Here is a 57,671-nt window from a genome sequence, read left to right as displayed (position 1 = left end):
TTACGACATTACAGCAGGCTGCAAAAGTTGCGGGCATCTCCCCTATTCTACTTCTTGAAACACTGCGCCAAGCCGCCGGGTTGCCTATTGATAACAGTAATGAATCAATAGATATAGATAATGAACAGAAAGATAAGCCGGAATGGTTTGGCGAAATGAATATCACAATTCGGTTTGATGCTCGTCCTATTATAGAGTCTGGAGAAAACCCCATGCAAGAGATTATCCGGCTATCAAAGGAATTGCAAAACAATCAGATTATGGAATTAACTGCACCATTCAAGCCCGTACCAATCATGGATTTGCTAAAATCAAAAGGATTTGAAGTATGGTATAATAACGGTAAAGCTTATTTCATGAAACAAAATCATTGAGCCTTGTAAGATTATAAAAATTAAACATTTAACCAAATTGGCAAGGGGATGCATACTAAATGCATCCCTTTCTCATAAGAGAACCAGAATCTTTATAGTCGTGTAAGGAATCTATTTTAATGATAAAGCACTTCATCAAGAATAAAAACTTTGCCCGGTAATCTTTTGAAGAAAATAATGCAGCCAATGTCTTAAATTCGTATTTTTGCATGTAATTGATTTACCTACTTTCTAAAAAAATGATTCCTTTTCTATACAATGTAGCTCAAGCATACTATAAGGCCGATGGACAAAATATAAGTCGTTATACTTTTGTTTTTCCGAACCGTAGAGCCGGAGTCTTTTTCCAACATTACTTATCGCAGATAGCGGATAAGCCTATTTTTTCGCCCCAAATACTGACAATAGCAGACTTGTTCGAACAACTAAGTCCATATAAAAAAGCAGATCGCATTGAGATGCTTTTTATGTTGTTCAATATATACAAACAGGTAGGTAAGACCAACGAAACATTCGATGAATTTCTATATTGGGGAGAAATGCTGCTCAATGATTTTGACGACATCGATAAATATTTGGTTGATGCACACCAACTGTTCAGAAATATAAAAGACTTAAAAGATATTGACACCGGATTTTCATACTTAACCGAAACACAGATAGAAGTTATACGACGTTTCTGGTCAAACTTTTTACCTGTAGGAGAAAATGACAAAAAGAAAGACTTCCTCGAAATGTGGGAAGTACTCTTTCAGCTATACTCTTCTCTAAGAAACCAACTTGCAGAAAAAAATCAAGCCTATGAAGGAATGATTTTCAGAGATGTAATAGATTCTTTTTCAAAGAATCCGGATTATGAACTTCCATACGAAAAAATAATATTTATAGGCCTAAACGGGCATAGCAAATCCGAAGAGAAACTACTTAATTACCTCCATAAAAAAGGTATTGCCGATTTTTATTGGGATTACTCATCACCTTTAGTGCGCGATCCTCAGAACAAAGCATCTTTCTTTATGGATAAGAATAAGGTGCAATTTCCGTCTCAGCTCCCGTTACAACCGGAAGAATTAAGCCTTGATCAACCGACAGTGGAAGCTATTGGCATTCCGTCATCCATAGGACAAGCTAAATATGTGCATACAATCATCAAGTCTTTGTTGGCCGAAAATCAGATAGTATCATCCGATCAAGCTATGAATACAGCATTGGTGCTACCTGATGAAAATCTTCTATTGCCAACACTGTACTCCATACCCCAAGAGATAGACAAGATAAACATAACAATGGGGTATAGCCTGAACAATAGTTCTGTTTCGGGACTGATGGAACACATTTTTGAATTGCAAAAGAATGTAAGAAGATCCGAAAATAGCGCAGGCTTTTATTACAAACCGGTATTGGCTATACTCAATCACCGATATATAAGAAATATAGCCGGAGAGGAGGCAAAACAACTAAGACAAAATATACTTCAATACAATAAGATTATAGTATCGGTCAAGGAATTAGAAATTCATCCGTTATTTAGTCTCATATTCAAAACAATAGATAATTGGTACGATGCACCTGAGTATTTAAAAGATATATTATCAACACTAAGGAGATCTTTGTATAATCAGAAAGAAACAGAGAACGAAGAAGAGCAAATAAGTGCCCGTTCGGTAGACATTGAAGGCGAATTTATTGTGGAATACTACAAGACGATCAATAAAATGAACGATGCTTTGCAAAATGTATCCTTTGAAATTAAAATTGATACGTATTTCAAATTATTGAAAAAGTTGATAGTAAACATCAGCGTGCCTTTTACGGGAGAGCCTTTATCTGGATTACAAATTATGGGAGTGCTCGAAACTCGTGCTTTAGACTTCGACAATCTTATTATCCTATCGATGAATGAAGGTATCTTCCCTCTCAAACGTGCTACCAGTTCTTTTATACCATATAATCTTCGAAAAGGATTTGATTTACCGACTTACGAGCATCAGGACAGTATTTTTGCTTATCACTTTTATCGTTTGATAAACCGGGCTAAACGAATTTATCTTTTGTATGATACTCGCACCGAAGGCTTACAATCGGGCGAAGTGAGCCGCTATTTTAAACAGATAAAACATTTATATGCCAATTCATTCGATATAAGGGAAAAGCTCACTGTTTATAAAGTTTCTTCTACCGAGAGTCTTCCCATTTCAGTATCTAAAACTCCTGAGATACAGGAAAAGATGAATGTGTTTTTGCAAGGAGGAGACAAACAACTATCTGCCAGTGCTATCAATATGTATCTCAATTGTCCTCTACAGTTTTATTTCTCTGTAGTAGAAAACATGGCAGAAGAGGATGAGGTAGTGGAAACAATAGAGGCCAGTATGTTTGGAACAATTTTTCACTCAATAATGGAATGGTTGTACGAGCCATTTAAGGGAAAGATGATTACTGCGGACTTGTTACACAAGATCAGAAAGGATGAAAAGCTGCTGACAGAAAATATAGAACGATCTTTTGCTAAAAACTATTTCAAAACTGAGAAAATAAAAAAATTGACAGGGCAGAATTATCTGACCGGAGAAGTGCTTCGTAAATATATCAAACAAGTTTTAGTTACTGATGCGGGACTTACACCTTTTATCTATGTCGACTCAGAAGAAAGAATAAAAATGGAATATACTCTACCATCGGGGAAAGTTGTATCCTTAAAAGGATTTATCGACCGTGTAGATGAAGTTAAAAGCCGTACCCGTATTATAGATTACAAGACAGGAAAAGGAGTATTACGATATAAAGAAATGAAAGATCTTTTTGATAAAGGTCTTAAAGATCGCCCTAAAGCAGTGATGCAAGTATTTATGTATTCACATCTTTATATGCAAATGTATCCGAATAAAATAATAGAACCGGGGATATACTATCTCCGAAATCTATTCGATGCTAAATTTGAGCCGGGAGTAATTAATAAATCGGGACGCAACGATGACCATATAACAGACTTCTCAATGTATAGAGAAGAATTCAAAGAATACTTTGATACGTGCCTCGATGAAATATTCGACCCTGAGACATCATTTACGCAAACACCTACAGAAGAAGTTTGTAAGTGGTGTATATTCACAAACATTTGCAAGAAATAGGAAGTCCGCAAATTATCATTAACAGCTTCTGTAATTGAATAACGAGAGATGGAAAATTTATATTCTTCTCTCTTTTTATTTTTCACATGCGGATATTGGCTCTTTCACATTAAATGTTTTACCTTTGCAGTCCATTTCTAAGTAGTAAATTGTATGGATTGGTTTATGAAAACCATAATAGAATCACCATCGGTTCTATCAATTATAATTATATCTATAGTTTCTGCTGTTGGACTACAGCTAGGAAAACTAAAACTCCTCAATATCTCTCTTGGTATTACTTTTGTCTTCTTTGTTGGTATCGTTATTGGTCACTTCAATTTCGACCTGAACAAAGACATGCTCAACTTTGCTCAAAATTTTGGACTGATCCTTTTTGTATATGCATTGGGATTGCAAGTAGGTCCGGGATTCTTTTCATCTTTAAGGGCTGGAGGATTGCGTATGAATATGCTTGCCTTGGGAGTTGTATTTCTAGGACTAATCCTCACCGTTATATTCAGCTATGCAAGTGACATATCCCTTCCTAATATGGTAGGAATATTATGCGGTGCTACGACAAATACACCGGCTCTTGGTGCGGCTCAGCAGGCATTACAACAAATTAGCGGAAATCAAAGGGTAATAGCCGACATGGCCTTGGCTACAGCCATTGCCTATCCATTAGGGGTAGTGGGAGTTATTCTGGCTATAATATTTCTTAGAAAGTGCTTTGTACCAAACGATGAATTTGCGAAGCTATCAGAAAAGAAAGAAAATGAAATGCACGTAGGTGAATTCCATATAACCAATCCGGCTATAGAAGGAAAATCGATAGTTGATATAATGAAATTAACGGCTAAGCATTTCGTTATTTCACGTATCTGGCACGATGGTATAGTTACTATTCCTACTTCTGCAAGTATTCTCAGGCATAATGACCACTTGCTTATTATATCAAAAAAGAGCGATGTAGAACATATCAAAGTTCTATTTGGAGAACAAGAAAACGTTGACTGGAATAAAGAAGATATAGATTGGAACCACATAGACAATAGCCAATTAGTATCACGAAGAATCATTATCACCAATAGCAAAATAAACGGTGAGAAACTCGGAAGCCTGAAACTGCGCAATAATTATGGAATAAACATAACACGTATTAATCGTGCAGGTATAGACCTATTAGCATCATCGGATCTTATGCTACAAATTGGAGATAAGCTTACTGTAGTAGGAGAAAAAGCATCGATAGACAATGTTGCTAAGATACTAGGAGACGAAGAGAAACGACTCAACACACCAAATCTGATAGCGATATTTCTTGGAATTGCGCTAGGTCTTATACTAGGAGCGTTACCTATACCTTTTCCGGGAATGGATTTTCCAATCAGGTTAGGGATTGCCGGCGGTCCTATTATTGTAGGAATTTTGATGGGATCATTTGGCCCTCGATTTCATATTACTACTTATACAACGCAAAGTGCCAATTTACTGATGCGCCAGTTTGGTTTAACAGTATATCTGGCTTGTCTGGGTATCGGAGCAGGAGAACACTTTTTCGAAACAGTATTCCAAACCGAAGGATTGATATGGATTGGTTTTGGCTTTATACTCACAGTTGTGCCGGTACTTATTGTTGCTTTGATAGCCATGAAAGTATATAAGATCAATTTTGCCCGGAATGTAGGGATGCTATGTGGTAGTATGGCTAATCCGATGGCTTTAAGCTATGTAAATTCTACTATCGACGGCGATGAACCTGCCGTTGCTTATGCAACAGTGTATCCGGTATCCATGTTTGCTAGAATCGTTTTCACACAATTGTTACTGATGCTATTTTTCTGATATAACTATAATAACATCAGGTACCTTAACACTTTTGTACTATCATAACTTTTTGTATAATTTTGTCTTTATAAAAACACTTGTACTTGATCAACTTTACTTTTATGAAAAAAACATTATCCATTTCTTTAGTCTTAGCATTCTTAATTTTTAGCTTCACGGACTGTAAAGAAAAGGAAACTACAAAGCTTAGTGAATCAACAAATAAACAGGTAGCTAAGTCTAAATTTGCACGACTATATCCCGACTATAATCCTCAGCTGATAAAAGAGACTATACATGAGCTTATTCTAAAAGACTCGCTATTACTGCCATTTTATACCGAAGATGTATATAATCCTGTTTGGTCACATGATACATTAGACGTAGCGAGAATAAAGGACTTTGTTTCTGTTCTGAAAGAAAGTGATAAACATGGTTTATCATCAGAATATTTCTCTGCGAGTAGAATAGAAGCTCTTACAGACTCTATAGACGCAGGATTGTATAACCTTGACGATCTGTATAAAAAGATGGTTGATCTGGAGCTGACTTCTACTCGGTCTGCTGTGAAATACATCAAGGGGATGAAATACGGATTTGTCAACCCTAAAAAATTGTACAAAAAAGATTATGATATATCAGTATTAACCCCCGACTCTGCTTTCTACCAAGAGGTATATAAGGAGTTGAAAGAAGATCCGATATCTAGTGTCATTAATTCGGTTCCCACAGATCCGATTTATCTGAGACTTCAAAAAGAATACCAAAATCTGAAAGATAACAAAGAGCAAGGATTTAAAAAGATAACAAGTACAGAAACCTATAAGCTTGGAGATAAGAATAAACATATATCTGAAATTGCAAGAAGATTAGCTCTAACAGGAGAATATGTTATGGAAGAAGGCGACTCTATCGGAAATGATTCTTCAGATATGATCATGGATAAAAATCTGCTCGAGGCAATAAATGTATTTCGTAAAAAGAACTCCTACCCGGAAGAAAAAGAAGTTGGCAAGCTGACTATAGATGCACTAAACAGACCATTGGATTACTATCTGGAGAAACTACGAGCCAACATGGAACGTTATCGTTGGAAAATGACAAAAGCAAAACATAACAAGCATATCGAAGTAAATGTTGCATCGGCATATCTTATGGCCACGGAGCAAGATAGCCTTCCTCTGATCATGAAGGTTTGTGTTGGCACTGCTACTAATAAAACACCTTTATTACAAAGTGATATCAGCTACTTAAATCTGAATCCGATATGGAATATTCCAACAAGTATAGCACAGAAAGAAGTAGCAGTATTACAAAAAAAAGATCCTACATACATTAAGCGTCACAACATGAAACTCTATAGGAACGGCAAAGAAGTAGATATTACGACTATAAACTGGAAAGAAGTTGACCCTTCTAAGTTTTCATATACAATTCGTCAAAGTCCCGGAGAAAGTAATGCTCTCGGCTTAGTAAAATTCATGTTCAACAATGCATTTTCGGTATATCTACACGACACCCCATCTAAAGCGGCATTCGGAAGAAAAAACAGAGCCGTAAGTCATGGATGTGTCAGAGTAGAAAAGCCTTTCGATCTGGCTTTCTTTTGTATGTCGAGAACATCAGACGACATATACAAAGATCAATTATTTTATAGTATAGATAAACAACCTATGTCAAAAGCAGGAAAGAAGCTCGCACAAGAAAACAAGTTAAAAAAGCTCCCAGATATTCTTAATCCTAAAGACAAGATTTCTTTATTCATCGATTATTACACAGTCTATATGTATCCTGACGACGATATGCTATACTATGCTGATGATGTGTATGGATATGATAGTGCAATACTCAACGCACTAAAGCCGCAACATAGTAAAGTAAAAAAAGAGCAAAAGAATTAATACCCTGTATTGCTTCTATTCATAGCCGAATTCGATAAGTGCATCAGCTACAACGAAGTTGCTTCCTCCTATAAATATAAAATCACTTGGTGTAGCCCAATCTTTTGCTGCACGAATAGCTTCTTTCACTGTAGGATATGAATAGCCTGTAAGCCCTTTTTTGACAGCAAATTCTTGCAAGCTTCGTTCGTTCATCGATCGAGGTACAGACGCTTTAGTAAAGTAATAAATAGCCTTTTTAGGGAGTAAGGATAATACAGATGAAATATCTTTGTCATTTACCATACCCAGAATAATATGTAAGGTATCATAACGCTCGTTTACAAGCTGTTCTGATATATATTTCATTCCGGCTTCATTATGCCCTGTATCACATACAATTTTGGGATTATAGTCTTGTAATATTTGCCAGCGTCCCATTAGTCCGGTATATTCATTCACATAGGCAAAACTATTATATACAGCCTTCGATGGTATTACATAGCCCTGTTTTTGAAGTTCACGTATAGCACATAGTACTGTCGCCGTATTTTTTATCTGGGCATAACCCGAAAGTTCACCTTTGAGCTGCTGATAGTATTTTGTATCATACAACCACCCACTGGCAGTACGCAAGCTTGAGTGTATCAGTTTTTCATCTTCTGCAAAAATGATAGGCGCTCCTACCCTCTCTGCAGTATCTCCAAACACCTTACGGACATCACCTTCTGCCTCTCCAATAATAACGGGGATATCCTTCTTGATTATACCTGCTTTTTCAGCCGCAATTTTCTCTAGTGTATTGCCCAAAAATTGCATATGATCGAAGCTAATATTGGTAATTATACTCAACACCGGTGTTATAATATTAGTACTATCCAGTCTTCCTCCTAGTCCGACTTCTATTATTGCAACATCAACATTTGTATCGGCAAAATACTGAAAAGCCATCATCATCGTCAATTCAAAGAAAGAAGGCTGTATAGGCTCATAAGCCTCTCTGTGTTTTGTAACAAAATCCAAAACATATTGTTTCGATATCTTCTCTCCATTTACACGGATACGCTCTCTGAAGTCAACTAGATGCGGAGATGTATATAATCCAACCTTGTAACCAGACTGTTGCAACGTTGCGGCCAAAAGGTGAGACGTAGATCCTTTCCCATTTGTTCCTGCAATATGAATCGTCTTATATCGGGTATGAGGGTGTGAAAAATATTTATCAAGGGACAGACTGTTATCCAATCCTTCTTTATAGGCTGTACCTCCTACTTTTTGATAAACAGGTAATTGATTATATAAATATTCTAGTGTTTCTTCGTAATTCATTATAAACTATTCTTCTATCTTTTTCTTTATCCGTTGTAATACAATGGAAAATGACATACTTATCAAACCTCCAAATAACGTAATAAGCAAAAAAGATAATGTCGTCAATACTCCTTTTTGATACGATTCTAATATCGTTATATTTTCATCCAAATAATTGCCTAAAAGCTTCTTCTACTTTTCGTACTTGCACGATCTCAATGTTTACTTTCGAGGTAAATCCTTTCAGGTTATTTTGAGGAACAAGTATCTTAGAAAAGCCCAGCTTCTCTGCTTCCAATATTCTTTGTTCAATACGATTTACGGGACGTATTTCACCCGACAAGCCCACTTCTCCAGTCATACAAACATGCTTCTCTATGGAGATATCCAAGCTTGAAGACAATACAGCGCTAATTACTGACAAATCCATAGCAGGATCATTCACTCTAAGCCCTCCTGCGATATTAAGAAATACATCTTTTTGTATCAGCTTAAATCCTGCTCTTTTCTCTAATACCGCAAGTAACATATTCATCCGTCGCAGATCAAAACCTGTAGCCGAACGTTGAGGAGTCCCATAAGCAGCAGTACTTACCAAAGCCTGAGTTTCGATAAGAAAGGGACGTATTCCTTCTATAGCTGCGGCAATAGAAACACCGCTCAGCCCTTCGTGATTCTGAGTTAATAGCAATTCGGAGGGATTACTAACTTCACGAAGCCCATTTTGCCTCATTTCGTAAATACCTAGTTCGGCAGTACTCCCAAAACGGTTTTTTATGCTTCGCAAGATACGATACATATAATGCTGATCTCCTTCGAATTGCAGTACTGTATCTACAATATGCTCCAGCACTTTTGGTCCGGCAATACTTCCTTCTTTATTTATATGCCCGATAAGAACCACAGGGGTTCCTGTCTCTTTTGCAAACTTAAGGATTGAAGCCGAACATTCGCGGACTTGCGATACGCTACCCGGAGACGATTCTACTGATTCTGTGAATATTGTCTGTATAGAGTCTATGATAACAAAGTCCGGTTTTAGATTTTGTATATGAACAAATATCTGTTCGAGATTTGTCTCGCATACGATAAAACAGTTCTCACTATTGGAGTTTATACGATCGGCACGCAATTTCAATTGCCTGGCACTCTCTTCTCCCGAAACATATAGTGTTTTTATTTTTCTCAGTCCTAAGACTGTTTGTAAAACAAGTGTCGACTTTCCGATGCCGGGTTCACCACCAATCAGCACCAACGAACCGGGAACCAGTCCTCCTCCAAGCACACGGTTCAATTCTCCATCGTGCAAGTCTATACGAGGTTCTTCTCCCGTTTCTACTTCTTTCAATAATAATGGCTTCGCCTTAGATGTTTCAAATAAGTTGGAGTTCCCTCTCGATGAGCTATCTTTACTAACAATCTCTTCTACATAAGTATTCCACTCTCCACATACAGGACACTTCCCTAACCATTTAGGAGAGTCATTTCCACAGTTGTTACAAACATATACTGTTTTGGTTTTAGCCATTTTATTATTGGATCTTTCTTCTTTACTTCATTACTTTTATCGACTTCGTAGACCTTCCCGAAACATCCACAGAGACAATATATACTCCCGGACGCCATCCATATAACGTTTCTTCAAATATAGAAGAATCAAAACCTGTAGTTTTAGTATACAATATTCGTCCGTTTAAGTCTGCAATACTTACTTTCTTTAATATATCTTTAGCATATATGCGCAAGACATCACCTTTAAAATATATGAGGAATTCTGGTTGTTGATCAGGATTTGGCTCGTCAGTTCCAAGCGAACTCAACCCCTTCAATTTAGTAGCTCCTGTATTATTGGGATCCAAATATTTAGACATATGCTGATCTGCATCATAGTACTGATCCCAATGAAACCAAAATTTACCAAAAGAATCAGCTAACCCCTGATTTGAACAATTACTTTCTCCTCCTGATAATGTACCCACCACATAACCGTTTTGATTAAAGAGAGGAGCTCCCGAAGAACCACCCTCTGTAGCGCCTTTATAATAAGTCACACTCCATTGAGTACCATCTGGCTCGTCTTCAGAGTCCGGATCCCATTTACTCGAAGTAAGAGGTTTATTAAATAGAGTTATTTTTTTAACATCTCCCAGAGGGTGATGAATTACCGCTCCACCTGTTACACTCGCGCCATCATTTGTTCTATCCCAACCGTTGTAATAGACATCCCAGTTATCGGGAATTGACTCAGACAACCTAAGTAAAGCACCGTCAGAACCATCATCGATTGAATTAAGTACCAATGGTTTTGCACCTTTATGATATTTATAGTTGGGTCTGTTTTCTGTTTCACATTCGGGGGTCTCATAATCAAAAAAGAATTCAGTATTAGATATTATTGACGACGATAAGTATTCAAAACAATGATATGCTGTTAACACATAGGGAGTTTTATCTTCACTCGTGTTATTAATTAACGTACCCGAGCAAAGATAAGTACTACCTCCTCTTTTGACACGCAATTGCAACACTCCTTTTTTCTGATTCTTCCAAAAGCCACCTTCTGCACAATTTATATTTACCATACAAGAATTAGAGGCAGTATTAAAGCCACTGATTGGGTCGCCTTGTTCATCAACATATTTATACCCTACATCGGATATATGCAATCGTGGAGTTCCTAGATTTTGTGGTGCTACATATTCAAGTACAACATTATCTCCTTTCAGATTCTCGAGAGAGTAAGCTCCACCTTGTGGGTTATCTTCATGTTTGTATACAATAGCATTTTTCACATTGCTTTTTTCATATACATATAATTGAGCCCCTTCGGGTAAATAAAAATCATCGAATCCTATATAAAACCCTTTGGCATCAGGAATATCAAAAGACAACTTCCAAACATTTTCTTTTGTAGGCAATACCGACCATGTACCAACTGTGTCGGAAGCTATATCTAATGTATAAATCTTAGCCTCTTTGAGTGGAAGGCCTCTTCTTTTTACATTGTTTTTTACTACTAATAATTTTGTATTTTCTTTTTCAACAATGAGAGTCAATTTCGATTTATCTTTATTGAAACTATATTGCTTTTCTTGGGCAGAGAGTGAAATAATACAGGATAACAAAGTAATACCTGCTAAAAAACGAATCAGACTTAAGTTCATAATAATTTTATTAATTTCCGAACATACTCATTTACATCTTCACGAGTGACCAACACCTCAGTTTCATATATAATTTTCGCTTTTGAATAAAAAGGCTCTCTCTTTTCTAGAGTATCTGTTACAAACCGAAGTAGTTCCTCTTCATTTTTATCCTTTATCAAAGGACGTTTATCTTTACAATCATTCAATCGCGAAGCCAGCACATCAGCCGATGCTTTCAAATAAATGGTTGTACCTACTTGATTCATATACTCTATATTATCAAAAAAGCAAGGTGTGCCTCCACCTGTAGATATCACTACATCTTCGAACTCACCTACTTCTTTCAGAATGCTCTTTTCAATATTACGAAATTCACCTTCTCCAACATCTGAAAAAATCTGTCCTACTGTTTTTTGATAGCGAGCCTGTATGAAGTGGTCTAAATCAACGAATTCTAGATTAAGCTCTTTTGCAAGCTCTCTCCCTGCTGTTGTTTTTCCAGCACCCATATATCCTATCAGGAATATTCTTCTCATCTTAAACAATCAAATATACAAAAATATAAATAAAATAAATAAAGAGGCTTTTTTACAACACCGATTCTTTAGCAAATAAGTATTAATTGCTCCTTAATTCCAACTTTTATGACATTCTTTATATAATGGTACAAAAAGTGACAATCTGGAATATATCACAACACAATATAATCCAAACAATTACGTAGCAAAAGGTGACAAAGGTGACACTTTTTTATATAATTATTATTGTCACTTTTCTGCTATGCTTTTTACAAGTAACAAGCGATTAATGAATTTATATTGCAATCGCAACAGTACTTTATAATAGATATTTTAAGCAGAAAAATATAGTAACTATTTACAAATCAAACGCTAATTGTTAATAACAATTTAAAACCTTACCTTTGCAGCGGAAAAGAAGAAATAATATTGAAATATGACAAAAATAACAACCATACTGTTCGACTTTGATGGAGTGATAGCGAACACCGAGCCTCAATATGATATATACATTGATGCTTTAGGTGAAAAATATAATCTAGGTATCGAAAATTTTGCTTTGAAAGTAAAAGGAACCACTAGTCCGGACATACTAAAAAAATATTTTAGCCACTTACCCAAAGAAGAAGTAAAAACAGTAGAGAGAGAATTAGGCGAATTCGAATTGCAAATGGACTTTCCTTTGGTAGACGGTGTGATGGAGTTTATTGAATATCTGAAAAACAATAACTATAAAATAGGATTGGTAACCAGTTCGCAGGATTTCAAAATGAAACGTGCTTTGGATATATTAAATTTATCCAAAACATTCGATACCGAAGTTACAGCGGCGCGCATAATCAAAGGTAAACCTAATCCGGCATGCTATCTATTAGCTGCGGAAGACCTAAATGTATCTCCCTCAGAATGCGTTGTATTCGAAGATTCTTTTCATGGAATACGAGCAGGCAAAGATGCCGGAATGCGTGTTGTAGGTGTTTCCACTACAATTCCAGAAAATGAACTTCAAGGTAAAGCCGATTTTATAATTTCAGATTTTTCAGATATAAAACAAGTCATCGAATATATCAACTAAATATAGGATTACCGTTGAACTATATTTTGAGAGCCTTTGTGTAAGAATAACTTGAAGTCGGATTCAAAATTTAAGGTAAATATATCTTTACCCAACTCATTTTGTATCTCATCGATCGTCCAAAAACGTCCGTCGGCAAGTTCTTCTGTATTTAGTGTAAAGTCTCCATCGTATATAGCATAATAACAATAGCTTAATTCACGTTCCCGATCTGTCTCTATTATATATTTGGTTATATAGCGAGGTATAATATCCGATATATTTAACTCTTCGGAAGCCTCCCGCAATGCTGCATTTTCGGGTGTCTCGTTTAAATCTATATGCCCCGCTACGGAAGAGTCCCACCTGTTGGGCTGTACATCTTTTGTAGCAGAACGTTTCTGTAAATACAATTCACCTTTAGAGTTAAAGATGTGGAGATGAATTACAGGATGTAACAACTTTGATCCATCATGACAAACACTACGTGACGCTTGTCCAACTACAATACCTTGTTCATCTACTAGAGGAAATATTTCTTCTTGCATTAAAGTCTTTTTTATTATAAAGTCTTCTTGACTTCTAAATATAGAAATTATTTTGATTAGAATTAGCTTGTTTTCACTACCAATTTTTTGTACAGAATCTTCCGCTTTACTATTTGACTATATAAATAAGGTTGAATATAAGTCCGAATTTGATAAAGTATTTATATATAAAAAGTTTAAGGATAAAGTAAAAGAGTATATTAAGTCTTATTCATCCGATAGGTAAGAGCTTTGGACGGACACATATCTATCTGTTCTATTAGTTCCTCAGTGGTAGCATTTTCAGGTTTTACCCATGGCCTTTCTTTAGGATGATAAACATTTGGCAGCATTTTAACACAAATACCCGCATGCTTACATATTTCAGGTTTCCATATTACGGTCACTTCCCCGTTTGTGTATTCTATTACTTTTTCCATTTTATAGAAATATTTTTTAATTGATTCTTTTTTTAAGATATGTTACGTTATACATTTATCCCCTTCATAAGAATACGCCTCCAGTCTGGATGTTTTTGTATATATCCCGCAACAAAAGGACATAATGGTACTAATTGAAGTTTTTGCATCTCAATATCCTGCAACACTTTTTCTACCAACTGACTGCCTATGCCCTGACCTCCAAGTTCGGAAGGTACTTCGGTATGTGTCAGATAAATCTCATTGTTGACCGATTTCATATATTTTATTTTGGGAATGTATTTTCCTACATGAAATTCATACTGGCTTTCATCTGTATTATTTATCAATTCATATTCCTTTGTTTCCATATTTCATTTCTACTATAAGTTTTGTTTCTTATTTATAAAACATATTTCTAGCACTCTTGTTCTCAATTTTTGTCATTCAACATTTGGATTCATCATTTCATAAATACTGATTGCCACAAATACGAACACAGACAAGGCATTAATTATTAACAGATTCAGGTATGGAGAAAACGGAATTATCAGCAATAAAGCTATTATGCCCACAATATGCGATTTTGCTATAATATGGCAAGTAAGCCATTTATAGGCCATATTGCTCATAAGATAAATGACTGGTCCCACTATTATGACAAAGATTGCAGCTAAAGAAATATAGCCAAGAGGATGATTGACAGTCAGTTCATCTCCAACAGCACTCATTATCAGTGCACCTACCAGTACCACATGCACAGCATGGTATTTCAGCCCTAACATTCCGGGGTCGTCCACTTTCTGGATTTTTTCAGCACCTACTTCGCTGCTCGTATCAAAATAGACCCACCACATAGCCAGACTGCTGACAGCAGACAAAAGGGCTGCTGCCACAACAGATAGTGTCCAAACTTCTAATTCGCTCAACGATGCACCTGTCATCAATATGGTTTCTCCAAAAGCAATAATTACAAAAAGCTGACATCTTTCTGTCAGATGATGTCCTTCAATTGTCCATTCTTTGCTCGAATCGGAACGACCGAGAATAGGAAGATAAAAACCATGCATAGGAGCTATATAGTCTGACAGAACAGCGATAGTCCATAATATCAATCGAATGAAATCTTCTTCCAAAGCTCCTACGATCCAGAATACGGCTGAGATAAAAAACCATATCAATATACGAGTATAGTTCTTTGTCAGATGATGCTTCTTGCCAAGCATGAAAAGGATAATACCCGAACGTCCGATTTGAGTAACAACATAACACAAGGCAAATATGAGCCCTCTATCTCCGAATGCATCTGGTATCGCCGCAGCAATGATAAGCCCTATCAACATTAAGATAAACAGAAAAATACGGATTTTTCGTGTATTAGGATCAAACCAATTAGTCATCCATGTAGTATGCTGCCAAGCCATCCACATGGCAAACCAGATTACTGCACTTTGTAAAAATCCAAGCCATGTAAGATGATGCAGGAGATAATGAGATATCTGGGTGACGGCAAATACATAGATAAGGTCAAAAAGAAGTTCGGAGAAAGAAACAGATGCGATACCATTCCCTCTACTGCGCAACAATGACTGTGAAAATGACATATTATAATAAATTGAAAGATATTTTAGTAGCAATAAAGATTATAAAGAAAACTAAAAAGCCAAGATGACTTCTATTCCAACAAAGATAAAATTTACATGTAAGTATGCGCTTAATTTCTTCTCATTTTTTCACACAATTCTCCCCTAAAAGAGAGTTATATATAGTATTGTATGATTGCAAAAATTAGAACTGTATTTCTTATTTCGATATTACCTCTATTTTATTAACTTTGCAGCTTAAATATATTCATATAATAATGAGTGACCAACGATACAACCAGCGTGGCGTTTCAGCATCGAAAGAAGATGTACATAATGCTATAAAAAACATCGATAAAGGAATATTCCCTAAGGCTTTTTGTAAAATAATCCCCGATATATTAGGTGGCGATGCCGAATATTGCAATATCATGCATGCCGACGGAGCAGGGACAAAATCTTCGTTAGCCTATATGTATTGGAAAGAAACCGGCGACTTGTCGGTTTGGAAAGGTATTGCACAAGATGCATTGATAATGAATATAGACGACCTGCTGTGTGTAGGTGCTACTGATAATATTTTATTGTCGTCTACTATAGGACGTAATAAAATGCTGATTCCGGGTGAAGTAATCTCTGCCATTATACAGGGAACAAATGATCTTTGTGAAGAATTATCGTCACTAGGAGTAAATATATATCCTACCGGTGGAGAAACTGCCGATGTAGGCGACCTCGTACGTACAATAATAGTGGACAGTACGGTTACCTGCCGCATGAAAAAATCGGATGTAATTTCTAACGATAATATACAGGATGGAGATGTGATTGTCGGCCTATCTTCATACGGACAAGCCACATACGAAAAAGAGTATAATGGCGGTATGGGTAGCAACGGATTAACATCTGCCCGCCATGATGTGTTTGCGAACTATTTGGCAACCAAGTATCCGGAAAGTTATGATTCGTCTATTCCTAGCAATCTGGTTTATTCAGGTAATATGAAGTTAACGGATATGATCGAAGGATTAGGAATTGATGCCGGTAAACTGGTTCTATCTCCTACTCGTACTTATGCTCCTGTTATAAAACAGATACTGGATAAATTACGCCCGGTAATACATGGTATGGTACACTGTTCGGGAGGAGCACAAACAAAGGTTCTCCACTTTGTAGATAAAGTGAAGATAACAAAGAACAACTTGTTCCCTGTGCCGCCTTTATTTAAATTGATACAGGAACAATCGGGAACCGACTGGAAAGAAATGTACAAAGTATTCAATATGGGGCATCGTATGGAAATATACTTACCTTCGGAATATGCCGAGGCTGTAATTGATATATCAAAATCTTTCGGCATCGATGCTCAGATCGTTGGATATGTTGAGAAGTCGGAGAAGACAGAACTGCTTATTGATAGTGAATTTGGCCGATTTGAATATTAATTAGGAATAGTTACTGTATTTGATTATCAAATTTAACTTTAGTTAATTAAATTCTATTTGATTTGCTACTATATTTGTATCCAAACGAAAATATTAATATTCACTTAATAGCGTACAAAGTATGAAAAAAATGATCATGTCGGCAATTATGTGTTTAGCCTTAATTGCATCAACAAGTGTAATGGCTCAAGACAAAGCACCTAAAAAAGATTGTCCTAAATCTAAAACAGAATGTACTAAAGACGGAGAAAAGAAAGCATGCTGTAAAGACAAAGCTGCTGCCGACAAAAAAGCTTGTACAAAAGACGGAGAGAAAAAAGCTTGTTGCAAAGACAAAGCTGCTACAGATAAGAAAAAGTAATTAAAACTTAAGGTAAAAATAAGAGCTATCATTGATTGATAGCTCTTTCTTTTTATATGTGACTTTCACAAAAATAGCTAAGATTTGTATTTCGTTTCAAATATTACTTTTAGTTCATCATCAGTCAAACTATCACCAACTTCATCAAAGGTCAAACGGAAGTTACAGCCCTGTTTCCACTCAGAACATCCGTAAGCCGTTTTCCCTTTCAATATTTTACCGACTTTGCACAACGGACAAGATAGAGGCTCGCTATTTTTAGATTCGGTTTTCTTTTCTTTCTTAGGCTTTGGTGTCGTTTTTTTATCACTAGCCTTCTTGTCCTTAGTCGGTTTCTTTGTCGATTTAGCCTCTTCTTTTACGGCTTCTTGTATTGTAATAGTCGTTCCCCAATCATTTTTCACATTGGCTACAATCTCTATTAGCATTTGCTTGAGCTCGTCAATGAACTGACGAGGATCATACTCGTTTCGTTCTATCTGGCGCAACTTTTTTTCCCAGATTCCGGTTAGTTCGGCTGATTTTAGCAGCTCTTCTTTGATTGTACCAATAAGCTCAACCCCTGTTTGAGTAGCATACAGATTCTTTCGTTCCTTGCGGATATAATTCCGTTTAAACAAAGTTTCTATTATTGCTGCCCGTGTAGAAGGACGACCTATACCATTCTCTTTTAAGGCATCACGCAACTCGTCATCATCCACAAGCTTCCCTGCGGTTTCCATAGCACGCAACAAAGTTGCTTCGGTATAATATTTAGGTGGCTGAGTCCATTTTTCGTTCAAGGCAGGGATATGAGGCCCCGATTCTCCTTTTTCAAAAGCAGGTAGTATGTTATCATCAGCATCCTCTTCTTTTTCATCCTGACTTTCTGCTTGCTTTTCAAATACTACTCGCCAGCCGGGTTCCAGAATTTGTTTGCCCGTTACTTTAAATTCTATTTTATTTACTTCACCCAGAACGGTCGTTGTTGCTATTTTACAATTTGGATAAAAAGCTGAAATAAAACGCCTTGTTATAAGATCATAAACCTTTTGTTCGTTACCTGCTATCGCATTGGCCCTTACACCTGTAGGTATAATAGCGTGGTGATCGGTAACTTTACTATTATCAAAAACCTTTTTTGACTTTGGAATCTTTGCTGCTGCCAATAAAGGTTTCACAAGCTCTTCATAGCCACTTATTCCACGGAGGATGGCAGGAATTTTAGGATAAATATCATCACTAAGGAATGTAGTATCAACACGAGGATATGTCACCAGTTTCTTTTCATACAAAGACTGTATCGTCTTTAATGTATCTTCTGCCGAGAATGCATACTTTTTATTGCATTCCACCTGTAGAGCAGTAAGGTCAAACAAGCGTGGAGGTGCCTCCTCGCCTTTCTTTACTGATACATCTGTTACTTCAAAATCAGCTTGCTTTATTTCTTCAAGAAACTTCTCACCTTCTTCTTTTACCAGAAACCGTCCTTTAGTTGCAGAGAACGTCGTTTCTCTATAAACTGTTTTTAGCTCCCAGTAGGGCTCAGGCTTAAAGTTCTCAATCTCGAGCTGACGGTTGACAATTAGTGCCAATGTAGGTGTTTGCACTCGTCCGATAGACAGTACCGATCTATTTTGCCCATACTTTACAGTATATAACCGAGTAGCATTCATACCTAACAGCCAATCGCCTATTGCTCTGGACAATCCGGCTTCATAAAGCTTATCGAAGACCTGCTCTTCTTTAAGATTATTAAACCCTTCGCGTATCGAATCTTCGGTTAATGATGATATCCACAGACGTTTTACTGGAACTTTGCATTGAGCTTTTTGCAATACCCAACGTTGAATTAGTTCTCCTTCCTGTCCGGCATCTCCACAGTTTATAACCTCAGCAGCTTGAGAAATCAAGGTTTCAATAACTGAAAACTGCTTCTTAACACCATCATTATCAATAACCTTTATACCAAAACGAGGTGGAATCATCGGCAATACGAATAGAGACCATTTTTTCCACTCCTGGGTATATTCGTGAGGCTCTTTGAGTGTACAGAAGTGTCCGAAGGTCCATGTTACCTGATAGCCATTGCCCTCAAAATAGCCGTCTTTACGAGCATTCGCACCTAAAATACTTGCTATCTCTCTTGCAACACTTGGTTTTTCTGCAATACAAACCTTCATTTATTGTCAACTCCTTTTATAGATATTATAATATTTAATAGATCAGCTATACTTTGCAACAGAGATCAAGCTCTAATAACTTTCGTTCTCATTCGGAAAATCAGAAGTCTTTACATCCTTGATATAATTCTGAACAGCTTCAGTCATTACAGAATGTAAATCTGCATAACGACGTAAGAATTTAGGCGAGAAATTTTTATTTATTCCAAGCATATCATGTACTACCAAAACTTGTCCGTCGGCATGAGGTCCCGCCCCTATACCTATAGTAGGAATTGATAGTTTTGATGTAACTTCTTTTGTCAGTTCAGCAGGAATTTTTTCTAATACGACACCAAAACAACCTACTTCCTGAAGTTTAAGAGCATCCTTTAGTAGTTTATCTGCTTCCGACTGGTCTTTTGCTCTCACATTATAAGTTCCATATTTATTTATAGATTGTGGCATAAGCCCTAAGTGCCCCATTACTGGAATACCGGCATCGATTATCTTCTTGATATCCGAGATAACTTCTTCGCCACCTTCTACCTTAATAGCATCAGCTCCGGTTTCTTTCATCATGCGGATAGCATATTCGAGAGACTTTAATGGGTTACCTGACACTGTACCAAATGGCATATCAACAACAACGAGTGATCGTTTAACTGCATTCATGACAGAACGCCCATGATAAATCATTTGTTCCAGAGTCATCGGAAGAGTAGTAACATTACCAACCATTACATTAGAGGCGGAGTCACCAACCAAGATAACATCCATTCCCGCCTGATCGATAATAGATGCCATTGAAAAATCGTACGCTGTAAGCATTGAAATTTTTTCGCCACGTTGTTTCATTTCTATCAGGCGGCGAGTAGTGACCTTGCGGTTATCTTCTGTGTATGTGGACATAATCTCCTTTTTATGGTTAAAAATTATGGATTTAAAGACACAAAGATATGATTAAAGTATCAATTTAAGGGTTAATCTTACCGTGATATAATTTCTCTTTGTTAAAACAATGCAATTCCAGAGTCATATTAAGAAAGGAGAATATACGCTGCATTCTCTTCTATTTTATGCACTTATATGCTTATTGATATCCCCCAATATTTAGCATAAAAAAGCCGAATGTTTTTCACATCCGGCCTTTTCTCATTTTGAAAATTTCTGTTATTATTAGTAAGTAGTGTTTTGAGGATCAAAGTTTGTCCATCCTTGCAACCAGTTATCATTGCTAGAGTCACTGGCAAAAGCACCTGAATAGGTTACTTTTGTGAAGAATGAATCTGACAACGAAGCGTTTGAGAAAGAAGCCAATCCAATTACAGGGCTACCTGAAACAGGACCGTAGTTCGGATTACTTGCTTTACTGTTTGGTTGTTTCAATTTCAGGTCTGAAATACTAGTCAAAACCTTATTATTGTTAGCTGTTAGTTTAAAGAATGTACTTGAGAATGATGCTTTTGTTTCGTCTGTTATAGATGTTCCATTGGTTGACAATTGGTCTGTCCATGTAGGCGATTGTTTGTTGATATCAGCACCAAGAACGTTCATTCCGGCAAAAACATTGTTCTGTAGTTTAAGTGTGCCGTCTTCAGCCCATTTTTGAGTTGTTCCTTTCTGATTGTCTAATATTAAACCTACCGGATAGCCTGTTGCAACAGAGTTGAAAAGATTCAAACGAGAGTTGCGACGAATTTGTATTGCAGCTTGGAATACACCTAATCTTGATCCATTATTAGGATTTAGCCCATTACCTGTAATGTACTGAGTTGTATTAGCAAAATCTGTAGCTTGTCCGATTGGACCTATTAGAGTCACATTACTAAATACAGCTTTTGTATATGGTTCGTCGGTTGTACCATTCGCATTGTTGTCTGATTCGAAACCATTAGATAAAGATTGGTCTGCAATCTGAGGGTTTCTAACACCTAAAAGGAATTGAAGATTACCTGAGTAACCATTATCTGTATCGAAATCATCGTCCCATCCGTGATATGCTACAAGATATTTAGCATTTACAGTCCCGCCAAACCATTCAAAAGAGTCATCATTAGAATAAGATACTTGTACGTGATCTATTTGTGTGCCACGACCTACAGATCCCATTGTCAAACCATTAATTTCCTGGTCTGTTGCAAAAGGAAATCCGGCATATTCAATTCTCACATAGCTGACTACACCAGAGTTGTCATTATCGTCATTACCACCATGTTTGGCATTTACTCCACCTTCTATTTGCATTCCATCTACGATATCGATATTATTTTTTGCTCTACCGCAAAGTATAATACCTCCCCAATCTCCCGGCTTACGGCTTCCTGCCGCCTGATTAGAAGTAAATACGATAGGAGCAGAAGCTGTTCCTTTGGCTATTAGCTTTCCGCCTCTTTTTGCTATAATTGCTGCTTTTGTATTTTTATCACCTTTGATAATAGTACCCGGCTCGATAGTCAGTGTAGCACCATCTTCGATATATACCCAACCTTTCAATACATAAGTACCTTTTGCAAGTGTATGGCTCTCTTTTATGCTAAATTCCTGTTCACCATTACCTATTTCAGTACCATTGTTAAATAGGATCTGTTCTTTAGACGGATCTACTGTTGGATCATCATTGCCATTATCAGAACAAGCTGATAGAATAGCGATAGATGCAACTAAAAATAATTTTCCAAATAAATTTAATGTCTTCATATTCATATTATTAAAATGTATTACTTTCTGATTTATAATTTGTTTTCTAAAAAGAGTATCTAGCTGTTAATGATATATTTTGTCCGGTCTTAAATTCTTTTGTTATTTGTTCTCTTTCTTGTGTATTACCATCAGCATCTATGAACTTAGGAAATTGAGCATACTTTACTTTTGCGGCAAGTATATCTTTTACTGCTGCATTCAGTTCAAAATGCTTCCCGAATTTTTTAGTTATAATAAAGTCTACTACGCTTCTTGGCATCTCATACATATCGGGAATATCATTGTTTACAGAGCCACCAGAAGTAGTAGATACACGGCCAATACCAACTATTCGTTTCCCAATTATATTATAGAGTGCTGTCACATTAATTCCCAATTTTTCGTTCTGATAGAATATACCTGTATTTACCAGATAAGGAGATTGACCTTGCATAGGACGGTCGTAGTTGGCACTACTTCTTTCTTTAAACTTTACCTCGCTTTTTATCAGAGACCCGTTGAAGGTCAAAGAGAAGTTATTAAGCCCTATAAAGTCTAAACTTTTCTTTATGTCTACTTCAATACCATAGTTGTTAGCCTTATCCGCATTTTTGAAAGTATAGATATATGTTCCACCTCCATCGAGATAAGTCCATTCTATCGGATTCGTAAAGTTTTTGTAAAATAGAGCCACCGAGAAAATTTCTGAGTTGGAAGGATAAAACTCGTATCTTAAATCAAAATTATTGACATATGCAGGCTTTAAGTCAGGATTACCCGAAACAAAACTGAACAAATCGAAATCATAGTATGACGATGATGATATTTCTCTAAATTCTTGTCTGTTTGTAGATCGCCCATAAGCCAATCTTACTAAATGATCGTTAGATAAATTGTAAGAAGCATTCAAAGAAGGAAATATATCCGTATAGTTATAATCTGATGTTTTTGACTTATCTCCCGATATTGTTGTATAGCTCTTCAATGACATTTTGTTGTGCTCTAAACGAACTCCGGTATAAATATTCAATTTATTCAGTGGAATATTGAAGCCGATATAGCTTGCAGCCTGCGTATTTGTTCCCGAATAATCATTTAATCGATCGGTATCATCATAAACATACAGCTTGGTTGCTCCATAGTTTTGAGGAATCAGCATTTGAGTATAAACATCTTTATATCCAAAGTCTTCATCCAGATTCTCAGGTATCCAGCGATACTTAAAATAGCGTGTATTATAATTCCGATCTCTATATTCTCCATATACACCTGCTTTTATAGATGGTTTAAATCCATTCTCAAAGGAGAAATCATGTGTATAATTGGCAGAAAAGGAATAATTATATTCGTTTAGTTTGTTATAGTCGCGTGTTATATCATTTTGATCGATTTGGTATTCCATATAGTGTGCATCACCCGGATAACCATTTTGCTCCCAGTTAATAATACGTCTGTCCGGCTGATTTCTATTGCTGTAAGAAAAACCCAATACCCAATCTAATTTATCTTTCTCCGTCAAAGTGTGCTTCCCTGCAAATTGGGCTGAATAAGCAAGACGACTGCTATAGATATATTCTGCTTTTCGTTGCCCGTAGAAGCCACTTGTATTCTGATATCCTTCGCGCTCGGTATATCTGTTTTTACCTATTTGATTCAATATATTTCTAAATTCGAAGTGATGCTTATCATTGGGCATGTATATCAGATTAGCCAAAGCCCCTACCCTTGCATCATTGTTGTACTGATTGTCTTTATACTTAAATGTAAAGTATGGTTTATCATTGTCCGAATCGTAGACTCCATATCGGGAGTTTTCCATATCGGTAAAAGTCTTACTTGTATTGCTATAATTCAGAGCAGCTATAAGTCCCCACATACTGTTGTTGGCTCCGGCGTATTTTCGGTTGATAACAAAACCTAAACGTTGATCGGGTAATGGTTTCTTGTTTTTTACAAGCCAATCGTTATTGAATCCGTTTTGGGTAAGATCTGTTACTTGCTGAGAATTATCATTATCTATACGTCCGGATGAAAATGCACTCGAAAGACTTCTCATACCATTATCAAATCCGAGAAAGTCTGTTGCACTACCTTTACTGTATTTAAAATCTTTGAATTGAGTTTGCGTATTTATACCGGCTCCGTAACTGACCTGGATAGAATTTTCGTTTGGGATTCCCTTTGTCTCTACTTTAATAAAACCTCCCGAAAAGTCAGCAGGCAGCTCTGGTTGCGGAGATTTTACAATCATAATATTTTCTATCTGTGAGCTTGGCAATATATCGAATGAGAAAGATCGGCTATCTGCTTCCGAGCTAGGTATAGCACTATTATTTACCCATACATTGTTATATCGTTGAGAAAGACCTCTGGCAACAACAAACTTATCATCTATAATCGATATGCCGGGAATACGTCTTATCACCTCCGATGCATCGCGATCCTGACTTTTTGCAATTTGCTGTGAGGATACTCCACTGACTACTGCGTTCGATTTCCGTATAGAACTCAGTAAAGACACTTCAGAATTTATACGTCCCAAAGCTACAACGTATACTTCGCCTAATGTATGCGATGCTTCTATCATGGGAATATCTACTACAGTGGGCTCTCCTTTTTTGATCTCTACATCTGTAATTTCTAATGGTTGATATGAGATGTAAGAAGTTACGAGGGTATATTTCCCCGGAGTAAGCTTCAATTCATATTTTCCATCTTCATCAGAAATAGCACCTATTGTTGTGTTCTTAACAGAAATGGTAACTCCCGGTAGAGATTCTTTTGTTTTTGCATCTATAATACTTCCGGTCAGAATGGTCTGAGCAGAAAGTGTAGTTATTGATAATAGAGCAAATACAAGCAACATTGATTTTAGTAAGTTGCGGTTCTTCTTTTTCACTGAATAGTCAATTTTAAACATATATTTATTTGATATTTTACATTGCAAATCACTTACATTTTTGTTACAAGAGAACTACACCCTCAATAAGTTTAATTCAAGAAAACGTTTCGTTTTAGTTACGGTACACCAATATCTGGACTAGCCAACAGATCAAACCTAAATATGATGTATTTGTCGATAAAACAGACTTATTCATCGATTACCATTGTGTAGCGAAATACACAAATATACTTTTGAGTAAAAAGAAAGATAAAATGAAGAAAATATTATTGACAGTAACTCTTATTATAGCATGCGGTAGCCTTGCTGCACAAGGCTCTATGGGAGGTATGGGAGGAGGAAGACCTCCCGGAGGAGGCAAAGGACGAGGGGAAGGCCATGCACCTATGCATCAAGGTAATTCTCGAGACGAGAGCTTTTTTATTATGGGTATACCTGACATTCCGAACCTAACCCTTGAACAACGAGAGAAATTGAGTAAAACCATTTCGGATGAACGGAAGGATATCTTCAAATTGATGCAAGAGAAACAAGAGCTAAAAATGAGATCAGAGAATCCCGGAATAGCGAATAAAGAAAGATTAAAACTTACAGAAAAAATAAGTAAAACAGACGAGAAGATTAAGACTAAACAAGAGAAATACGACCAAAAGTACAAGTCTATACTTACAACCGAACAATACCACATATTTGCTGAAAAGAAACAAAGCGTGGAGTTTCGCGAACCACCCAGAAGGAGACTCGAAGAGAAAGGAGATCAACGTCCTTCAGCAATGCCAAACGAAGGTACAGCTCCCGATGAATCACCAGATGGAATGTTTTGAAAACATTAAGATACAATTTAAAGATGAGCATTTATTTTACTAAAAATTTGTTAGGTTTAGTAATGGCAGTAACCGGACTCTTCATTCCGGTTGCTGCTTTCTCTCAAAAAAAATGGACATTAAGAGAGTGCATAGACTATGCCAGACAAGAAAACATCCAAGTAAAGAAGTCCATTATCACTACAGAAAGTTACAATGTAGATATTTCGCAATCGAAGGCTGCATTGTTTCCGAGTTTAAGCGGGAGTATTTCGCAGAGATACACAAATTCTCAGTCACCGGATGGTGCCGGGAATTATCATTATGAAGGATTGTTCAATGGGCAATATACATTAAATGCAAACTGGACAGTATACAATGGTGGAAAAAATAAGAACAATATTAAACAAGCTCAACTAAAAAAAGAAGCTCAAAACCTAAATACAGAAAATATCCGTAATCAGACTGAGATATCTATTACACAGGCTTATTTACAAATTTTATATAGTAGAGAGTCGATAAAAAACAACGAGAATATTCTAGCATCGGATGAAGAGCAATTGAAACAGAGCAAAGAGTTTCTTGATGCAGGAAGTATTACACACAGTGAATATGCTCAGGTGGAAGCTCAATATAGTTCCGACAAATACAATCTTGTACAAGCACAAAGCTCTTACGAAAGTTATAAGTTACAACTGAAACAATTGCTCGAATTAGATTATGATGAAGAGATAGACATTGTATTTCCTGAGATAAATGACGAAGATATACTATTATTTATCCCTTCAAAATACGAAGTTTACAGAAGAGCTCTAAATATAATGCCCGAAGTAGCAAATAGCAAATTAAATATCCAGTTGGCTAATCTCAGTAAATCATCTGCAAAGGCAGGCTATCTACCTACTGTTTCTGTTACAGGAAGTATGGGCACCGGTAATATATTTAATAATTCACCCTCCTTTGCAACACAAATAGGACGAAATTTCAATCAGTCTATAGGGCTTACGCTTAGTGTGCCTATTTTCGATAATAAACAAAACAAGTCAAACGTAAAAAAGGCAGAGCTCGACATACAGACAGCTCAACTAGACTTGATAGATACAGAAAAAACATTATTAAAGACGATAGAAACCTTATACCAAGATGCAGTATCGGGGCAAAGCAAGTATAGAGCAGCTAAGGATCAAGTAAAATCTTCGGAATTGAGTTATCAGCTCGTACTAGAGCAATATTCATTAGGAATGCGCAATACAGTAGAACTCACTACCGAAAAAAATAATTATGCCAATGCTTTACAGTCTTTACTGCAAGCCAAATATACAGCATTGCTAAGTTTGAAATTACTAAATTTCTATCAAGGACAAGAATTAACGCTTTAATAAGATAATGATGAAAAGAAAATCCAAGAAATATCTGATAATAGGAGCTATAGTACTCACTTTATGCTGTATAGCTTTTCTTATATTCCCACAAGGGAAAAAGACAATAACTACATTAACAACAGCTAAGGTAGACAAAGGGAACCTTTCTATAGCCATCACAGCGACAGGAACAATAGAACCCATTACCCTGGTAGAAGTAGGTACACAGGTTTCGGGTGTAATATCTAAAATATATGTGGATTACAATTCGGAGGTCAAGGCCGGACAAGTACTTGCCGAACTGGATAAACGCTTACTCGCATCTGAACTGGAAAATGCTAATGCAGCACTTCAATCGAGACAAGTGGATCTGGATCTTCAAAAGAAAAATTATGAGAGGCAAAAAAGCCTTTGGGAAAAACAAGCGATCAGCAAGGTTGATTGGGAAAATGCCGAATCGACATACAAAACCGCTCAACTGGCTGTAACATCGTCCAAAGCAGCCGTATTAAAGGCTCAAACCAATCTTGGCTATGCAACTATTACTTCAACAATAGACGGAGTAGTTGTTTCCCGTGCTGTAGAACAAGGACAAACGGTAGCTGCATCATTCAGCACTCCGACTCTTTTCACCATCGCAAACGACCTGACCAAGATGCGCGTAATAGCCAATGTAGATGAAGCAGATATAGGCGGAGTAAAAGAGGGACAACGAGTATCTTTTACTGTGGATGCTTTTCCCGAAGACGAATTCCAAGGGAAAGTAGTGCAGGTAAGACTGGAAGCAACAACTACATCCAACGTAGTTACATATCAAGTTGTAATAGATGCACCCAACCCTGACCTCAAATTAAAACCAGGGCTGACAGCAAACGTAAACATCTATACAATGGAAGAAAAAGACTTACTATTGATTCCTTCAAAAGCTTTACGTTTCAACCCTGCACCCGAAGTAATGAAAGATATAGAAGGGTTAAAAGTATCAGAACAAAGAGGTCCTGTTGATTCTAATAATGATAAAACTCAGAAAATAGTATGGGTAAAGGAAGGAGATAAGCTATTACCCAAACATATTGCTATTGGTAAAACCGACGGCATACATACAGCTATAATAGAAGGACTGCATGTAGGAGAGGAAGTTGTAACCGGAGTATCACAAAAGACAAATGGTGATAAACCCGAAGGACAAACCAATGGCAATGGAGAATCTAGCCCTTTTATGCCAAAACGCCCCGAAGACAATAAGAAAAAATAACGTAATGACTAAAGAAATTATAAGAGTTGAAAACCTCAAGCGAAACTATATTGTTGGTGATGAAACGGTTCATGCTTTGAGGGGAATAGACTTTAGTATATCCGAAGGCGAATTTGTCACAATCATGGGTACAAGCGGCTCGGGTAAATCTACTTTATTGAATATACTGGGCTGTTTGGATACACCGTCCGATGGTGAATATTATTTGGATGGGATTTCTGTACGCAAAATGGGTAAAAATGAAAGAGCAACCCTCCGTAATCGTAAGATAGGATTTATATTTCAGTCTTACAATTTACTGGCAAAAACAACAGCTGTTGAAAACGTTGAGCTGCCATTGATGTACAATCCGGATATATCGGCAAAAGATCGTCACCAGAGAGCCATAAAGGCTTTGCAAGATGTAGGACTGGGAGACCGACTGAATCATAAATCGAATCAAATGTCGGGAGGGCAAATGCAACGGGTAGCCATTGCCAGAGCATTAGTGAACGAGCCTGTTATCATATTAGCAGACGAAGCAACAGGGAATTTGGACACTCGTACTTCGTTCGAAATATTATCACTGATGCAGCGGTTACACTCCGAAGGACGTACTATTATATTCGTTACACACAACCCCGAAATATCGGCATTTAGCAGTCGTAATATTGTTATACGAGACGGACGTATCAAGGAAGATACAAGGAACATAAATATTCAATCGGCAAAAGAATTTCTCGCTAAATTACCGATAGAAAACTGATATATTAAAATGAATTTCATCAATCTCTTTAAAATAGCATTACGAGCCCTTAGCGGTAATAAGTTTAGGGGATTCCTTACTATGCTTGGTATAATTATCGGTGTAGCTGCCGTTATTACGATGCTTGCAATAGGTCAAGGATCTAAAAAAAGTATACAGGATCAGATTTCCACAATGGGCTCTAATATGATAAATATACGTCCCGGAACCGGACAATTTGGTGGTGTGCGTCAAAGCTCTTCCAGTATGCAAACATTAAAGATGGAAGATTATCAGGCAATAGTAGATCAGGCAGAATTCATTTCTGCAGCATCGCCGGAAGTTCAATCTTCGGGGCAAGTGATTTTTGGAGCAAATAATGCTCCAACATCTATCTATGGAGTAAATCCTTCTTTTCTTGATATCCGCAAATATACAATAGCACAAGGAGAGATGTTTACCGATGCCGATGTGAAGACGTCTGCAAAAGTATGCGTGATCGGACAAACTGTAGTTGATAACCTATTCACGAATGGAGAAGATCCTGTAGGGCAAACAATACGTTTCAATAAAATTCCATTCAAAGTCATCGGCGTATTAACATCAAAAGGGGATAATACAATGGGAATGGATCAGGATGACCTGATGATATCACCTTATACTACTGTACAAAAGCGTATATTGGCAATAACTTATATACAATCCATATCGGTTTCGGCGGTTAGCGAAGATGCTACAGATCAAGCCATTTCGAGTATAGAAAATATAATGCGGCAACAACATAAAATAACAGGAAATCAGGAAGATGACTTCAATGTACGATCGCAAAAGGAACTAATAACTATGATGAGTTCTACAACAGACATGATGACTATCTTGCTGGCATGTATTGCCGGAATATCTCTTTTTGTTGGTGGCATCGGTATTATGAACATCATGTATGTATCGGTAACAGAGCGCACAAGGGAAATAGGTTTGCGAATGTCTATCGGAGCCAAGGGATTTGATATATTGATGCAATTCCTTATAGAATCTATACTATTGAGCGTTACAGGAGGCGTTATAGGCGTGATCATTGGTATTGGCAGTGCATATATTGTGAAAAATATTTTAGCATGGCCTATAGATATTCAAGTTTATACTATAGCTTTGTCTTTTATAGTATGTACCGCTACCGGAATATTTTTTGGGTGGTATCCGGCAAAAAAAGCATCGACCCTCGACCCTATAGACGCACTCAGATACGAATAACGATGAAAAACTTTATAAGAATATTTCCACATGTACTTATCTGGACAATTGTTTTAATTGTTCCTACTTATCTGATGTCAAGAGAAGGGGTATTTGATATCAAGCCTTTCTACAATTATTGTATACGTGTTGCGCTACTAGCGATACTGTTCTACCTCAATTATTTATATTTGATAGAGAAATTTTTATTCAATCGTAAGATTATTACCTATATAAGTATAAATATTGTGCTTGTTATCATTATTGTTGCATTACAAACAGTAATATCAGACCTGCTCGCTTTTTCCATACCTGTCAATATGCAGGAACATCCAAGAGAATTTCCACGAATGGAAGAACATCGAAGAGGTGGTCCCGGAGGCCCTCCTTTGATGAAATTTATTATAGACTATATGTCTATTTTCTTTCTTATTGGTCTTAGTGTTGCCATAAAAATGACAGCCCGTTGGTATAAAGATTCTATCACCTTCGAGAAAGTAAAAAGCGTACAATTAGAAGCGGATTTGCGAAATCTTAGAAGTCAGCTGAATCCTCATTTTCTATTCAACACATTAAATAACATATACTCGCTTATTGCCATAGATCAAAACAGAGCTCAGAATGCAGTACATCGCTTGAGCAACTTGCTGAGATATGTTATGTATGATAATGATCAGAAATTTGTACCATTGGATAAAGAACTGGAATTCACAAAAAACTATATCGATTTGATGCGACTTCGTCTTAGTTCTACGGTAAAGCTCAATGTTGAAATAAATAGCGCAGGAAGCAAAGATCTGATTGCATCCCTGATGTTTATTACACTTATTGAGAATGCTTTTAAACACGGAATAAACAATGGAGATAATAGCTTCATTAATATAAGTATCTTGGTTGATCCGGGAAAAGGTATTTTATGCACTGTAGAAAACAGCTTGATTGAAAAAGCTGAAAATATGGAAACTCATAATTCAGGAATCGGACTTGTAAATCTTACAAAGAGGTTGGAGTTGTTATATCCCGACAGATATGAATTCATCGCAGAAAAACGCTCTGATCGCTTCTTTACATTATTGAGGATAGATTTCAAAAAAACAGAAATAACAGCATGACTCTCAAATGTATAATAATAGACGATGAACCCTTGGCTATCGATTTACTAAAATCATACGTCTTAAAAACATCTTATCTGGAACTAGTTGGAACATTTAATAGCGCACTATCTGCTATCAGCACAATAAATGAGAGACAGATAGATCTACTATTTCTTGATATCAATATGCCTCAGATCAATGGACTTGAGTTTTCAAAAACAATACATGCATCTACACGTATTATTTTCACTACAGCATATGATCAATATGCGGTTGAAGGCTTCCGTGTAAACGCTTTGGATTATTTACTCAAACCAATCAACTACACAGATTTCTTACAGGCAACAAACAAAGCACTAGAATGGTTTAAACTGGCAAATATATCCCATTCAACAACAAGTATATTTATCAAATCGGGTTACAGAATGGAAAAAATAGATTTTGATAATATTCTGTATATAGAGAACCAGAAAGATTATGTGAAGTTCCATCTCGAAAATCAAAAAGAACCAATTAGCTCTTTAATGAGTATGCAATCGCTTGAAGAAAAACTTCCAAGTAATTTATTTATGAGAGTACATCGTTCTTTTATTGTCAATCTGAAAAAAATAAAAACAATAGAACGAAATTGTATCGTTTTCGGGAAAGAATATATTCCTGTCTCCGAATCATATAAAAGCAAATTCATGGATTTTCTTAACAAACATTTTTTTTAAATCCCCTCTCCATCCACGATTTTTATCGTGACAAATAATCACCCTCCATTATACTCTAGCAATCAATAAGATCATCGCTAATCTTATTGATTGCATATCCAAACCTAAGCATTTGCAAAATATTTTTTAACAAAAAAGATATTGCATTTTTAAATTTTATCATGATCTTTGCAACGTGAACGATCGTTCACGTCTTTTATTTTTAACTCAAATAATGAAATATAGTAGAGAATATATATTAAGGAGAGCCTTTGATGTTTTCATGAATAAAGGCTATGATAGTGCTTCAATATCTGTCTTACAAGAAGAATTACAGATGTCTAGGGGTGCGTTGTATCGCTATTTTAAAAATAAAGAAGAGCTTTTTAACGCTGTTATTGATGAATATTTCTTTAAGATATTCGATAAGTTGCAGCACAATATGGATAAGCATACATACTCTTTAGAAAAATTTATAGAAGTAATGCATAGGCGGCAAAAAATATTTGTTAATGCTTTTACCAGAGCAGGGGTTACTCATACTATTTTCTTAAATTATACAGCTCTTGTAATACAGGCCGGTAAGCATTATCCCAATTTCTTGGAACGCTTCAAAATAATAAACAATCGATCTTTGGAGTCATGGAAAGATGCTATGCGAAATAGTATAAAAGCTGGTGAAATTAAGGATGATATAGACATCGATATCTTAGCTATCTTGTTTAATAATACAAGTGTGAAAGAAACCTCTGACAGGGATTGTAACGATTCTTCATTCGCTATTAATGTAATGCAGGATATGAATCGGAGGATGGAAGTAATGCGTTATTTATATAGCCTAATAAAAGTATAGCGTTGATGAACAATGAAATGTGAATGAATGTTCATTATAAAAACAGCAACATAGAAAAAAATATCAAGACAACGCTCAGAAAAGAGAATTCATTTATATACTCATCATCATTAGACAATTTATAATACTAATTACCTCATGTTAAGAAGCTATATATTTATAATATTTATTATTTCATCAGTTACACTACTTGCTCAAAATGATACAGATTTAATGTATTTAGGCAACGATAGCATACGTCAGCAGTACGACAGTGCAATGAAAGACCCTCACATTTTTCGTCCAAGGCATTTAGAAATATCTGAGAGGGATGCTATAAAAATGGCAGACCGGATGCCTGCATTCGCTGTATATAGAGACACCTATTTTGTTACGGGGGTACCACTGGATGAGAAAATTTCAGAAAACTCTGCTGATGTAACTTTCCAGCTAAGTATAAGACAACGACTGACTAGAAGTATCTTACCTTTCAAATCATTTTTGTATTTAACTTATACACAAAAATCATTTTGGAACATATATGCTCAATCAAGTCCATTCAGGGATACAAACTATAATCCGGGTGTAGGGCTTGGAAAGTATATATTGTATAAAGACAGAGTAGTTGGTGCCGCCTTCGTACAATTGAAACATGAATCCAACGGGCGAGATGAGGAAGAATCCAGAAGTTGGAACTATTTAAGTTTATCTATGAAATATTATTTCAACGCCCGATTCAATATTTCTGGGGAAGTTTGGATTCCATATGTAGACGGGGGGAACAATAAAGATTTGCTAGATTATAGAGGACTCGGCTTTGTATCGGTCAACTACACAAGTGATAAACATCGCTGGTGGCTTTCAGCAGATATAAATCCGCGGAAAGGATGGGGTAATGTAAATACAACTCTCACCGCTGCATTTAAAATGTCAGACAGGTCAAACCAGTATTTATTTGCTCGTTTCTACCAAGGGTACGGAGAGAGTCTCCTCGGCTACAATCAATACACGATGAATATAAGAGTAGGTATTTGTATAAAACCTAATTTCTATAATTTCTTTTAAGAATGTTTGAATTAAAAAAATTTCGTTTCAAGACATGGCATTTCGTTCTACTATTCATCCTTTTTTTTATTCTGGTAAAGATTATCGGACTAATATCTATAAACGGGAACTCATACTCTATTGAAAATGAGATTGCGCAAATAGAAGAAATATATGATTTGTCTGAAATAGAAAATTCGACTGAGATTGTGTCTATTATTTTTTACAAAGAAGACTCGAATATTTGTGGTAAAATGATGCATAATATAAATCAGCTAACAAACAAAAACAGTAAGTTTTACAGATCGGAAGTAAACAAGAACTCCGAATTATATAAAAAATATAATATATCCGGGATTCCCTGTACTTTGATACTTAAAAATGGAGAAGAAATAAGTCGCATTATGGGTTTAGTTCCAACCTCCAATCTGGAAATTATCTATAGTAGGATTGCTAAATAGTTGTAGGTAATATAAAACAACACACTAATATGTTTATTAACTCAATAGGATGTTATGTCCCGAAAACAAGGATTCCAAACGATTATTTCACCGAAATAAACGGATTAACAAGCGATTGGATAAGTCAACGTACAGGAATCTTAACTCGTTCAAGAGCTTCGCAGGAAGAAACGATAGACTATATGTCTAGCAAAGCCATAGAATCGGCATTACCGGATCTTCCCTACAAAATAGAAGATATAGATCTGATTATTTTTGCATCATATACGCCTAGCGATACAATTGTTACAACAGGGCACTATGTACAGCGCAAATACAATATATCAAATGCAAAAGTATTCTTTGTATCATCAGCATGTTCATCGGGACTCAATGCGATAGAAGTCATATATTCTTTCTTCGCATCGCAGATAGCCGAAAAAGCATTGCTTATCTGTGCCGATCGGAACTCAACATATTCGGATGATACAGATTGCGTATCAGGACATTTGTGGGGAGACGGAGCTACGGCTTACTTTTTTTCAACCGAGTCCTATTCAGAAAAAGATCCTCAGATTATAGATATCACAACACAAGGATTAGGTCATATAGGATTAGCTTCGAGAGCAGTGTATCTTGATCCGAAAGGAGATGGTTTGAAAATGCCACATGGCAAGGATGTTTTTATGCAGGCTTGCACATATATGGCGCAAAACACGAAGGATATAGTCGAAATCAACGGATATTCGTTAGATGATCTAACCTTTTTTATAGGACATCAGGCTAATATGAGAATATTAAAGAATGTTGCGAAACAACTAGCAATATCCGAAGAAAAGGTATTAACGAATATTCAAGAGTTAGGCAACACCGGCTCAACAGGTGCCCTATTGGTATTGGCACAAAATATAAAAAAAATCGCACGGGGAGATCTGATATGCATTTCGGTCTTCGGCGGGGGATATTCTGCAGGCTCATGCCTGATCAAGATTCCCTAAATATAAAATTAAAGAAATATTATTATGGTTTATCAACGTACTTTAAAAAACAGTTTTTCCTTACAAGGGAAAGGATTGCATACAGGACTAAATATACATATCACATTCAACCCCGCACCTGAAAATTTTGGATATAAGATCAGACGTGTAGATATACCGGGAAAACCGATAATAAATGCTTTGGCAGAGAACGTTACGGCAACACAAAGAGGAACTGTAGTATCAGCCAATGGTGTTAATGTGAGCACCGTAGAACATGCTATGGCTGCATTATACGCATGCGAAATAGACAATTGCCTGATAGATGTAGATGGACCTGAATTCCCGATATTAGATGGAAGCTCTATTTTGTATGTAAGCAAAATAAAAGAAGTCGGTACAGAAATACAGAATACAGCAAGAGAATATATTTCAATAAAACGCAAAAAAATTAAGGTTGTAGATAAAGCCACCGGATCGTCAATGATACTAATTCCGGATGAGTCTTTTAGTATAGAATCACATATATCCTTCAACTCTACATTCCTAAAAAGGCAAGATGCAACAATGCATGACCTATCTGAGTTTCCAAAAGATTTTGCTTCTGCACGAACATTTGTGTTTGTAAAAGAAATTGAATCTCTACTCAATAATAACTTAGTGAAAGGTGGAGATTTGGATAATGCTATTGTTATATACGATAAGCCAATAGAGCAAGAAAAGTTCGATCTATTAGCTGACATGCTGGGAGCAAAAAGAAAAGATTCTACAAAGCTAGGATATATCATGAACAAGCCTTTGCTTTATCCAAATGAACCGGCTAGACATAAATTGTTAGACATTGTAGGTGATTTAGCCTTAGTCGGTCGTTTTATAAAGGGAAAAGTTATAGCTAATTGTCCGGGACATAAAATAAACAATATGTTTGCCAGAGCTATTAGGGAAGCGGTATTTCCAAGTGTACAAGAAGAATCCGTTATACTGCCTGAAACAAGTCATGCGGGTCTATATTCTTTAGCTTAATCAATAATGAAAGATATATTACAATTTATATTGCATAACAAAATTGTACTGATAGGTATGTTGATCGGTTTCATAGCCTCATATATCTATTGGTACTATTTTGCATGTTATTGGGGAACATATCCCCTTTCAGCTGAATCTTGGGTAAATTGTGGTTTTGGTACAATATTAGGAGGCTTAGTTGTCACGTTAATCAATTAAAATTAGTATATTTACATATAAGATATGCTTTATTTAACCAAACTAAAACTATTCGCCATGCTAAAAAAAGATATTCGTATAAACGCCACAGCTATCTGGCAGTATCTGTCAGAAAGAGGCAAAATGTCGGTTCAGGAAATTGAAGAATTAACACATTACAAAAATTCGTTGATACTTCTTGCATTAGGTTGGCTCTCGAAGGAAAACAAAGTACGTTTTTCAGTCAAAAATGAAAACCTATACGTTGAACTAAGTAGTACTCCTACTGAAATATACTACTAGGAAGTGACTCTATTCGGGAACTATATCATATTCTCAGAAGGAAATATGATAAATTATCTCAGAAGATTTTAGCGTTAAAAAGCATTAATTTACAAAACTAAAAACTTCTGCCACAAAATCATTGTGTAACTTTATCATCGTTTCTTTTAGAATAATTTATGAATATTAAGAATCTATCACTATTTATCTTGTGTATGCTAAGTATTACTTCATGCATAAAAGATGAGCCGCTAAATATGGAGGCGGACATTATAGATATGAAAGTTGAAGATGGAGTATTTATCACTCGCGCTATAACAGAGCATACTGTTCAGCTTTTCGTTTCTGACAATGCTGATTACTCACACCTTACACCAATAATTGAAGTTACTGCGGGTGCTACGATCGAACCAAAATCGGGAACTTCTCAAGATTTTTCGAATGGAAAAAATGTTATGTATACAGTAACTTCCGAAGATGGGAAGTATACAAAAACATATACTGTAACAGTAACCTCCAAGATTAGTCTCAAAAATACGTTCGAAGAATGGACAACAGCGGGTACAGAAAAAGCACCGTATCCGATTTTAAGTGATCTATTATGGAGTAATGCAAACTCGGGACTATCTATTTTGGTAGGCACCGGATCATTAAAGTTGGATCATTATCCTACCGATAAAACGACCGACTGTGTTAAGGGAAAATATGCTGCGATACTACGCACAATAAAAGGCACAAAGGTTTTTGGAATAGACTACCCTATTTTTTCGGGATCACTTTTTAGAGGAGCTTTTTCCGCGAATATGTCTAACCCTCTAAAGTCACTAATATTGGGACAGGCTCATCCGAAAGAAAATGGTAAACCAATCATGTTCAATGGCTACTACAAATATACCCCGGGCGATATTTTTACAGGTAAAGATGGAAAAGTTATAGCAAACAGAACAGATTCGCTGTCGATGTATGCTACAATATTTAAAGTAAGTAAAGGAGCTCCTGCAAACGAAGAATTTCTTGATGGGGAATCAATTCTTACATCGCCTAGAGTTGTAGGAACAGCCAAATGGTCTCATACTGACGAAAGTATAGTGGAAACGCCAGCTAACAATGGGTTTATACATTTTTCTATACCATTCAGATATAAAGAAGAACTCGATTTTACGAAGAATGATTATCGTCTTACCATTGTTTTAGCATCAAGCAAAGATGGAAACGAATATCAGGGAGCTGTAGGCAGTACTCTTATTGCTGATGATCTTGAACTAGTATCTGATCCTATAAAATAAGAATATATCTGATGAGATTAAAATATAACATCATCCTAGTACTTGCAACAGTATTAATGATAAGTAATAATATTTCAGCGCAGAATTCTGATAACAAAATATTTGATCTGAGCTTTATCCTAGGGTTTAATATGGGAGCAACTGCTCCTGTGCCTATTCCGGCTGAAGTAAGAGAGATTAATAGTTACAACCCAAAATTCAACCCTCAATTAGGATTCAATCTAGTCTATAAACTCAACGAACGATGGGGTGTAGGTACAGGACTAAGTCTCGATTGGAAAGGGATGCGAGTTTCCGATCACGTGAAGTACATGTACACAAGTGTTACTCTGACCGAAGGGAGCGAAAAGCTTACAGGTTACTTTGTAGGAAAGAATGTAACAAATGTAGATATGACTTATCTTACCATACCAATATATGGCACATACCGATTCAATGACAAATGGCAAGTGAAACTGGGCGTATATGCAGCAAAAACCCTTTCATCCACATTTGACGGATATGTAAATGATGGATACATCAGAATAGACTCTCCGGTAGGTCAGAAACAAGAAATAAGCGGAGAGGGTGCAACATTCGACTTTGGAGACGATTCCCGTGATTATGATTTTGGACTATTAGCAGGAAGTGAATATCGCTTAAATAACCGTATCGGGTTTTATGGCAGTTTTACTTGGGGGCTTCTTCCTTATTTTTATTCGGGATCAAATCCTATTAAATTCACGTTCTACAATATATACGGTACACTAGGTATCACCTATCGATTCAGCAAATAACTATAATAGCTTTTTTTTGAACTATGAGTAAACATAAAATCAGGATCAACAAGACTTGCCAAAATTGTGGAGCTTTTGTTGAACAGCACTACTGTCCTAAATGTGGACAAGAAAACAGCGAAAGCAGGCAATCTTTCCATCATGTATTTACTCATTTTGTCTTCGATTTTTTGCATTACGACAGTTCTTTTTGGAGAACAGCAAAATATCTGTTTCTTTCTCCCGGTAAACTCTCATTGGAGTATATGAATGGAAAACGAAAATCGTATGTGAACCCTTTTACTCTTTATATATTCATCAGTTTCATTGCCTTTTTTATCCCCCCTCTCCTTCCTGAAGTATCAGCACCTAACAAAGAAAAAATACAAAAAGAGATCAGCGAAAATGTAAATAGTGACTCTTTAGATACGATTATAGCAAAACTGGACGTAAATAAAAAAAATCTCATTAATGAGGCTAAAATACCTGAAAAAGTCAGCAAGATAGAAGATAAAATTAATATATCAGGAGTAGATGAAAAGACAGGGAATAATACAAAACAATTTATAGCAGGTATATTAGAAAATGTAAAAGATAAAGAAAAAGGAGAAAAAGCTATCGAGTTTTTCATTCACAATATTCCCAAAGTTCTCTTTATATATATGCCTCTCTTTGCCTTTTGGCTATGGTTGTTCCATAATAAAAAGAAAAAATATTATTTCGACAGTGCTGTATTTACATTACATTTCTTTTCTACGACCTTACTAACGATAACTATAGCAACGACTCTAAGCTGTCTGTTCGATTGGTTAAACTTAAATGCCACATTCTATTTTCTTTTATATTCTTTTGCTACGCTATACGTAATATTCTATTTTTTCAGAGGAAACAGGGTATTTTTTGAAGAAAACAGATTCGTATCGAATTTAAAATCTTTTGTTCTGATAGGAATAAATAGCTTCTTTATCTTCCTTACTTTTACATTTTATGTTGTATTTGTAGTGTATATGATATATACTTAAAGTAGGTGTTTTTTATATCCTTCGATAGCTTTAGTAACCAAATTCTGCGTTTTCTTACTTGATGCGTAAAAGAATTCGGTATCAAGAGTTTCATTCTTTTTTGATGACTTTTTCCAAGTACCGATAACTTTGCCGTCAAGGCTGATAGCAGGTCTGAATATTCCCGGACTTGTTATTATTTTATGGTGATGGTCTATATGCAGACTTTCTTTTCTATCCTTATAGCTAACTGTAAATTCATCAAAAGCAGGTAAAAGATTGATCAAATTATCACTGCTGACTAGTTTAGAGTCTCTGTGAAAAATATATGTCTGATCAGTTATTGTTTCATGAATAAAATCATTACCTATCAGAGCTATTCCTTGTCTGGCTTCTGCTGTAGTCAGTCCCGACCACCAAATAAAATCTTTTAAAGTAGCAGGGCCATGGCTCCTGAAATATTTGAACGCTAATTTATAGAGGCATTCATCTTTATCGAACTGATTGGTCATTTTGGGAACTTTTTCTTGCAACAAAGCATACGTCTGTTTTTTGCCTTTCATCTCGCCATTGCATACAACGCCATCCAACTCGGCATGCATCATTATATGATTAACGGTTCTATTATCAGCATCTATACCTGCTCTATTTATTACATCTTTCAGCTCTTGGCGTGTTAATGAATTTCCCTGAAGTGCCTTTTCTATAATTGAATTTGTACGGGCTATAAATGCTTCGGTAAGTCCCAGATCCTTATCATAAGATCGCATTGCAGTTTTCACTCTGGGAACACTCAAATATAGCATCCAGTATATATCGTCCTTCGATACGAAATGCCACGTAGGACGTAAGATATGGAGGCGCAAAATATCACCTTTGTCCAAAGCCGCTTCAATCTTCTGATCGGTAATCTGGGGTATACGTATACCGATGCCCCATTTCGCCATATTATAGTCTTGTGCCTGAATAGCTCCCATCCACGAAACCAACTCGTATGCCTCGCCCAGGAATGAACCATCAAGTTGATGGTTTGATAGACGTAAGGATAGAATCTCTTCTGCTTTCATGGCAATTCAGATAAAAATTAAAATGCTTTAAGGCTTAAATCAATATTTGGAGCAGAATATATAATTGCTCCCGAAGAAATATAATCAACTCCGGTCTTAGCTATATCATGCACCATATCTTCTGTAATACCCCCCGAGGCTTCAACCTTTACTCTTCCGTTTATTAGTTTTACAGCAGCACTCATTTCATATAAAGACATATTATCGAGCATAATAACGTCCACTGCACCTGTAGCCAAAGCTTCTTCTACTTCTTTCAGGTTGCGTGTTTCTACCTCTATTCGGAGATTTTTATTGTTCTCTTTCAAGTATTTCAGTGTGGCCTCTACAGCATTGGTTATTCCTCCGGCATAATCGTTATGATTGTCTTTTAGCATAATCATATCAAAAAGGCCGAAACGATGATTTTGACCACCGCCGATATACACAGCCCACTTCTCACACATACGGAACATTGGAGCCGTTTTTCGGGTATCCAGAATACGTGTATTTGTATCTGCCAGCAACTCTACCATCCGATGCGTATATGTAGCTATTCCGCTCATACGCTGCATACAATTTAGGACTAAGCGTTCCATTGTGAGAATCGACCGAGCCGCACCTGATACGATAAATGCGATCTCGCCTTCTTTTACTTGATCCCCGTCATTTTTGAGAATTTCTATTTTCAGATTTTTATCATAATAATGAAATATCTCGCGAGCCAGATCAACTCCGGCTAAGATACAGTCATGTTTTATGATCAAATGTGCTCTTTGTTGAAGATCAGCAGGCACACTGGCCAATGTAGAGTGATCTCCGTCGCCAATATCTTCTTTGATGGCCTCATCAATAAAATGATATAATCTACTATCAGTTACGTATGAAGGTCTATTCATGAATATCTAAATCTTTATTATAAAATGTACCTCTATTCTCGGTTTGTTCTATACTTTGGGTTATAATCAGATAAGCCACACTAGCCAGATTTCTTAATTCTGAAAGTTGCGGCGATAATATCGAAAATTTATATATTTCTTTTACAGACTTGTATATTTCTTCTTCTTTCTGCTTTGCCATTTTGAGACGGGCATTGCTGCGCACAATGCCAACAAGATCACTCATCAATGTCTGTAATTCTTTTCGAAGATAATTTAGCAAAACCATTTCTTCGTTCACTCGCATCCCCTCCTGATTCCATTCCGGAATTTTTAGAAGATGATCATAATTAAAATTATCTTCATGCAAGCGTTCTATTGTTTTCATAGCTGCACGATGTGCAAAAACGAGAGCTTCAAGTAAAGAATTGGAAGCCAAACGATTTGCACCGTGAAGTCCGGTATTCGAACATTCACCGACAGCAAACATATTCTTTATAGTACTTTGTCCAAATGAATCGACATCGATTCCTCCGCATAGATAATGGCTCGCCGGTACTACAGGAATCAAATCCATGAACATATCCAGCCCTTCATCTTTAGATTGCTTATAGATATTTGGAAAATGTTCGAGAAACTTTCGTTGATCTAAGTGTCGGCAATCCAGACAAACATAATCGTCTCCACGCAGCTTCATTTCATTATCAATGGCTCGTGCTACAATATCCCGTGATGCCAGTTCTTCTCTATCATCGTATTTATGCATAAATGGCTCTCCTGAGGCAGTACGCAATTTAGCACCAAAGCCTCTTACAGCCTCCGATATTAAAGGTAGTTGACCAGTCGTATTACTATAGAATGCAGTCGGGTGAAACTGTATAAATTGCATATTGCTGATTCTGGCTTTTGCACGATGAGCCAAGCCAATACCGTCACCTGTAGCTATAGTCGGATTTGTCGTATTTTTGTATACATGCCCACATCCTCCGGTAGCCATTAGTGTAATTTTTGCCGTCATTTTAATGATCCGGCTGGCTTTCATATCCAACACGTATGCTCCATAGCAGTGGAGGTTATATTTATCAAATTCGGATTGAGGTACTTGATGCTCAGTAAGTAAATCGATAACATAATGATGGTTGAGCAAAGTAACATTCTCGAGTCGCTCTACAGCTTGCAACAATGCTCTTTCTATTTCTGCTCCGGTTATATCCTTATGGTGCACTACCCTGTTTTCGGTATGTCCGCCTTCACGTCCCAGATCATAACTTTGAAACTCATCTTTATCGAAATTAGCACCCCACTCCACCATTTCGCGGATACGCTCAGGCCCTTCTTTCACTACGATCTCTACCACTTCACGTTTACACAATCCGTCTCCCGCTCGTAATGTATCCTCAATATGCTTATCAAAGCTATCTTTTTCGAAATTGGTTACAACAGCAACCCCTCCTTGTGCATACTTGGTACTCGACTCTTCATCGTCTGATTTTGTGATAATTGTTATCCTAGTATCGGGTCTCTGTTGTGCTATTTTTAAAGCATACGACAGGCCGGATATTCCTGAACCTATCACCAAAACATCAGTATATATCATTCTTTGTTATGAATTATAAATTACGGATTACAAACACACAACACTATGTGCTCACAATTCATAAATCATCACTTTTTGTTATTTGTTTATTTAATAGCCTTAGACAATTCCAACATTCTATTTATAGGCTTCAATGCTTTTAGTCGGATTTCTTCATCCATCAATATCTCCGGCTGCTCATACTTCATACACAAATACAATTTCTCCATTGTATTTAATTTCATAAAATGACATTCGCTACAATTGCATTTATCATCAATCGTCAGTGCAGGAATTAGAGTTTTGTGTGGTGCACGTTTTCTCATTTCGTGTAAGATACCTTCTTCTGTAGCCACAATAAATTCCTGACTGCTATCATTCACCACATAGTTGAGCAAGTTGGCTGTAGAGCCAATATAATGAGCTACCTGTAAAACCGGTTTTTGAGCTTCGGGGTGAGCTATAAGTTTAGCCTTCGGATGTTCTAACATCTGCTGCGCAATCCGTTCCAGAGAGAATGCTTCATGCACAATACAAGCGCCATCCCAAAGTATCATATTTCGTCCAGTCACTTGATTGATATATCTGCCCAGATTCTTATCAGGAGCAAATATAATTTCTTGATCTTCCGGCAAAGAGTTTATGATGTGCTCGGCATTGGATGACGTAACAATTATATCACTCTCAGCCTTAACTGTAGAGTCACAATTGATATAACTCACAACAATGGCATTCGGATATTTCTTCTTCATTTCACGAATCCCCTCCCCTGACGCTGAGTCGGCCAAAGAACAACCGGCTAATAAGTCAGGAAGAACTACCTTTTTGGTCGGATTCAAAATTTTAGCCGTTTCGGCCATAAAATGCACTCCGCAGAATACAATCAGATCTGCATTTGTTTTTTCGGCTGCACGTGCCAGTTGTAAACTGTCTCCCAAAAAATCGGCTATATCTTGAATATCGCCTGTCTGATAATAATGCGCAAGAATGATAGCATTCTTTTCTTTTCGCATTTTATTAATCTCTTCTACCAAATTTATACCTTTCGGTATTTCCATATTCAGATATCCTTTTATAGGGAGTGCGGCAACTGCTTTTTCTAACATAGTCATATAATAGTCCAGATAAAATAAAACGACAAATAGTTATTTGCAGGGCAAAAATACTTATAAAAAGTGACTTAACCGATATTGATTATAAGAAAAAAGGGATTTGGAAACATCCAAACCCCTACTTGCTATTATATCTTTAGTTTACGACAAAGCAGCTATAGCAGAACCTATAAGATTTGCATTGTCCATTTGAGCCACATGTACATGAACATCTCCATGATTAAACTCTGTAAGAAGTTTTTGTAACTCAGACATTACCATATCTTTATAGTTTTTGCCTTTTCGGTATTCACTCCAGAATAAGCTACCTTCTGCTACCAATCTTATTTTCTTGATAGATGGATCATGTGATACAAGCACCAAAACCAATCCGGCGATAGATGCAGCAACTAATTTCGCTGATCTTTCGTATATCGAACGAGCAATCTCTACATATCTTTTCTTATGAATATCAGGATAATTCATAATATTAGTCAGCTTCTGAGCATCAAATCTTTGTTCGAATTCATCGCACGGGAAAACCGATTTAAGGATTTCTCCCAAATACATACCCGATACAGCTTTTTCGAAACGTTGAGCACCCTTTGCATCAGAGCAAGCGTCTACCTTATCATCGATAGCTGTGAGATGAGGAGGGTTAAAGTTACCTGACTCTAAATTTACAGGAATCAGCCCACTCAGTTTGTAATCAGGATTTAGTTTCTTTATTTTATCAGCGTTGATAAAAGTAGCCATATTTGTACCTGTTCCAACAATCAGCCCGATATAAGCGTCATAACTAGAATCAGTAAGTCCGGCAAATAAGCTTGCGACTGTATCGTTGATTACTTTTACACCATTGAATTTAACATCATTACGTTGATTCAGATAATCTACCAATGGTTGTCCTACGGGTTTTCCTACCATTTCTTTGATGTCAACACCTTTTGTCCATCTAAGAAGCTTGGCATCTCCATTTTGCAGAGATTCAGCCGGATAAGAAAAACAATATCCTATTGGAGTTTCTTGGTCACGCTTTATTTCTCCTATCGGATCGGCTTGTTCTTTAAACAAATCTTCTTCTGTAAAACCAGGAGTTTTCATAAGAGACAAATCCTTCTTCCATCCATTTTCAGGATGAATTGTTGGTTTACCATCAACGAAGTCAACTACAGCAACCCGATAGTTAGTTCCTCCTAAATCTAAAACAGTAGCCTTACCATTCACACTGGTTGTTTTAGGTATAATATAAGTAGGAATACACTGTATTTCGGCATTCTCTTTACTCAGACCAACCTCTACCTTGTGTTGGAGCGACTGGGCTATTTCTTTTAGTTGTTTCGACTTAAGATGAAAAATATCTTTCTTCATAAGGTATCTTTATGTTTAGGTTATTTTTTAAACTCTACAAATATAACTATCTCATTTGAATATTGAGCCATTGCAGAGGCAATGAATCTGAATAAATAACTATTTTTAGGACATTCTAAGACATCACTTTTTAAGGACATTTATAATCCTGTAACACTTCTATTTTAAATATTATATTTGCAAAATAGATCGACACAAAACTTAAAAAACATTCTCAATAAACGATGAGACAAAAGAAAATGGAGAGAAGAATAAGTCTTGTTTAATTTTTGTTTAGTAATGCAAACAAAAATTAAAATACATCCAATAAATTAAACCTTTCCATCTATTTTAAATCGTATTCTTGGAAACCTGTATTATAAGCCCAAAATAGAATATTTACTATGAACAAAAAAACAAAAATAGGACTTCTGATTGTTATTCTTTTATTTATTGCCGGAATGGCTTTTTACCCAAAGATCAAAGGTCTTTTAACAACGAATGCCGATCCGTCACCAACTCCACCAGGAAATAAAGGGACAAGCAATCGTACGATACTGAATGTTAATGCCCAGATCTTAAAATACGGTAATCTGGATAATACCATCAGAGTGAAAGGTGTATTGATCCCTGATGAGGAAGTCGACCTATCATTCGAAACATCAGGTATGATAACAGAAATACATTTTAAAGAGGGTTCGAATGTAAAAAAAGGACAGCTTTTAGCCAAAGTGAATGATAAACCGCTACAAGCTGAGTTGAAGAAATTACAAACACAAATACCTCTTGCCGAAGACAGAGTTTACCGTCAAAAGGCATTATTGGCAAAAGACGCAGTAAGTCAAGAAGCTTACGAGTCTGTCAATACAGAGTTGGAAAAATTGAAGGCTGATATTGAACTGGTAAAAACAAGAATAACCCAGACTGAGCTACGTGCTCCATTCGATGGTATCATAGGTTTGAGACAAGTGAGTGAAGGAACATATGCTTCACCTTCTATAATAATATCTCGGCTAACCAAAATAACTCCATTAAAAATAGAGTTTTCGGTAAATGAATCAGAAGTAAATAATGTAAAGCCCGGAACACCTCTCACCTTTACATTCGATAATGATTTAAACAAATACCAAGCTACAGTTTATGCCGTAGAGTCTAACCTCGATAGACAAACGCTCACTCTAAAAGCCAGAGCTTTGTATGCCAATCCCGGAGGAAGATTAAAACCGGGTCTCTCTACTAATGTTGAGATAAAATTACAGGAGATAAAGAATACTTTAGTCATCCCTAGTTTATCTACGATAGCAGAAATGGGACGTGATATTGCATACGTATATAAGAACGGCGTAGCCCACCAGATAGTACTAAAGAAAGGTATGCGTACAGCTTCATCCGTTCAGGTATTAAACGGATTAAATGTTGACGATACTCTTTTAGTAACCGGTGTCATGCAATTGCGTGACGGTTTGCCTGTTATTATCGATAATTTTATAGAAAACAATCAGTAAAACAATTTATATAATAGCTTCGGATATTTAAGATCGTAGATTTCTAAACATCCAAAACCTCTAAAAGATGACTATATCTGAATTAAGTATAAAGCGCCCGGTATTAGCCACTGTATTTGTATTGATTATATTCCTTTTAGGATTGATCGGATATACATATTTAGGGGTGCGCGAATATCCCAACATAGATAACCCCATTATTTCGGTAGACGTGAGTTATCCCGGGGCTAATGCCGAAATTATAGAGAATCAGATCACAGAACCACTAGAGCAAAATATAAATGGAATACCGGGCATCAGGTCTTTGACAAGTAGCAGTAGTCAGGGTTCATGCCGTATAACAGTGGAATTTGAATTATCTGTAGACCTCGAAACAGCAGCAAATGATGTGCGGGATAAAGTCTCACGGGCACAACGTTATCTGCCTCGCGACTGCGACCCTCCTACTGTATCGAAGGCTGATGCCGATGCCAACCCGATTATACAAATAAGTATACAAAGCGAAAAGCGTTCTTTGCTCGAGCTAAGTGAAATAGCCGAGTTGACAGTAAAAGAGCGTTTACAAACCATACCCAATGTAAGTGCTGTAGAGATCTGGGGACAAAACCGCTATTCGATGCGACTATGGCTCGATCCTGTAAAAATGGCATCGTATGGCATTACTCCTATGGATGTAAAAAGTGCCGTAGATAAAGAAAATGTGGAATTGCCTTCCGGCAGCATAGAAGGCGATAACCTAGAGCTTTCTATACGAACATTGGGACTGATGCAGACTCCCGAAGAATTCAACAATATGATTATCAAAGAAGACAATTATAATGTTGTAAGGTTTAGAGACGTAGGTACAGCGGAGCTGGGTACAGAAAACTATAAGAGCATTATGCGTCGAAATGGTGTTCCTGCTGTAAGTACTGTTATTATTCCACAACCGGGAGCCAATCAGATTGAAATTTCTGATGAAGCGATGGTTCGTCTCGAACAACTAAAGAAAGACTTACCGGAAGATGTCAAAATTGATGTTGCCTTCGACAATACTAAATTTATAAGGGCTTCGATAGCAGAAGTGGAAGAAACGGTATATATAGCTTTTGCATTGGTCGTTATCATAATATTCCTTTTCCTTCGCGACTGGCGTGTGACGTTGGTTCCTTGCGTTGTTATTCCCGTATCACTCGTAGGAGCTTTCTTTGTGATGTATGTTGCAGGATTCTCTATCAATGTCTTATCCATGTTGGCCGTAGTTCTGGCTGTGGGATTGGTAGTCGATGATGCTATTGTGGTCACAGAGAACATCTATCTGAAAATTGAGGGAGGTATGACTCCCAAGCAAGCAGGGATAGAGGGTTCTAAAGAAATATTCTTCGCCGTTATCTCAACAACAGTCTCTGTGGTTGCAGTATTTTTCCCTATTGTGTTTCTTGAAGGGATGACAGGACGTTTGTTCCGTGAATTTAGTATTGTTATTGCCGGAGCTGTCCTTATTTCAGCATTTGTAGCTCTTACGTTTACACCGATGCTTGCAACCAAGTTATTGAAGAAGAAAGATCAGGCGGGATGGTTTTACCGTAAAACAGATCCTTTCTTTCAATGGTTGACCAAAGCTTACGACAATGGTTTGCAACATTTCCTTAAACATAAGATAATAATATGGCCTATCATAATCCTTACACTCGCAGGAATAGGTTATTTAGTCAGTGCGATCCCTTCCGAAATGGCTCCATTGGAAGACCGCTCACAGATAACAATAAGAACCAGCGGACCCGAAGGCTCTACTTATGAATTTAATCGAAATTATACAGAAAAGATTGGAGTGATAGCTGATTCCGTTGCACCCGAACGTCTCATTAATACAATGCGAGCCTGGACGGGAGGCGGGATGATAAACCTCATGTTGCCCAATATTAAAGATAGAGAAAGAAGCCAAATGGAGATTGCCAACGAACTGACAAAGGCTGTAAGAAAAGAAACAGAGGCACGGGCATTTGTGCAACAACAGTCTACCTTCGGTGGAAGACGATCGAGTATGCCTATACAATATGTATTGCAAGCTACCAACCTTGAAAAGTTAGAGGAATTCATCCCTCAATTTATGAGAAAAGTACAAGAGAGCCCAATGTTTCAAATGGCCGATGTAAACCTCAAATTCACGAAACCTGAAACCCGTATTATCATAGACAGAGATAAAGCCGCCATACTAAGAGTAAGTACCAGAGATATAGGACAAACGTTGCAGTATGCACTAAGTGGGCAACGTATGGGCTATTTTTATATGAATGGGAAACAATATCAGATATTAGGGGAAATTAATCGCCAACAAAGGAATACTCCTCTCGACCTGAAATCTATTTATCTTAAAAACTTAGGAGGGAATATGATTCAGATGGATAATCTTGTGCGCTTAGAAGAAAGTGTCGCCCCTCCTCAGCTATACAGGTATAACAGATTTAAGTCTGCAACAGTATCCGCAGGATTATCTCCGGGAGTAACAATCGGCGCCGGGTTGGAAGAAATGGATCGCATAGCGAAAGAAACCCTTGATGATACATTTCGAACAGCATTGGCGGGAGATTCGAAGGATTTTAGCGAAAGCTCTTCCAGTTTGATGTTTGCATTTATACTTGCTATATTACTGATCTTTTTGATCCTTGCCGCACAGTTCGAAAGTTTCAAAGACCCGTTTGTTATTATGCTTACAGTACCCCTTGCAATTGCCGGAGCTCTTTTGTTTATGTATATCAAAGATATAACGATGAATATATTCAGCCAGATAGGAATTATTATGCTTATCGGGCTGGTCGCTAAAAATGGTATTCTTATTGTGGAGTTTGCAAATCAGCGTCAAGAAGCAGGAATGAGTAAACTTGAAGCCATACAGGGAGCTGCAGTACAACGTTTGCGACCAATCCTTATGACGAGCTTCTCTACGGTGTTGGGATTGTTACCCTTAATATTTGCCAGTGCCGAAGGAGCCAATGGACGTATGGCTATGGGGGTGGCTGTAATTGGAGGAATGATGATTTCTACTCTATTAACGATATTCATTGTACCCGCTATGTATTTATATATATCTACCGACAGAAGTAAGAAGAAAGATAGGATTTAGTAAATATGAATTTATCTATAATATAACAACTATATACCATAACAAAAGGTAACAAATAAAAAAGAGATAAAGGCTGTTACTTTTGTCACCTTTTGACTAAGAAGAATTTTGATGATGAAAAAATATATATTAATTATCATTCTAGCAATAGCTGCACCAAGCATATGTAATTCTCAGGTTGTATTCGATTTGAGAAGATGTATCGAAACGGGATTGCAAAAGAACTATGATATTCGTATTATGCGTAATAATCAGGAAATATCGGACAACAATCTCACAGTGGGAAATGCAGGATACCTTCCGTCTGTAGATCTCACAACGGGTTATTCGGGTTCGGTAAACAATACAACACAGAATTTGACAAATGGAGAGAAAAATAAGAATAACGGCATTCACAACCAATTATTGAATGCAGGCGTCAACTTGAATTGGACTATTTTTGATGGTTTCAATATCCAAACGAATCATCAACGCTTAAAAGAGCTCCAAAAGATGGGGGAACTGAATACCCGCTTAACGATAGAAAACTTCGTATCGGGGTTAACTTCAGAATATTACAATTACATCCAGCAGAATATCCGATTAAAAAACTTGAAATCAGCCGTTAAGTTATCTAAAGAAAGATTACGCATAGTTGAAGCTAGATACGAAATTGGAGCAGGCTCTCGGCTCGATCTTCAACAAGCGAAGGTAGATTTTAACAGTGACAGCTCTCGCTTGATTAAACAATATGAAGTATTATATACATCTCGCATATCACTTAACCAAATGATGGCTGCAGACAATATCGAGCAACTCATTGTAACCACGGACTCTATAATTGAATTCAATCAGTTTATAAATAAAGAAGATGTTTGGCAAAAAACGCTATCTTCGAATACTTTCCTTTTGTTATCAAATAAAAATAAGAATCTTAGTTTGCTTGATTTAAAAACAGTTCAGAGTGAGAACTATCCGTATTTGAAACTTAATGCAGGCTATGGTTATACAAAAAACATTTACAATACGGGGACTATAGATAATCAAAACAATTTGGGCTTAACCTATGGATTAACTCTAGGTTTCAACCTGTTTGATGGCTTCAATAGAAAAAGAAAACAAAAGAATGCCCGTATAGAAGTTGAAAATAAAGAACTCCAATACGAGCAAACTATACTCTCTCTAAAAGCCGATTTTTCGAATATGTGGATGGCTTATAGAAATAATATAGATCTGACAAATCTTGAAAAAGAAAATGTACAGACAGCAAAAGAAAACCATGAAATAGCCATCGAACGATACAAACTTGGAGACCTGTCAGGTATAGAATTACGAGAGGCACAAAACAGTCTATTAGAAGCCGAAGAAAGACTTGTTCAAGCTGAATATAATACAAAATTATGTGAAATATCCCTTATGCAAATTAGTGGGCAAGTAATTTCATATTCGGAGTAAATAAAATGAGCATCTGTCGTATTCTGTTGTCTGTTTTGTAAAAATAAATACAGGTATTTCTTTTATACCCAAATTTGAGAATTGCTAGTGGTATCTATATTATTTTGATCAAGTTGTTCAAATTCTGAATTATTGCTAATAAACTCCGGTACAAGGACTTTCATCTGTCGTACGAGTTTGTATTTATCATTTGTCTGGGCGACTAAAATTAACTGCTCTATTTGAGGTAAGATATCCTGAAAATGGTATTCCCTTACTTTAGCCATCATAATCTTTTTGTGTGAAGTCTGTTCTGTTATTTCAGAGTCATTCAATAACTCTTCATACAGCTTCTCTCCGGGCCTTAATCCTGAAAATTGAATTTCGATATCTCTTTCCGGAACTAAACCGGCCAACTCTATCATTTTTTTTGCTAAATCATAGATCCTCACAGGCTGTCCCATATCAAACACATAAATATAACCGGACTTACCGATGACAGAAGCTTCCAAAACCAAACGGCATGCCTCCGGAATGGTCATAAAATAACGAGTGATCTCTGGATCTGTTACAGTTATCGGACCACCCTTCTCTATCTGCCTTCTGAATAATGGAATAACAGAGCCATTACTTCCTAATACATTACCAAAGCGTGTTGTCACAAATTTAGTATGAGACTTATTTTTCTTCTGATCAGCAGCACAAGACTGAACGTATATTTCTGCGATGCGTTTAGTTGCCCCCATAATATTTGTAGGGTTTACAGCCTTGTCTGTTGAAACCATAATAAACATCTCAACATCATACTCAATTGCTAAATCGACTAATACCTTTGTACCTAATACGTTGGTAATTATAGCTTCACATGGATATCTTTCCATCATAGGGACATGCTTATAAGCAGCGGCATGATAAACGATATTAGGTTTATATTTATCAAACACAAAATTGATAATTGTATGATTGCGAACATCTCCGATAATGGTAGTATAGTTTAAGCAAGGATACAACTTCTTTAATTCAATATCCAAATCATTCAATGGCGTTTCAGCCTGATCGAGGCAAATAATAGAAGCAGGAGAAAATTGAGCTAGCTGTTTGACGATTTCACTTCCAATTGAACCTGCAGCACCTGTCACCAAAATATTTTTACCTTGAACATTCTCAGCTATAACATTCAAGCTGATATTTATTTCGGGACGTCCAAGCAAATCTTCAATCTGAACAGGACGAATACTTCGACTAATATCAGACAGTTGAGATAAACTGTCTATATTCATTTGTTTACTTATATAGATGCGAATATTTAAGCTTAATAGTTTTTCAACATAATTAGCCTCATTCTTTAGTTCATCTTCTTTGGTAAACAATATATCTTTTATTTTGTATTTTACGAAATCTTCGGGCTTCTGAATAGTAAGAACCGGTACGTTTGTGAGTTTCTTTAACTTTGAATCAGGCTCTGTTGTAAGAAAGCCTATAATCCTGAATCTATTGTTTCCTGTACTCAACAGTTGTGCAAGAACAATATTATCTTCATTTAACCCCCACACAAATACAGGTATAGAAGGATTATTCCCAAACCGTCGGGTTAATGTCTGATAAGTATAAACGACAACTAGGCGAAACCCGTACAAACAAACCAATGAAACTAAAAAGAGGGTACTACAATATGCGACAGCAACGCTTCCTGATGGACCTATAACTTTATATAATGTAAGAAATATAAGTAAATCAGCAAATAACAAGGATGTAAGTATCTTTTGAAATTCATGAATTGTAGAATAACGGACAATTCCTTTATATGTTTTAAATATACTAAAACAGACTGCATTAAATAATACGGTTATAGCCAGATATTCGAAGAATACCGGATGATATACTATATGAATATTTTTGTATATCTGAAGTGTTAGAATATATGATATGATAGTCGCAAAAGTGACTATTGCCAAATCTATCAACAAGACGAACCATCTGCTCAGCAGACGATTCTCTAAGAATCTCTTATATATTTTTCGTGTAGTGTTGTTTATCATTTTTATTCTTCTGAGTTTAGAACATACTCTCTATAGCTTTTATTACTCTATCTATATCATCAAAACTTAAACTAGTCCCAGACGGAAGACATAACCCATCTCTAAATAATCGTTCAGATGTTCCGTCTCCATAATATGGGCAACCGCTAAATATTGGTTGCATATGCATTGGCTTCCATAAAGGTCTGGATTCTATATTATTTTCGTTTAATACATCATATATATCTTCTCTCGTTTTCCCTCCTGTTTTTAAAGGATTAACAAGTATAGATGTCAGCCAATAATTAGAAAAATAATCAGATGAAGGCTCTGTTTGGAAACTTATTCCTTCAACTTTTTGTAAACCTTTACGATAAAACTCATTATTTGTTCGTCTTTGTTTGATTCTATCTTCTAAAACAAGCATTTGCCCTCTACCAATTCCGGCTACGACATTGCTCATTCGGTAATTATATCCGATATGTGAATGTTGATAATGTGGCGCAGCATCTCTAGCCTGAGTTGCCAGGAATCGTGCCGTTTTTATATATTCCTCATTATGGGCGACAAGTGCACCACCTCCGGATGTCGTAATTATTTTATTCCCATTAAAGGAGAGTACAGCCATTTCACCAAAAGTTCCACAATGCTGGTTTTTATATCTCGATCCTAATGCTTCTGCGGCATCTTCAATGATCGGTATTTCATATTTTGCGGAAATACTTTGTATCTCTTCTATCTTTGCGGGCATACCGTAGAGATGCACGGGTATAATTGCTTTAGGTTTTTTGCCTTTAGATATCCTATCCTTTATAGCTCTTTCTAAATGTTCCGGAGACATATTCCACGTATCTTTCTCACTGTCAATAAAGACAGGAGTTGCACCTTGATAGACTATAGGATTGGCTGATGCCGAAAAAGTAAAGCTTTGACAAAGGACTTCATCTCCTTGTTTTACACCTAAAATAATCAAAGCTAAATGTAAAGAAGCTGTTCCTGCACTTAACGCAGCGACATATACATTGCTCTTAAGGAATGCGGCTAATTCCGTTTCAAAAGCATCCACATTTGGACCCATGGGCACTACCCAATTGGTATCAAAAGCTTCTTGAACAAACTGCTGTTCGTGCCCTCCCATATGTGCTAGAGAGCCAGATACGTTCATTAGTATTCATCATTTTATAAAAGTTTTGTTACTTTGCAAGGAGCTCCTATAGCGACTACATTATCCGGAATATTTCGAGTAACTACTGATCCCGCTCCAATTTTGCACCATTTTCCTATTTTAACTCCTTGTATAATTGTAGATCCTGCACCAATCAAAGTTCCTTCCCCTACTTCAACTTCTCCACATAGATTTGAGCCAGGTGCAATGTGTACGAAGTCGTGAATAATACAGTCATGATCTATAGTTGATGCAGTATTTATTATTACATGCTTGCCGATACGAGCACAAGATTGTATAATTGAGCCTTGCATTACCACCGTACCTTCTTCTACCAAAGCAGATTCAGATATTATTGCTTTTTGTGATATTGCTCTTTCATATCTAATGTTAGAGAAGGTAGAAACAATTTTTTTTCGAATCATGTTATCTCCTATACTTACAATCAGAGGTGATCCGCTCTCTCTTGATACAGGAATTCCCATAAAGTCTTTTATGGTTATATCATCATCAAATATTTTTTCAACAACGATATTGTTTAACTGAAGAATATCTAATATTACTTTAGCATGCCCTCCTGCACCATATAAATACACTTTGTTCATCCTATTTGTTCCCTTCAAATTTTTCCATGGTAAGACTAGTGTCTGAACTTATACCTTCCGATTTAAACACTTTTAATATAGTCTGGAGTAGTATCCTTATATCCAAAGATATAGATATATTATCTACATACCATACATCTAATTCAAATTTATCTTTCCACGAAATAGCATTTCGACCATTGATTTGTGCCCATCCTGTTATTCCGGGACGAACATCATGTCTGCGAATCTGCTTTTCATTATATAAACGAAGATATTCGAGAAGTAAAGGACGAGGACCAACTAAACTCATATCTCCTTTTATTACATTTATTAATTGAGGAATTTCATCCAATGAAGTTTTTCTAATAAATCTGCCAAGAGACGTTAATCTGTCTTTATCTGACAGAAGATTTCCTTGCGCATCTTTTTTATCATTCATTGTTCTAAACTTAACAACTTCAAATATCTTATTGTTCTTACCGGGGCGTTGTTGAAAGAAAAAAGGTTTCCCATTATTTGCTATTGTCAGAAATATTGTCAGAAATAGAAATATTGGCAATAGAATTATGAAGCCTATTAGTGAACATACAAAATCTAAAATGCGTTTAAACAAGTTGCGATACATTATTCTAAAGATTTATATTCTGATAATAAAGTTTTCCAAATAATTTCCTGTTCATATCGAGACACAATCATTTTTCGTGAATTAGACCTATGTTTTGCAAGTAATGCATTATTATTTAAATACAATTCCATTCTACGTTGCAATTCAAATGAGTTTTTAGGAAGAACAATAACTCCATTTGTATCATTGATTATAATCTCATTACAGCCATTTATATCAGTAACGATAGACGCTAACCCCATCGCTCCGGCTTGCATAACTACGTTCGGAAACCCTTCTCTATAACTAGGAAATACTAGTACATCAGAAATAGCAAAATATGGTCTTACATCAGGTTGGTAACCAACCTCTATAATATTGGAGTTTTTAGAAATTATCTCCAGAGTTTCTTTTTTCAATGGATCGAGTTCGGACTCTCTGTTACCAACAAGTAAGAGCTTCACTTTTCTATTACGATGTGATATATCATCAAAAGCACTGATCAACTCATTTATTCCTTTATCAGTAACTAAGCGCCCAACAAAAATAAATACGAAGTCATCACTATCGATATTCAAAGACTCTTTTAAATCGGCTCTTTCCAGAGTAGAAATATTAATGGGATCAAAATAGGATGTATTTATTCCGTTCGAACTACCATTTCCTATTATTCTTATTTTTTTTTCAGGACACAACTTCTCTTTTATTATAATTTCTCTTAAACCTTTGGAATTAGGATATATTATTGTAGAACATTTATAAGTTATTTTTTCTACAAGATTCAGTACTTTTCGCTTCAGCCCCCTTGTTTCCATGAGTGGCAAACCCGCTACAGTATGTAGTCTATTAGGAACCTTTGCCAACAATGCCGCTATCATGCCAACCATACCAGCTTTCGGCGTATGGGTATGCACAAATAAAGGTCTCTCTCTCTTGAGAAAACAATAAAGGTTCCATATCGCTTTTACATCTTGAAAAGGTGTAATCTTTCTTGTCATTTCAACACAGTAGGTATCAACACCATCTTTTTCTCCAATTTTCTTCAGTAAAGATTCATTTGAAGAAACAGC

Annotated in this window: 48 protein-coding genes and 1 pseudogene (1 of these 49 running past the window's edge); 27 read left to right on the top strand and 22 right to left on the bottom strand. The window is 36.4% G+C overall.

Annotated features, from left to right (window positions below):
• From PKC55_RS15240 to PKC55_RS15225, 4 genes are all read left to right on the top strand, one after another.
• Positions 1-374, top strand: partial view of a DUF1858 domain-containing protein gene (locus PKC55_RS15240; protein ID WP_283687672.1) — the 3' portion only. 133 nt of this gene lie to the left of the window's left edge; 374 of the gene's 507 nt are visible here — the last part of the coding sequence; its start codon lies beyond the left edge, outside the window; the stop codon is at positions 372-374.
• Between the two features lie 239 nt (positions 375-613).
• On the top strand, positions 614-3,505 hold the full coding sequence (locus PKC55_RS15235) for a PD-(D/E)XK nuclease family protein (RefSeq protein ID WP_291127298.1): 2,892 nt from the start codon (positions 614-616) through the stop codon (positions 3,503-3,505).
• 153 nt (positions 3,506-3,658) lie between these two features.
• Entirely contained in the window at positions 3,659-5,332 is a 1,674-nt protein-coding gene (locus tag PKC55_RS15230) for a putative transporter (RefSeq protein WP_324373551.1), read from the top strand.
• Between the two features lie 104 nt (positions 5,333-5,436).
• The gene (locus PKC55_RS15225; RefSeq protein ID WP_291130416.1) at positions 5,437-7,215 is read left to right on the top strand and encodes a L,D-transpeptidase family protein; all 1,779 of its coding nucleotides are present in this window, start codon (positions 5,437-5,439) and stop codon (positions 7,213-7,215) included.
• Positions 7,216-7,230: 15 nt separating this feature from the next.
• On the opposite strand, the gene PKC55_RS15220 is transcribed toward PKC55_RS15225, so the two are convergent.
• The 4 genes from PKC55_RS15220 to PKC55_RS15205 form a co-directional block, all read right to left on the bottom strand.
• Positions 7,231-8,523: a bifunctional folylpolyglutamate synthase/dihydrofolate synthase gene (locus PKC55_RS15220; RefSeq protein WP_291026875.1), complete on the bottom strand. Its 1,293-nt coding sequence runs from the start codon at positions 8,521-8,523 to the stop codon at positions 7,231-7,233.
• Between the two features lie 145 nt (positions 8,524-8,668).
• A complete protein-coding gene (gene radA, locus PKC55_RS15215; protein ID WP_291026878.1) occupies positions 8,669-10,033 on the bottom strand; it encodes a DNA repair protein RadA in 1,365 nt (454 codons plus the stop codon).
• Positions 10,034-10,055: 22 nt separating this feature from the next.
• Positions 10,056-11,669: a trypsin-like serine protease gene (locus PKC55_RS15210; RefSeq protein WP_291026881.1), complete on the bottom strand. Its 1,614-nt coding sequence runs from the start codon at positions 11,667-11,669 to the stop codon at positions 10,056-10,058.
• Complete coding sequence (locus PKC55_RS15205; RefSeq protein ID WP_283687667.1) at positions 11,666-12,187, bottom strand: shikimate kinase; 522 nt, start codon at positions 12,185-12,187, stop codon at positions 11,666-11,668. The genes PKC55_RS15210 and PKC55_RS15205 overlap by 4 nt, the downstream gene beginning before the upstream one ends.
• A gap of 418 nt (positions 12,188-12,605) precedes the next feature.
• Between PKC55_RS15205 and PKC55_RS15200 the strand changes: the two genes are divergently transcribed.
• Positions 12,606-13,244 carry an HAD family hydrolase gene (locus tag PKC55_RS15200; protein ID WP_291130418.1) on the top strand — a complete coding sequence of 213 codons (639 nt, stop codon included), beginning with the start codon at positions 12,606-12,608 and terminating at the stop codon, positions 13,242-13,244.
• Between the two features lie 8 nt (positions 13,245-13,252).
• Here PKC55_RS15200 and PKC55_RS15195 read toward each other — a convergent pair whose 3' ends face one another.
• The 4 genes from PKC55_RS15195 to PKC55_RS15180 all read right to left on the bottom strand — a co-directional run bounded on the left by PKC55_RS15195 (position 13,253) and on the right by PKC55_RS15180 (position 15,773).
• Positions 13,253-13,771, bottom strand: coding sequence for an NUDIX hydrolase (locus PKC55_RS15195; RefSeq protein ID WP_291130420.1), 519 nt, complete (start codon positions 13,769-13,771; stop codon positions 13,253-13,255).
• A 200-nt stretch (positions 13,772-13,971) separates the two neighbouring features.
• Positions 13,972-14,190 carry a (4Fe-4S)-binding protein gene (locus PKC55_RS15190; protein WP_135104423.1) on the bottom strand — a complete coding sequence of 73 codons (219 nt, stop codon included), beginning with the start codon at positions 14,188-14,190 and terminating at the stop codon, positions 13,972-13,974.
• 47 nt (positions 14,191-14,237) lie between these two features.
• Positions 14,238-14,540 (bottom strand): GNAT family N-acetyltransferase, encoded by a 303-nt coding sequence (locus PKC55_RS15185; protein ID WP_283687663.1) that lies wholly within the window; start codon positions 14,538-14,540, stop codon positions 14,238-14,240.
• A gap of 72 nt (positions 14,541-14,612) precedes the next feature.
• A complete protein-coding gene (locus tag PKC55_RS15180; RefSeq protein WP_291130423.1) occupies positions 14,613-15,773 on the bottom strand; it encodes a low temperature requirement protein A in 1,161 nt (386 codons plus the stop codon).
• Positions 15,774-16,030: 257 nt separating this feature from the next.
• On the opposite strand from PKC55_RS15180, the gene PKC55_RS15175 reads away from it, so the two are divergent.
• Positions 16,031-17,197, top strand: coding sequence for an AIR synthase related protein (locus tag PKC55_RS15175; protein ID WP_291026896.1), 1,167 nt, complete (start codon positions 16,031-16,033; stop codon positions 17,195-17,197).
• Positions 17,198-17,318: 121 nt separating this feature from the next.
• Positions 17,319-17,558, top strand: coding sequence for a hypothetical protein (locus PKC55_RS15170; protein ID WP_135104419.1), 240 nt, complete (start codon positions 17,319-17,321; stop codon positions 17,556-17,558).
• A 77-nt stretch (positions 17,559-17,635) separates the two neighbouring features.
• Here the strand turns inward: PKC55_RS15170 and PKC55_RS15165 are convergent, their stop codons facing one another.
• The 4 genes from PKC55_RS15165 to PKC55_RS15150 all read right to left on the bottom strand — a co-directional run bounded on the left by PKC55_RS15165 (position 17,636) and on the right by PKC55_RS15150 (position 25,301).
• Positions 17,636-19,720: a DNA topoisomerase 3 gene (locus PKC55_RS15165; protein ID WP_291130425.1), complete on the bottom strand. Its 2,085-nt coding sequence runs from the start codon at positions 19,718-19,720 to the stop codon at positions 17,636-17,638.
• Positions 19,721-19,792: 72 nt separating this feature from the next.
• Positions 19,793-20,611 carry a 3-methyl-2-oxobutanoate hydroxymethyltransferase gene (gene panB / locus PKC55_RS15160; protein WP_135104417.1) on the bottom strand — a complete coding sequence of 273 codons (819 nt, stop codon included), beginning with the start codon at positions 20,609-20,611 and terminating at the stop codon, positions 19,793-19,795.
• 267 nt (positions 20,612-20,878) lie between these two features.
• Complete coding sequence (locus PKC55_RS15155; protein ID WP_414647321.1) at positions 20,879-22,405, bottom strand: beta-helix domain-containing protein; 1,527 nt, start codon at positions 22,403-22,405, stop codon at positions 20,879-20,881.
• Positions 22,406-22,445: 40 nt separating this feature from the next.
• Positions 22,446-25,301: a TonB-dependent receptor gene (locus tag PKC55_RS15150; protein WP_291130433.1), complete on the bottom strand. Its 2,856-nt coding sequence runs from the start codon at positions 25,299-25,301 to the stop codon at positions 22,446-22,448.
• Positions 25,302-25,537: 236 nt separating this feature from the next.
• On the opposite strand from PKC55_RS15150, the gene PKC55_RS15145 reads away from it, so the two are divergent.
• From PKC55_RS15145 to PKC55_RS15065, 17 genes are all read left to right on the top strand, one after another.
• The gene (locus PKC55_RS15145) at positions 25,538-26,107 is read left to right on the top strand and encodes a hypothetical protein (protein ID WP_291130436.1); all 570 of its coding nucleotides are present in this window, start codon (positions 25,538-25,540) and stop codon (positions 26,105-26,107) included.
• 23 nt (positions 26,108-26,130) lie between these two features.
• Positions 26,131-27,465 carry a TolC family protein gene (locus tag PKC55_RS15140; protein WP_291130439.1) on the top strand — a complete coding sequence of 445 codons (1,335 nt, stop codon included), beginning with the start codon at positions 26,131-26,133 and terminating at the stop codon, positions 27,463-27,465.
• A gap of 7 nt (positions 27,466-27,472) precedes the next feature.
• Positions 27,473-28,702 carry an efflux RND transporter periplasmic adaptor subunit gene (locus tag PKC55_RS15135; RefSeq protein WP_291130442.1) on the top strand — a complete coding sequence of 410 codons (1,230 nt, stop codon included), beginning with the start codon at positions 27,473-27,475 and terminating at the stop codon, positions 28,700-28,702.
• 4 nt (positions 28,703-28,706) lie between these two features.
• Complete coding sequence (locus tag PKC55_RS15130; protein WP_291130444.1) at positions 28,707-29,447, top strand: ABC transporter ATP-binding protein; 741 nt, start codon at positions 28,707-28,709, stop codon at positions 29,445-29,447.
• A gap of 9 nt (positions 29,448-29,456) precedes the next feature.
• The gene (locus PKC55_RS15125; RefSeq protein WP_135104410.1) at positions 29,457-30,677 is read left to right on the top strand and encodes an ABC transporter permease; all 1,221 of its coding nucleotides are present in this window, start codon (positions 29,457-29,459) and stop codon (positions 30,675-30,677) included.
• Positions 30,678-30,679: 2 nt separating this feature from the next.
• Positions 30,680-31,768, top strand: a complete 1,089-nt coding sequence (locus tag PKC55_RS15120; protein ID WP_291130448.1) for a sensor histidine kinase — start codon at positions 30,680-30,682, stop codon at positions 31,766-31,768.
• Positions 31,765-32,466 carry a LytR/AlgR family response regulator transcription factor gene (locus PKC55_RS15115; RefSeq protein WP_291026922.1) on the top strand — a complete coding sequence of 234 codons (702 nt, stop codon included), beginning with the start codon at positions 31,765-31,767 and terminating at the stop codon, positions 32,464-32,466. Before PKC55_RS15120 ends, PKC55_RS15115 begins: the two co-directional genes overlap by 4 nt.
• A 214-nt stretch (positions 32,467-32,680) precedes the next feature.
• Complete coding sequence (locus PKC55_RS15110; protein ID WP_135104407.1) at positions 32,681-33,298, top strand: TetR/AcrR family transcriptional regulator; 618 nt, start codon at positions 32,681-32,683, stop codon at positions 33,296-33,298.
• Positions 33,299-33,436: 138 nt separating this feature from the next.
• On the top strand, positions 33,437-34,342 hold the full coding sequence (locus PKC55_RS15105) for a phospholipase A (RefSeq protein ID WP_135104406.1): 906 nt from the start codon (positions 33,437-33,439) through the stop codon (positions 34,340-34,342).
• A 2-nt stretch (positions 34,343-34,344) separates the two neighbouring features.
• Positions 34,345-34,782: a thioredoxin family protein gene (locus tag PKC55_RS15100; protein WP_291130451.1), complete on the top strand. Its 438-nt coding sequence runs from the start codon at positions 34,345-34,347 to the stop codon at positions 34,780-34,782.
• A gap of 29 nt (positions 34,783-34,811) precedes the next feature.
• Positions 34,812-35,759, top strand: a complete 948-nt coding sequence (locus tag PKC55_RS15095; protein ID WP_291130453.1) for a 3-oxoacyl-ACP synthase III family protein — start codon at positions 34,812-34,814, stop codon at positions 35,757-35,759.
• 24 nt (positions 35,760-35,783) lie between these two features.
• Positions 35,784-36,761, top strand: coding sequence for a UDP-3-O-acyl-N-acetylglucosamine deacetylase (locus PKC55_RS15090; RefSeq protein ID WP_283687646.1), 978 nt, complete (start codon positions 35,784-35,786; stop codon positions 36,759-36,761).
• 6 nt (positions 36,762-36,767) lie between these two features.
• Positions 36,768-36,962, top strand: coding sequence for a hypothetical protein (locus PKC55_RS15085; protein WP_135104402.1), 195 nt, complete (start codon positions 36,768-36,770; stop codon positions 36,960-36,962).
• A gap of 57 nt (positions 36,963-37,019) precedes the next feature.
• Positions 37,020-37,244 carry a winged helix-turn-helix domain-containing protein gene (locus PKC55_RS15080; RefSeq protein WP_135104478.1) on the top strand — a complete coding sequence of 75 codons (225 nt, stop codon included), beginning with the start codon at positions 37,020-37,022 and terminating at the stop codon, positions 37,242-37,244.
• A 158-nt stretch (positions 37,245-37,402) separates the two neighbouring features.
• Entirely contained in the window at positions 37,403-38,509 is a 1,107-nt protein-coding gene (locus PKC55_RS15075; RefSeq protein ID WP_291130457.1) for a PCMD domain-containing protein, read from the top strand.
• Between the two features lie 11 nt (positions 38,510-38,520).
• The gene (locus tag PKC55_RS15070) at positions 38,521-39,285 is read left to right on the top strand and encodes a porin family protein (protein ID WP_291130460.1); all 765 of its coding nucleotides are present in this window, start codon (positions 38,521-38,523) and stop codon (positions 39,283-39,285) included.
• A 23-nt stretch (positions 39,286-39,308) separates the two neighbouring features.
• Positions 39,309-40,286, top strand: a complete 978-nt coding sequence (locus PKC55_RS15065; protein WP_291130462.1) for a DUF3667 domain-containing protein — start codon at positions 39,309-39,311, stop codon at positions 40,284-40,286.
• Here PKC55_RS15065 and PKC55_RS15060 read toward each other — a convergent pair.
• The 5 genes from PKC55_RS15060 to PKC55_RS15040 form a co-directional block, all read right to left on the bottom strand.
• Positions 40,283-41,332, bottom strand: a complete 1,050-nt coding sequence (locus PKC55_RS15060) for a winged helix DNA-binding domain-containing protein (RefSeq protein ID WP_324373550.1) — start codon at positions 41,330-41,332, stop codon at positions 40,283-40,285. The two genes, PKC55_RS15065 and PKC55_RS15060, sit on opposite strands and share 4 nt — an antisense overlap.
• Before the next feature lie 17 nt (positions 41,333-41,349).
• A complete protein-coding gene (nadC, locus tag PKC55_RS15055) occupies positions 41,350-42,210 on the bottom strand; it encodes a carboxylating nicotinate-nucleotide diphosphorylase (protein ID WP_135104397.1) in 861 nt (286 codons plus the stop codon).
• On the bottom strand, positions 42,203-43,786 hold the full coding sequence (gene nadB / locus PKC55_RS15050) for an L-aspartate oxidase (protein WP_135104396.1): 1,584 nt from the start codon (positions 43,784-43,786) through the stop codon (positions 42,203-42,205). Before nadB ends, nadC begins: the two co-directional genes overlap by 8 nt.
• Before the next feature lie 86 nt (positions 43,787-43,872).
• Complete coding sequence (gene nadA / locus PKC55_RS15045; protein ID WP_283687638.1) at positions 43,873-44,877, bottom strand: quinolinate synthase NadA; 1,005 nt, start codon at positions 44,875-44,877, stop codon at positions 43,873-43,875.
• Between the two features lie 141 nt (positions 44,878-45,018).
• The gene (locus PKC55_RS15040) at positions 45,019-46,227 is read right to left on the bottom strand and encodes a hexokinase family protein (protein WP_324373549.1); all 1,209 of its coding nucleotides are present in this window, start codon (positions 46,225-46,227) and stop codon (positions 45,019-45,021) included.
• Positions 46,228-46,610: 383 nt separating this feature from the next.
• Here PKC55_RS15040 and PKC55_RS15035 point away from each other — a divergent pair, with 383 nt between their 5' ends.
• From PKC55_RS15035 to PKC55_RS15025, 3 genes are all read left to right on the top strand, one after another.
• Positions 46,611-47,711, top strand: coding sequence for an efflux RND transporter periplasmic adaptor subunit (locus PKC55_RS15035; protein WP_291129320.1), 1,101 nt, complete (start codon positions 46,611-46,613; stop codon positions 47,709-47,711).
• Between the two features lie 67 nt (positions 47,712-47,778).
• Entirely contained in the window at positions 47,779-50,814 is a 3,036-nt protein-coding gene (locus PKC55_RS15030; RefSeq protein ID WP_283687634.1) for an efflux RND transporter permease subunit, read from the top strand.
• Between the two features lie 114 nt (positions 50,815-50,928).
• The gene (locus PKC55_RS15025; RefSeq protein WP_324373554.1) at positions 50,929-52,248 is read left to right on the top strand and encodes a TolC family protein; all 1,320 of its coding nucleotides are present in this window, start codon (positions 50,929-50,931) and stop codon (positions 52,246-52,248) included.
• Positions 52,249-52,310: 62 nt separating this feature from the next.
• Here PKC55_RS15025 and PKC55_RS15020 read toward each other — a convergent pair whose 3' ends face one another.
• The 5 genes and pseudogenes from PKC55_RS15020 to PKC55_RS15000 form a co-directional block, all read right to left on the bottom strand.
• Entirely contained in the window at positions 52,311-54,266 is a 1,956-nt protein-coding gene (locus tag PKC55_RS15020; RefSeq protein ID WP_324373548.1) for a polysaccharide biosynthesis protein, read from the bottom strand.
• A 16-nt stretch (positions 54,267-54,282) separates the two neighbouring features.
• Positions 54,283-55,420: pseudogene (locus tag PKC55_RS15015) on the bottom strand (DegT/DnrJ/EryC1/StrS family aminotransferase).
• A 4-nt stretch (positions 55,421-55,424) separates the two neighbouring features.
• On the bottom strand, positions 55,425-56,006 hold the full coding sequence (locus PKC55_RS15010) for an acetyltransferase (protein WP_283687684.1): 582 nt from the start codon (positions 56,004-56,006) through the stop codon (positions 55,425-55,427).
• A 10-nt stretch (positions 56,007-56,016) separates the two neighbouring features.
• On the bottom strand, positions 56,017-56,622 hold the full coding sequence (locus tag PKC55_RS15005) for a sugar transferase (RefSeq protein ID WP_291129307.1): 606 nt from the start codon (positions 56,620-56,622) through the stop codon (positions 56,017-56,019).
• On the bottom strand, positions 56,622-57,671 hold a 1,050-nt coding region (locus PKC55_RS15000; protein ID WP_324373547.1), incomplete at its 5' end, for a glycosyltransferase family 4 protein. The genes PKC55_RS15005 and PKC55_RS15000, both read right to left, overlap by 1 nt.

Origin of the sequence: Dysgonomonas sp., from assembly GCF_035323175.1 — a bacterium.
Classification (GTDB): Bacteria; Bacteroidota; Bacteroidia; order Bacteroidales; family Dysgonomonadaceae; genus Dysgonomonas.
This window is presented reverse-complemented; position numbering and strand designations above follow the sequence as displayed.

Excerpts from the sequence above, each read along its gene's own strand:
- PKC55_RS15110 (WP_135104407.1), top strand. The coding sequence starts at position 32,681 with ATGAAATATAGTAGAGAATATATATTAAGGAGAGCCTTTGATGTTTTC.
- PKC55_RS15035 (WP_291129320.1), top strand. The coding sequence starts at position 46,611 with ATGAACAAAAAAACAAAAATAGGACTTCTGATTGTTATTCTTTTATTT.
- PKC55_RS15195 (WP_291130420.1), bottom strand. The coding sequence starts at position 13,771 with ATGCAAGAAGAAATATTTCCTCTAGTAGATGAACAAGGTATTGTAGTT.
- PKC55_RS15165 (WP_291130425.1), bottom strand. The coding sequence starts at position 19,720 with ATGAAGGTTTGTATTGCAGAAAAACCAAGTGTTGCAAGAGAGATAGCA.
- PKC55_RS15065 (WP_291130462.1), top strand. The coding sequence starts at position 39,309 with ATGAGTAAACATAAAATCAGGATCAACAAGACTTGCCAAAATTGTGGA.
- PKC55_RS15075 (WP_291130457.1), top strand. The coding sequence starts at position 37,403 with ATGAATATTAAGAATCTATCACTATTTATCTTGTGTATGCTAAGTATT.
- PKC55_RS15005 (WP_291129307.1), bottom strand. The coding sequence starts at position 56,622 with ATGTATCGCAACTTGTTTAAACGCATTTTAGATTTTGTATGTTCACTA.
- PKC55_RS15120 (WP_291130448.1), top strand. The coding sequence starts at position 30,680 with ATGAAAAACTTTATAAGAATATTTCCACATGTACTTATCTGGACAATT.
- PKC55_RS15115 (WP_291026922.1), top strand. The coding sequence starts at position 31,765 with ATGACTCTCAAATGTATAATAATAGACGATGAACCCTTGGCTATCGAT.
- PKC55_RS15170 (WP_135104419.1), top strand. The coding sequence starts at position 17,319 with ATGAAAAAAATGATCATGTCGGCAATTATGTGTTTAGCCTTAATTGCA.
- radA (WP_291026878.1), bottom strand. The coding sequence starts at position 10,033 with ATGGCTAAAACCAAAACAGTATATGTTTGTAACAACTGTGGAAATGAC.
- PKC55_RS15225 (WP_291130416.1), top strand. The coding sequence starts at position 5,437 with ATGAAAAAAACATTATCCATTTCTTTAGTCTTAGCATTCTTAATTTTT.
- PKC55_RS15070 (WP_291130460.1), top strand. The coding sequence starts at position 38,521 with ATGAGATTAAAATATAACATCATCCTAGTACTTGCAACAGTATTAATG.
- PKC55_RS15235 (WP_291127298.1), top strand. The coding sequence starts at position 614 with ATGATTCCTTTTCTATACAATGTAGCTCAAGCATACTATAAGGCCGAT.
- PKC55_RS15150 (WP_291130433.1), bottom strand. The coding sequence starts at position 25,301 with ATGTTTAAAATTGACTATTCAGTGAAAAAGAAGAACCGCAACTTACTA.
- PKC55_RS15085 (WP_135104402.1), top strand. The coding sequence starts at position 36,768 with ATGAAAGATATATTACAATTTATATTGCATAACAAAATTGTACTGATA.
- PKC55_RS15025 (WP_324373554.1), top strand. The coding sequence starts at position 50,929 with ATGAAAAAATATATATTAATTATCATTCTAGCAATAGCTGCACCAAGC.
- PKC55_RS15060 (WP_324373550.1), bottom strand. The coding sequence starts at position 41,332 with ATGAAAGCAGAAGAGATTCTATCCTTACGTCTATCAAACCATCAACTT.
- PKC55_RS15200 (WP_291130418.1), top strand. The coding sequence starts at position 12,606 with ATGACAAAAATAACAACCATACTGTTCGACTTTGATGGAGTGATAGCG.
- PKC55_RS15140 (WP_291130439.1), top strand. The coding sequence starts at position 26,131 with ATGAGCATTTATTTTACTAAAAATTTGTTAGGTTTAGTAATGGCAGTA.
- PKC55_RS15040 (WP_324373549.1), bottom strand. The coding sequence starts at position 46,227 with ATGAAGAAAGATATTTTTCATCTTAAGTCGAAACAACTAAAAGAAATA.
- PKC55_RS15220 (WP_291026875.1), bottom strand. The coding sequence starts at position 8,523 with ATGAATTACGAAGAAACACTAGAATATTTATATAATCAATTACCTGTT.
- PKC55_RS15105 (WP_135104406.1), top strand. The coding sequence starts at position 33,437 with ATGTTAAGAAGCTATATATTTATAATATTTATTATTTCATCAGTTACA.
- nadA (WP_283687638.1), bottom strand. The coding sequence starts at position 44,877 with ATGACTATGTTAGAAAAAGCAGTTGCCGCACTCCCTATAAAAGGATAT.
- PKC55_RS15125 (WP_135104410.1), top strand. The coding sequence starts at position 29,457 with ATGAATTTCATCAATCTCTTTAAAATAGCATTACGAGCCCTTAGCGGT.
- PKC55_RS15155 (WP_414647321.1), bottom strand. The coding sequence starts at position 22,405 with ATGAATATGAAGACATTAAATTTATTTGGAAAATTATTTTTAGTTGCA.
- PKC55_RS15230 (WP_324373551.1), top strand. The coding sequence starts at position 3,659 with ATGGATTGGTTTATGAAAACCATAATAGAATCACCATCGGTTCTATCA.
- PKC55_RS15135 (WP_291130442.1), top strand. The coding sequence starts at position 27,473 with ATGATGAAAAGAAAATCCAAGAAATATCTGATAATAGGAGCTATAGTA.
- PKC55_RS15100 (WP_291130451.1), top strand. The coding sequence starts at position 34,345 with ATGTTTGAATTAAAAAAATTTCGTTTCAAGACATGGCATTTCGTTCTA.
- PKC55_RS15180 (WP_291130423.1), bottom strand. The coding sequence starts at position 15,773 with ATGTCATTTTCACAGTCATTGTTGCGCAGTAGAGGGAATGGTATCGCA.
- PKC55_RS15130 (WP_291130444.1), top strand. The coding sequence starts at position 28,707 with ATGACTAAAGAAATTATAAGAGTTGAAAACCTCAAGCGAAACTATATT.
- PKC55_RS15090 (WP_283687646.1), top strand. The coding sequence starts at position 35,784 with ATGGTTTATCAACGTACTTTAAAAAACAGTTTTTCCTTACAAGGGAAA.
- PKC55_RS15145 (WP_291130436.1), top strand. The coding sequence starts at position 25,538 with ATGAAGAAAATATTATTGACAGTAACTCTTATTATAGCATGCGGTAGC.
- PKC55_RS15020 (WP_324373548.1), bottom strand. The coding sequence starts at position 54,266 with ATGATAAACAACACTACACGAAAAATATATAAGAGATTCTTAGAGAAT.
- PKC55_RS15185 (WP_283687663.1), bottom strand. The coding sequence starts at position 14,540 with ATGGAAACAAAGGAATATGAATTGATAAATAATACAGATGAAAGCCAG.
- PKC55_RS15095 (WP_291130453.1), top strand. The coding sequence starts at position 34,812 with ATGTTTATTAACTCAATAGGATGTTATGTCCCGAAAACAAGGATTCCA.
- PKC55_RS15190 (WP_135104423.1), bottom strand. The coding sequence starts at position 14,190 with ATGGAAAAAGTAATAGAATACACAAACGGGGAAGTGACCGTAATATGG.
- PKC55_RS15210 (WP_291026881.1), bottom strand. The coding sequence starts at position 11,669 with ATGAACTTAAGTCTGATTCGTTTTTTAGCAGGTATTACTTTGTTATCC.
- panB (WP_135104417.1), bottom strand. The coding sequence starts at position 20,611 with ATGTCCACATACACAGAAGATAACCGCAAGGTCACTACTCGCCGCCTG.
- PKC55_RS15080 (WP_135104478.1), top strand. The coding sequence starts at position 37,020 with ATGCTAAAAAAAGATATTCGTATAAACGCCACAGCTATCTGGCAGTAT.
- PKC55_RS15205 (WP_283687667.1), bottom strand. The coding sequence starts at position 12,187 with ATGAGAAGAATATTCCTGATAGGATATATGGGTGCTGGAAAAACAACA.
- nadB (WP_135104396.1), bottom strand. The coding sequence starts at position 43,786 with ATGATATATACTGATGTTTTGGTGATAGGTTCAGGAATATCCGGCCTG.
- PKC55_RS15175 (WP_291026896.1), top strand. The coding sequence starts at position 16,031 with ATGAGTGACCAACGATACAACCAGCGTGGCGTTTCAGCATCGAAAGAA.
- nadC (WP_135104397.1), bottom strand. The coding sequence starts at position 42,210 with ATGAATAGACCTTCATACGTAACTGATAGTAGATTATATCATTTTATT.
- PKC55_RS15030 (WP_283687634.1), top strand. The coding sequence starts at position 47,779 with ATGACTATATCTGAATTAAGTATAAAGCGCCCGGTATTAGCCACTGTA.